The sequence below is a fragment of the Acidovorax sp. GW821-FHT10A04 genome (assembly GCF_059415825.1).
Genome location: NZ_JBWKNZ010000008.1, coordinates 1 through 55,460 on the forward strand (window position 1 = coordinate 1; position 55,460 = coordinate 55,460).

52 protein-coding genes are annotated in these 55,460 nt (G+C 68.4%); 29 read left to right on the forward strand and 23 right to left on the reverse strand.

Annotated features, from left to right (window positions below; all coding sequences use genetic code 11):
* Positions 1-229: 229 nt before the first annotated feature.
* The 4 genes from AC07PF_RS17445 to AC07PF_RS17460 form a co-directional block, all read right to left on the reverse strand.
* On the reverse strand, positions 230-997 hold the full coding sequence (locus AC07PF_RS17445; protein ID WP_145697023.1) for a class II glutamine amidotransferase: 768 nt from the start codon (positions 995-997) through the stop codon (positions 230-232).
* 28 nt (positions 998-1,025) lie between these two features.
* Entirely contained in the window at positions 1,026-2,516 is a 1,491-nt protein-coding gene (locus tag AC07PF_RS17450; RefSeq protein WP_494612701.1) for an MFS transporter, read from the reverse strand.
* 84 nt (positions 2,517-2,600) lie between these two features.
* Positions 2,601-2,789 carry a 4-oxalocrotonate tautomerase gene (locus AC07PF_RS17455; protein ID WP_007850839.1) on the reverse strand — a complete coding sequence of 63 codons (189 nt, stop codon included), beginning with the start codon at positions 2,787-2,789 and terminating at the stop codon, positions 2,601-2,603.
* A 41-nt stretch (positions 2,790-2,830) separates the two neighbouring features.
* A complete protein-coding gene (locus AC07PF_RS17460; protein ID WP_494612702.1) occupies positions 2,831-3,271 on the reverse strand; it encodes a cysteine-rich CWC family protein in 441 nt (146 codons plus the stop codon).
* On the opposite strand from AC07PF_RS17460, the gene AC07PF_RS17465 reads away from it, so the two are divergent.
* From AC07PF_RS17465 to AC07PF_RS17485, 5 genes are all read left to right on the forward strand, one after another.
* Entirely contained in the window at positions 3,261-4,049 is a 789-nt protein-coding gene (locus tag AC07PF_RS17465; protein ID WP_494612703.1) for a GntR family transcriptional regulator, read from the forward strand. The two genes, AC07PF_RS17460 and AC07PF_RS17465, sit on opposite strands and share 11 nt — an antisense overlap.
* 221 nt (positions 4,050-4,270) lie before the next feature.
* Positions 4,271-4,855, forward strand: a complete 585-nt coding sequence (locus AC07PF_RS17470) for a malonic semialdehyde reductase (RefSeq protein WP_494612704.1) — start codon at positions 4,271-4,273, stop codon at positions 4,853-4,855.
* Between the two features lie 114 nt (positions 4,856-4,969).
* Entirely contained in the window at positions 4,970-5,926 is a 957-nt protein-coding gene (locus tag AC07PF_RS17475) for a Bug family tripartite tricarboxylate transporter substrate binding protein (protein ID WP_494612705.1), read from the forward strand.
* Positions 5,927-5,969: 43 nt separating this feature from the next.
* Positions 5,970-6,902 carry a fumarylacetoacetate hydrolase family protein gene (locus tag AC07PF_RS17480; RefSeq protein WP_494612706.1) on the forward strand — a complete coding sequence of 311 codons (933 nt, stop codon included), beginning with the start codon at positions 5,970-5,972 and terminating at the stop codon, positions 6,900-6,902.
* 39 nt (positions 6,903-6,941) lie between these two features.
* On the forward strand, positions 6,942-7,493 hold the full coding sequence (locus tag AC07PF_RS17485; protein ID WP_494612707.1) for a VOC family protein: 552 nt from the start codon (positions 6,942-6,944) through the stop codon (positions 7,491-7,493).
* Between the two features lie 72 nt (positions 7,494-7,565).
* Here AC07PF_RS17485 and AC07PF_RS17490 read toward each other — a convergent pair whose 3' ends face one another.
* Together AC07PF_RS17490 and AC07PF_RS17495 are read right to left on the reverse strand one after the other, a co-directional pair.
* Complete coding sequence (locus AC07PF_RS17490; RefSeq protein ID WP_494612708.1) at positions 7,566-8,492, reverse strand: 2-hydroxyacid dehydrogenase; 927 nt, start codon at positions 8,490-8,492, stop codon at positions 7,566-7,568.
* Between the two features lie 12 nt (positions 8,493-8,504).
* Positions 8,505-8,918, reverse strand: coding sequence for a VOC family protein (locus tag AC07PF_RS17495; RefSeq protein ID WP_007859654.1), 414 nt, complete (start codon positions 8,916-8,918; stop codon positions 8,505-8,507).
* A gap of 94 nt (positions 8,919-9,012) precedes the next feature.
* On the opposite strand from AC07PF_RS17495, the gene AC07PF_RS17500 reads away from it, so the two are divergent.
* The 3 genes from AC07PF_RS17500 to AC07PF_RS17510 are packed head-to-tail and all read left to right on the forward strand — an operon-like array spanning position 9,013 to position 11,302.
* Positions 9,013-9,942: an alpha/beta hydrolase gene (locus AC07PF_RS17500; RefSeq protein ID WP_494612709.1), complete on the forward strand. Its 930-nt coding sequence runs from the start codon at positions 9,013-9,015 to the stop codon at positions 9,940-9,942.
* A 41-nt stretch (positions 9,943-9,983) separates the two neighbouring features.
* Positions 9,984-10,892, forward strand: a complete 909-nt coding sequence (locus AC07PF_RS17505) for a dihydrodipicolinate synthase family protein (RefSeq protein WP_494612710.1) — start codon at positions 9,984-9,986, stop codon at positions 10,890-10,892.
* The gene (locus AC07PF_RS17510) at positions 10,889-11,302 is read left to right on the forward strand and encodes a RidA family protein (RefSeq protein ID WP_007859658.1); all 414 of its coding nucleotides are present in this window, start codon (positions 10,889-10,891) and stop codon (positions 11,300-11,302) included. The genes AC07PF_RS17505 and AC07PF_RS17510 overlap by 4 nt, the downstream gene beginning before the upstream one ends.
* Before the next feature lie 147 nt (positions 11,303-11,449).
* On the opposite strand, the gene AC07PF_RS17515 is transcribed toward AC07PF_RS17510, so the two are convergent.
* Positions 11,450-11,920, reverse strand: a complete 471-nt coding sequence (locus AC07PF_RS17515; protein ID WP_007860817.1) for an Lrp/AsnC family transcriptional regulator — start codon at positions 11,918-11,920, stop codon at positions 11,450-11,452.
* Between the two features lie 106 nt (positions 11,921-12,026).
* Between AC07PF_RS17515 and kynU the strand changes: the two genes are divergently transcribed.
* The 5 genes from kynU (at position 12,027) to AC07PF_RS17540 (ending at position 18,561) form a co-directional block, all read left to right on the forward strand.
* Positions 12,027-13,316: a kynureninase gene (gene kynU, locus AC07PF_RS17520; protein ID WP_494612711.1), complete on the forward strand. Its 1,290-nt coding sequence runs from the start codon at positions 12,027-12,029 to the stop codon at positions 13,314-13,316.
* A gap of 80 nt (positions 13,317-13,396) precedes the next feature.
* The gene (locus tag AC07PF_RS17525) at positions 13,397-14,419 is read left to right on the forward strand and encodes a porin (protein ID WP_494612712.1); all 1,023 of its coding nucleotides are present in this window, start codon (positions 13,397-13,399) and stop codon (positions 14,417-14,419) included.
* 14 nt (positions 14,420-14,433) lie between these two features.
* On the forward strand, positions 14,434-16,098 hold the full coding sequence (locus tag AC07PF_RS17530; protein WP_494612713.1) for an LVIVD repeat-containing protein: 1,665 nt from the start codon (positions 14,434-14,436) through the stop codon (positions 16,096-16,098).
* Positions 16,099-16,121: 23 nt separating this feature from the next.
* A complete protein-coding gene (locus tag AC07PF_RS17535; RefSeq protein WP_494612714.1) occupies positions 16,122-17,261 on the forward strand; it encodes a branched-chain amino acid ABC transporter substrate-binding protein in 1,140 nt (379 codons plus the stop codon).
* Between the two features lie 184 nt (positions 17,262-17,445).
* Positions 17,446-18,561: a porin gene (locus tag AC07PF_RS17540; protein ID WP_494612715.1), complete on the forward strand. Its 1,116-nt coding sequence runs from the start codon at positions 17,446-17,448 to the stop codon at positions 18,559-18,561.
* A gap of 58 nt (positions 18,562-18,619) precedes the next feature.
* Here the strand turns inward: AC07PF_RS17540 and AC07PF_RS17545 are convergent, their stop codons facing one another.
* On the reverse strand, positions 18,620-20,836 hold the full coding sequence (locus tag AC07PF_RS17545; protein ID WP_494612716.1) for a malate synthase G: 2,217 nt from the start codon (positions 20,834-20,836) through the stop codon (positions 18,620-18,622).
* Positions 20,837-21,005: 169 nt separating this feature from the next.
* On the opposite strand from AC07PF_RS17545, the gene AC07PF_RS17550 reads away from it, so the two are divergent.
* Together AC07PF_RS17550 and AC07PF_RS17555 are read left to right on the forward strand one after the other, a co-directional pair.
* Entirely contained in the window at positions 21,006-21,938 is a 933-nt protein-coding gene (locus tag AC07PF_RS17550; protein WP_007860802.1) for a LysR family transcriptional regulator, read from the forward strand.
* 53 nt (positions 21,939-21,991) lie between these two features.
* Positions 21,992-22,630, forward strand: coding sequence for a LuxR C-terminal-related transcriptional regulator (locus tag AC07PF_RS17555; protein WP_007860801.1), 639 nt, complete (start codon positions 21,992-21,994; stop codon positions 22,628-22,630).
* 9 nt (positions 22,631-22,639) lie between these two features.
* On the opposite strand, the gene AC07PF_RS17560 is transcribed toward AC07PF_RS17555, so the two are convergent.
* Positions 22,640-25,306, reverse strand: coding sequence for a hybrid sensor histidine kinase/response regulator (locus AC07PF_RS17560; RefSeq protein WP_494612717.1), 2,667 nt, complete (start codon positions 25,304-25,306; stop codon positions 22,640-22,642).
* 261 nt (positions 25,307-25,567) lie between these two features.
* On the opposite strand from AC07PF_RS17560, the gene AC07PF_RS17565 reads away from it, so the two are divergent.
* Both AC07PF_RS17565 and AC07PF_RS17570 read left to right on the forward strand, forming a co-directional pair.
* Positions 25,568-26,929 carry a dicarboxylate/amino acid:cation symporter gene (locus tag AC07PF_RS17565; protein ID WP_494612718.1) on the forward strand — a complete coding sequence of 454 codons (1,362 nt, stop codon included), beginning with the start codon at positions 25,568-25,570 and terminating at the stop codon, positions 26,927-26,929.
* A 186-nt stretch (positions 26,930-27,115) separates the two neighbouring features.
* Complete coding sequence (locus tag AC07PF_RS17570; protein ID WP_494606746.1) at positions 27,116-27,562, forward strand: DUF2214 family protein; 447 nt, start codon at positions 27,116-27,118, stop codon at positions 27,560-27,562.
* 69 nt (positions 27,563-27,631) lie between these two features.
* Here the strand turns inward: AC07PF_RS17570 and AC07PF_RS17575 are convergent, their stop codons facing one another.
* Positions 27,632-27,982 carry a PsiF family protein gene (locus AC07PF_RS17575; protein WP_494612719.1) on the reverse strand — a complete coding sequence of 117 codons (351 nt, stop codon included), beginning with the start codon at positions 27,980-27,982 and terminating at the stop codon, positions 27,632-27,634.
* Between the two features lie 224 nt (positions 27,983-28,206).
* Here AC07PF_RS17575 and argS point away from each other — a divergent pair, with 224 nt between their 5' ends.
* From argS to AC07PF_RS17605, 6 genes are all read left to right on the forward strand, one after another.
* Positions 28,207-29,916, forward strand: a complete 1,710-nt coding sequence (gene argS, locus AC07PF_RS17580) for an arginine--tRNA ligase (RefSeq protein WP_494612720.1) — start codon at positions 28,207-28,209, stop codon at positions 29,914-29,916.
* A gap of 16 nt (positions 29,917-29,932) precedes the next feature.
* Positions 29,933-30,604: an SPOR domain-containing protein gene (locus tag AC07PF_RS17585; RefSeq protein WP_494612721.1), complete on the forward strand. Its 672-nt coding sequence runs from the start codon at positions 29,933-29,935 to the stop codon at positions 30,602-30,604.
* 73 nt (positions 30,605-30,677) lie between these two features.
* A complete protein-coding gene (locus AC07PF_RS17590) occupies positions 30,678-31,334 on the forward strand; it encodes a thiol:disulfide interchange protein DsbA/DsbL (protein WP_494612722.1) in 657 nt (218 codons plus the stop codon).
* 110 nt (positions 31,335-31,444) lie between these two features.
* Entirely contained in the window at positions 31,445-32,095 is a 651-nt protein-coding gene (lptA, locus tag AC07PF_RS17595) for a lipopolysaccharide transport periplasmic protein LptA (protein ID WP_494612723.1), read from the forward strand.
* Positions 32,092-32,874 (forward strand): LPS export ABC transporter ATP-binding protein, encoded by a 783-nt coding sequence (gene lptB, locus AC07PF_RS17600; protein WP_007850384.1) that lies wholly within the window; start codon positions 32,092-32,094, stop codon positions 32,872-32,874. Before lptA ends, lptB begins: the two co-directional genes overlap by 4 nt.
* 63 nt (positions 32,875-32,937) lie before the next feature.
* Positions 32,938-34,539: an RNA polymerase factor sigma-54 gene (locus AC07PF_RS17605; protein ID WP_145697035.1), complete on the forward strand. Its 1,602-nt coding sequence runs from the start codon at positions 32,938-32,940 to the stop codon at positions 34,537-34,539.
* Here AC07PF_RS17605 and AC07PF_RS17610 read toward each other — a convergent pair whose 3' ends face one another.
* Genes AC07PF_RS17610 through AC07PF_RS17620 form a run of 3 tightly spaced genes read right to left on the reverse strand, consistent with a single transcriptional unit; the run spans position 34,540 to position 35,707 of the window.
* Entirely contained in the window at positions 34,540-34,929 is a 390-nt protein-coding gene (locus tag AC07PF_RS17610; protein ID WP_494612724.1) for a VOC family protein, read from the reverse strand.
* Entirely contained in the window at positions 34,929-35,477 is a 549-nt protein-coding gene (locus AC07PF_RS17615) for a hypothetical protein (RefSeq protein WP_494612725.1), read from the reverse strand. Before AC07PF_RS17615 ends, AC07PF_RS17610 begins: the two co-directional genes overlap by 1 nt.
* A gap of 17 nt (positions 35,478-35,494) precedes the next feature.
* Entirely contained in the window at positions 35,495-35,707 is a 213-nt protein-coding gene (locus AC07PF_RS17620) for a hypothetical protein (RefSeq protein ID WP_494612726.1), read from the reverse strand.
* A 199-nt stretch (positions 35,708-35,906) separates the two neighbouring features.
* Here AC07PF_RS17620 and AC07PF_RS17625 point away from each other — a divergent pair, with 199 nt between their 5' ends.
* The 3 genes from AC07PF_RS17625 to AC07PF_RS17635 are packed head-to-tail and all read left to right on the forward strand — an operon-like array spanning position 35,907 to position 38,157.
* Positions 35,907-36,359, forward strand: coding sequence for an acyl-CoA thioesterase (locus AC07PF_RS17625; protein WP_494612727.1), 453 nt, complete (start codon positions 35,907-35,909; stop codon positions 36,357-36,359).
* A gap of 24 nt (positions 36,360-36,383) precedes the next feature.
* On the forward strand, positions 36,384-37,676 hold the full coding sequence (locus AC07PF_RS17630; RefSeq protein WP_494612728.1) for a THUMP domain-containing class I SAM-dependent RNA methyltransferase: 1,293 nt from the start codon (positions 36,384-36,386) through the stop codon (positions 37,674-37,676).
* Positions 37,666-38,157, forward strand: a complete 492-nt coding sequence (locus AC07PF_RS17635) for a putative toxin-antitoxin system toxin component, PIN family (RefSeq protein ID WP_494612729.1) — start codon at positions 37,666-37,668, stop codon at positions 38,155-38,157. Before AC07PF_RS17630 ends, AC07PF_RS17635 begins: the two co-directional genes overlap by 11 nt.
* A 9-nt stretch (positions 38,158-38,166) precedes the next feature.
* Here AC07PF_RS17635 and AC07PF_RS17640 read toward each other — a convergent pair whose 3' ends face one another.
* The 3 genes from AC07PF_RS17640 to AC07PF_RS17650 all read right to left on the reverse strand — a co-directional run bounded on the left by AC07PF_RS17640 (position 38,167) and on the right by AC07PF_RS17650 (position 42,725).
* A complete protein-coding gene (locus AC07PF_RS17640) occupies positions 38,167-39,891 on the reverse strand; it encodes an ABC transporter ATP-binding protein/permease (protein ID WP_494612730.1) in 1,725 nt (574 codons plus the stop codon).
* Positions 39,892-40,152: 261 nt separating this feature from the next.
* Complete coding sequence (locus AC07PF_RS17645; RefSeq protein WP_494606761.1) at positions 40,153-40,989, reverse strand: BUD32 family EKC/KEOPS complex subunit; 837 nt, start codon at positions 40,987-40,989, stop codon at positions 40,153-40,155.
* Positions 40,986-42,725 (reverse strand): FMN-binding glutamate synthase family protein, encoded by a 1,740-nt coding sequence (locus tag AC07PF_RS17650; protein ID WP_494612731.1) that lies wholly within the window; start codon positions 42,723-42,725, stop codon positions 40,986-40,988. The genes AC07PF_RS17645 and AC07PF_RS17650 overlap by 4 nt, the downstream gene beginning before the upstream one ends.
* A gap of 169 nt (positions 42,726-42,894) precedes the next feature.
* Here AC07PF_RS17650 and AC07PF_RS17655 point away from each other — a divergent pair, with 169 nt between their 5' ends.
* Together AC07PF_RS17655 and AC07PF_RS17660 are read left to right on the forward strand one after the other, a co-directional pair.
* On the forward strand, positions 42,895-43,746 hold the full coding sequence (locus tag AC07PF_RS17655; RefSeq protein ID WP_494612732.1) for a UPF0149 family protein: 852 nt from the start codon (positions 42,895-42,897) through the stop codon (positions 43,744-43,746).
* Positions 43,747-43,884: 138 nt separating this feature from the next.
* Positions 43,885-45,384, forward strand: a complete 1,500-nt coding sequence (locus tag AC07PF_RS17660) for a SulP family inorganic anion transporter (RefSeq protein WP_494612733.1) — start codon at positions 43,885-43,887, stop codon at positions 45,382-45,384.
* A 13-nt stretch (positions 45,385-45,397) separates the two neighbouring features.
* Here the strand turns inward: AC07PF_RS17660 and AC07PF_RS17665 are convergent, their stop codons facing one another.
* From AC07PF_RS17665 to AC07PF_RS17685, 5 genes are all read right to left on the reverse strand, one after another.
* Positions 45,398-47,275, reverse strand: coding sequence for a patatin-like phospholipase family protein (locus AC07PF_RS17665; protein WP_494612734.1), 1,878 nt, complete (start codon positions 47,273-47,275; stop codon positions 45,398-45,400).
* Positions 47,276-47,518: 243 nt separating this feature from the next.
* Positions 47,519-48,010 (reverse strand): nuclear transport factor 2 family protein, encoded by a 492-nt coding sequence (locus AC07PF_RS17670; protein WP_494612735.1) that lies wholly within the window; start codon positions 48,008-48,010, stop codon positions 47,519-47,521.
* A 105-nt stretch (positions 48,011-48,115) separates the two neighbouring features.
* Positions 48,116-48,607 (reverse strand): CinA family protein, encoded by a 492-nt coding sequence (locus tag AC07PF_RS17675; RefSeq protein WP_494612736.1) that lies wholly within the window; start codon positions 48,605-48,607, stop codon positions 48,116-48,118.
* A complete protein-coding gene (locus tag AC07PF_RS17680; protein WP_494612737.1) occupies positions 48,604-49,140 on the reverse strand; it encodes a phosphatidylglycerophosphatase A family protein in 537 nt (178 codons plus the stop codon). Before AC07PF_RS17680 ends, AC07PF_RS17675 begins: the two co-directional genes overlap by 4 nt.
* Positions 49,141-49,148: 8 nt before the next feature.
* Positions 49,149-50,771: a DUF4139 domain-containing protein gene (locus AC07PF_RS17685; RefSeq protein WP_494612738.1), complete on the reverse strand. Its 1,623-nt coding sequence runs from the start codon at positions 50,769-50,771 to the stop codon at positions 49,149-49,151.
* Between the two features lie 204 nt (positions 50,772-50,975).
* Here AC07PF_RS17685 and AC07PF_RS17690 point away from each other — a divergent pair, with 204 nt between their 5' ends.
* A complete protein-coding gene (locus AC07PF_RS17690; RefSeq protein ID WP_494612739.1) occupies positions 50,976-52,382 on the forward strand; it encodes an esterase-like activity of phytase family protein in 1,407 nt (468 codons plus the stop codon).
* Positions 52,383-52,565: 183 nt separating this feature from the next.
* On the opposite strand, the gene AC07PF_RS17695 is transcribed toward AC07PF_RS17690, so the two are convergent.
* On the reverse strand, positions 52,566-54,542 hold the full coding sequence (locus AC07PF_RS17695) for a right-handed parallel beta-helix repeat-containing protein (protein WP_494612740.1): 1,977 nt from the start codon (positions 54,540-54,542) through the stop codon (positions 52,566-52,568).
* A gap of 13 nt (positions 54,543-54,555) precedes the next feature.
* On the reverse strand, positions 54,556-55,440 hold the full coding sequence (locus tag AC07PF_RS17700) for a LysR family transcriptional regulator (RefSeq protein ID WP_494612741.1): 885 nt from the start codon (positions 55,438-55,440) through the stop codon (positions 54,556-54,558).
* Positions 55,441-55,460: the final 20 nt, after the last annotated feature.

Below are 55,460 nucleotides of genomic sequence, written 5' to 3' on the forward strand. Positions count from 1 at the left end.
GCGCCGATGATAGTGCGGGTTCCCGTGTGAAAGTAGGTCATCGTCAGGCTCTTACAGCCCCAAATCCCCTCAGTCCCTAAAGGACTGGGGGGTTTTGCGTTTGGGGAAACGAAAATGCACCTCGTCTTGCGGGGGCACGAATAAAACCGCAGCACGCGCCTGCACACCTGGCCTCTGGCGGGTGTGAACGACGATCGGGTTGGGATCGGGCGCCTGTGCGCCGCAGGGATCAGCAGCCTTGCCGCTGCCCGTCCACGAAGACCAGCAATTCACCTTTGCCGAAGGCCGTCCAGTCTTCATTGACCGTGAGCGGAGCCGTCACGATGATGGCCACGCGGTCGGAGGCGGTGGTCTGGGTCGCGAAGTCGATGCGCACGTCCTCGTCGGACAGCTGCGCTTCGCTGAACGGGTGCTTGCGCTCGATGTAGTACAGGTTCGTGGACGCATGGGCCCACAGCGCCTGCCCATTGGAGAGCAGGAAGTTGAAGGTACCGTGCGGCGCGATGCGCGCGGCCAGTTCCTTGAGGGTGAGGGTCAGCTCGGCAATGCTGGGCACGCTGGCATGCGACTTGGCCAGCTCCTGCATGATCCAGCAGAACGCATGCTCGCTGTCCGTGTCCCCTACGGGGTGGAAATGCGAATGCAGGCGCGGCCGGAAGTCCTTGAGGTCGCCGTTGTGGGCAAACACCCAGTAGCGTCCCCAGAGCTCGCGCACGAAGGGGTGGCAATTCTGCAGACTCACCAGGCCCTGGGTGGCCTTGCGGATGTGCGCGATGACGTTGCGGCTCTTGATCGGATAGCGGCGGATCAGCTCGGCCACCGGCGAATCCACGGCCGGCAGGTGGTCCACGAAATGCCGCAGGCCCCGGTCCTCGAAGAAAGCAATGCCCCAGCCGTCGGCATGGTCCCCCGTATTGCCCCCCCGCTGCGCGAATCCCGTGAAGCTGAAGGTCACGTCCGTGGGGGTGTTGCAGTTCATTCCGAGCAGTTGGCACATGCTTGCAAGGATACCGGGTCTGAAGGCCTCAACGGGGTGGTGCGGGCTCTATCGCTGGTGCAGTGGGCGCCTGGCGCAGCTGCCAGGCCGCCACCAGGGCCAGCAGGCACAGCGCGGTCAGCATCAAAAATGTCTCGCCAAAGGCGGCGATGCGTGCCGGGTTGCTGGCGCCCGCTGCGAGCGAGGCCCCATGCGCGCCCATGCGCCATTCGAGAACGATGCCGCACAGGCTCACCCCGGCAGCCCCGCCGAGCATGCGCAGGAAGCCGATGGCGCTGGAGCCTTGCGATATCAGCGACTTGTCCAGCGGCCGCATGGCGCCCAGGTTGAGCGATGGCAGGATGAAGCCCAGCCCGATGCGCCCGAGGATCGCAAACACCACCAGCATCCACAGCGGGGAACCCAGGCCCACCACGACCATGAGGCCGAAGGACAGGGCCAGCAGGGCCAGGCCGATGCTCACCAGCAGGTGTGTGGGCTGCCGGTCGGCCAGCCGGCCCACCAGCGCGATGGTGATGGCCAGCACGAAGCCTGCGGGCAGCATGATGGTGCCCACATGCGAAGCCGACAGCTGCAGGCCAAGCTGCATGAACACCGGCAGCAGGTAGGTGGAGCCGAACAGCGCCGTGCCATAGATGAAGGCCACGATGCTGCCCATGGCGAACTGCCGGTACTGGAAGAGCCGCAGGTCCATCAGCGGCTTGCGACCCTGCCCCAGCTGCCGGCGCTGCCAGCCGATGAACAGGCCCGTGGCGACCACGGCGCCGGCCAGCAGCAGGATGGCTTCGGAGACGGTACCCCCGTGCAGCGCCACCAGCCCATTGAGCAGGCACAGCGTGCCAGCCGTGCCCAGTGCCAGGCCGCGCCAGTCCAGCGCTTCGCCGTTGCGGTTGGCGGCCACGCCGCCCGGAGCCGTGACCGGCACGAACTTGTAGGCCAGCCAGATCGAGGCCAAGCACAGCGGCACGACCATGAAGAAGATGGAGCGCCAGCCGAACCAGCCGACCAGCAGCCCGCCGATGCTCGGGCCGATCGCCGGCGCCAGCACCACGCCCATGCCGAAGATGCCGCTCGCACGGCCCTGCTCATGGGGTTGGAAGGCATAGAGGATGATGACGGCCGGAATGGGCTGCACCACACCGGCCGCGAGGCCTTCGGCCACGCGCGCCAGCAGCACCAGGCCGAAATCGCGCGCCAAGCCGCCGCCGACGCCGCCGGCCAGCAGCAGCAGCATGGCGCCCACGTAGGTGGCGCGGTAGCCATAGCGCGACAGCAGCCAGGGCGTGGTGAGCATGGACACCGTGGTAGCCACCATGAAGCCCGAGGTCACCCACTGGGCGCGTTCCTGGCCCAAGGTGAAGTAATGGCTCATGTCCGGGATGGCCACGTTCACGATGGTCGAGGACATGATCGACGCCATCGTGCCGACCATGACCGAGAGCAACAACAGCCAGCGGTAACGCTCGCCATGCCGTTCGCGCAGGGCGGCGAGGGAACCGGAAGACGGCTGTGTTGTCATGGAGGGGTTGGGCTGGCTATCAGTGGCGAAGAGGGCCGCCGAGAAAGGGGCGAAGGCGCGCAGCGCCCCAGGGGCATGTACCTGCTACGTCCGCTCCGACCACAGCTTGCCGCCCGTGGCCCAGTTCTCGCGCTTGATGTCGGTGATCAGGATGTCCACCGACTCGGGCGAGCCACCCAGCACCTCGACGGACACACGGGTGATCTCCTCCACCAGCTTGCGCTTTTGTTCGACGGTACGGCCTTCCATCATTTCGACGTGGTACGTGGGCATGGTGTGCTTTCTTCAGGAAAAGAGGTTGTGGGAAGTCCAAATCATATCGGCTGGGGGGCCGGTGGCTGGATCGTTCCCGCGCTCCCGTCCGACCCGCGCGCGCAGCCAGGGCAGATGCAGCGGAGGCCCCGCTGCTCAGCGGGCAGGCGTGCCAGCGCCGCGGGCGACACCGGGGTACTCATGCACCAGCACTCCTGCGCGGGCAGTCCGGCCGCCACTGCGCATTGGTTGGGCTGGCCGCACAGGGGACAACGGGACGGGCTGGAAGGCGCGAGGGTGTCGTGGGACATGGCCTGTGCAGTGTAGGTGCTGGCCGTGCCCTGTGGGGACACCAGCCGGGGTTCCCGAGGTCGGCGAAAGGGCGCACCGAGGCATCGGGTTCCTGGTCTAGGATCGGTATCGGGTTCGGGCTGCATCCTCCTGGTGTGCAGCTGGCTAGAATGGAACGCACTTGCAAGGGTAAAAAATACAATGTCCACCATTGCTGCCAAGGTTCAGTCCCAGATCTCCGAGCTGATCATCAGCGGTCAGTTCAAACCCGGCACCCGCCTCGACGAGCGGGTGCTGGCCGAGCACTTCAACGTGTCGCGCACTCCCGTGCGCGAGGCATTGCGCCAACTCGCCGCACGTGGGCTGACGCAGCTGCTGCCCATGCGCGGTGTGGTTGTCATGGAAATCAGCGTCAAGGAGCTGGCCGAGATCCTGCACGCAGACTGCGAGCTGGAGGCCCTGTGCGCGCGGTTGGCCGCAGAGTCCATGACCACCATGGAAAAAACCGAACTGCGCTACATCCACGAGCGCTCCAACGAATACGTGGCCAATGGCGACCTCGACAAATACCTCGAGGCCAACCGCGAACTGCATCGCCTGATCCTTGAAGGCGCGCACAACGCGGTGATCAGCCAGATGGTGGGCGAGATCCGTGATCGCCTGAGCCCCTACCGCCAGTACCACCCGGCCGAGACGGACCGCCTTGTGACATCGCACGATGCCCACAAGGAGATCGTCGAGGCCATCGCCGAGGGCCACGGCGAGAAGGCCTACCTCGCCATGCGCGCACACAACGCGCACCTGGGCAATGCGGCGCTGCGGGCCCTGCGCCAGGCGAAGGAGGCCGAAAACACCGTGGAGCAGGCGCCCTCCCCGACGCCGCCAGCAGGCAAGCGTGCCCGTTCGACGGCGGCGCCCTCGGCGAAGATGGGCGTGCCCCCCGCTGCACGCAAGGCCAAGATGCCTACCTCAAAGAATACCAAAAAATAATTTGGTATACCAGGTGATGAGGATCGCCTAGAATCGCGGCAGCTTCTTCAGAAGGTGCCGTGCTCGGCTGCGCGCTGTCGGTCCTGCTTGCAGGGCGGCCCGGCCATCGGCAGCAGGCGCGTCTTCCACCGTCTCTGCCGGCGCAAGCGCCGTCGGGTCGTGGTGGGTGCCGGCGACCGGATGGGGGCGCTCGCACTCTTCAACTTCGACAAGGACTGGTGATGCTCGACAAGGCAGGCATGCACGCGCTTTTCCAGGGCGCGCGTTCGCACAACGGATTCCTGGACTCCCCGGTGCCCGAGGCACTGCTGCGCGATCTGTACGACCTGGTGAAGTGGGGCCCGACCAGCGCCAACTGCGCGCCCCAGCGCATCCTCTTTCTGGTCACCCCCGAAGCCAAGGCACGCCTGCTGCCTGCCCTCAGCCCGGGCAATGTGGCCAAGACGGCGTCTGCACCCGTGATCTGCATCCTGGGCTATGACCGGCGCTTCCACGAACACGCCGAGACCCTGTTTCCGCACAACCCCGGGCTGTACGACAGCTTTGCCCGCGACGAGCGCCATGCCGAGACCACGGCCTTTCGCAATGCCACGCTGCAGGCCGGCTACTTCCTGCTGGCGGCCCGGGCCCTCGGGCTCGATTGCGGCCCCATGTCCGGGTTCGACGAAGACCTGGTCAACACCCGCTTCTTCCCGGACGGCCGATGCCGTGTGAACTTCCTGTGCAACCTCGGGCAAGGCGATCCCGCCCGGCTGTTCGGCCGGCTGCCGCGGCTGCCGTTTGACCAGGCCTGCTCGGTGCTGTAGGCCGCGGGCGCGCCCCCACGTGCCGCAGGGCATGCAGGGTGGGGAAGCCTCGCATTGAAGTTTTGTATTTTATTGTGTATTCTTGGTATACCAAATAAAAACGAAAGGAAGACAATGTACCGAGTGCTCGCAGGAATTGCCCTGGCGTTGTGCGCCACTACCGGCCTCGCGCAGGCCTGGCCGGCCAAGCCCATCACCATCGTCGTGCCGTTCGGCGCGGGGGGAAACACGGACACGATCGCGCGCCTCACGGCCAGCCATCTCACCAAGGCGCTGGGCACTGCCGTGGTGGTGGACAACCGCCCCGGCGCCTCGGGCCTCATCGCCGCCAAGCAGGTGCTCGGGGCCCCGGCGGATGGCTACACCCTGTTCATGGCCACGGCCACGCAGATGGTCACGGCGCCCTTCGTGAACCCGAACTTCAACTACGACCCGGCCAAGGACTTTGCGCCGGTGGTCAACATCGGGGCCAATGCATTCGTCATTGCCACCAAGGCCGCACTGCCGGTGAAGAACCTGGGGGAACTGGTGGCCCTGGCCAGACAGCAGCCCGGCAAGCTCAGCTACGGCAGCGGAGGGACGGCTGCGCTCACCCACCTGTCGGCCTACATCTTCACCAAGCGGGCCGAGATCGACATGGTGCATGTCCCCTACCGGGGCGGGGCCCCGGCCATGACAGACCTGCTGGGCGGCGTGATCGACATGTACTCGGCCAGCCCGTCCGAAGTGATTTCCCAGGCGAGCGGGGGAAAGATCCGTCTTTTGGCCATCTCCAGTGCCACGCGCTCGAAGGAGCTGCCGAACGTGCCGACCATCGCCGAGACCTTTCCCGGCCACGAAGTCACCACCTGGAATGGCCTCGTGGCGCGCGCAGGCACGCCGCCCGAGGTGCTGGACCGCATCGCCGCGGAGGTGCTCCGCATGAAGGACGACCCGGTGGCGCTGCAAAAGCTCGAAGAGGCCGGTGTGGTGCCGCTGTTCACGGCGCGCGCCGCATTCGGTGCGCAGATCCAGCGTGAGCTGGTGATGTGGGGCAAGGTGCTCAAGAACTCCGGGATCCGCGCCGAGTGAGGCAGCGGCCCGCAACTGCATGAATTCAAGAAAGGAAATTGCAATGAACTGGTTTGGAATTGCCACCTACATGGCAGGCACGGGCAGCAAGGCGCCGCGCATGGGCCTGGTGGTCGACAATGCTGTCTACGATGCGCAAACCGCCGTGCAGGCGGTCACACCCGCCGCGCCGCCGATGCCCGCCGAACTGGGGGCCTTGCTGGCGGGCTGGGATGCGTCTGCCGCCACGCTCCAATCGCTGGAGTCGGCCGCGCTGGCCATCCGCGAGGGGCGCATCCAGCCACCTCGACAAGAGGGGGCGCTGTCCGTTCCCTATGCGCCCGCCCGCATCTTTGCCACCGCGTCCAACTACTACGAGCATGCCGCGGAGATGGGCACCCAGCTGGCGGCGCGCAGCGAGAGCTCGCCCTACATCTTCATGAAGGCCGAGACCAGCGTGACGCCCACGAAGACCGCCGTCGTCATGCCCGACAGCACGATGAAGCTCGATTGGGAGGTGGAACTGGCGGTGGTCATCGGCCGCGGCGGCCGCAATATCGCACTCCAGGATGCCTACGCGCACATCGCCGGCTACACGGTGATCAACGACGTCAGCGCCCGCGACCTCACGCGTCGCACGGACTACCCCTTCTCGCACGACTGGTTCCGCGGCAAGAGCTTCGACACCTTCGCACCCCTGGGGCCGTGGTTCGTTCCCCGCGATTGCGTGGGGGACCCGATGGACCTGCGCATGCAGCTCACGGTCAACGGCGAGAGCATGCAGGACGCGAGCACGAAGGGCATGATCTTCAACATTGCCGAACAGATCGCCTACCTGTCGAGCATCCTCACGCTCAAGCCGGGCGACCTGATCGCCACGGGAACGCCCACGGGCGTGGGCATGGGGCGCGGCCTGTTCCTCAAGCCGGGCGACGTGATGGTGGCCTCGATCGCGCAGATCGGCTCCATCGAAAACCACGTCATTGCAGCGCCCTGAACAGCGCGCGCCACAGATTCACACGCAACGGAGTTCGCCATGGAAAAGCTCAAACCCCGCCGCCTCGGGCACATCGTGCTCATGGTGCGCGATATCCAGAAGTCGGCCAGGTTCTATACCGAGGTGCTGGGCCTCGAGGTCTCGGACTGGATCGGCGAGAACATGGTCTTCCTGCGCGCGGGAACGGACCACCATGACCTCGCGCTTGCGCAACTGCCCGCCGACTCGCCGGACCTGAACGACCTGCCGCGCTACTCGCGGCCGGGCCTGGAGCATTTCTCCTACCTCATCGACAGCCTGGAGGAGATGGAGCGCTCGGTCCGGGTGCTGCAGGCGCACGGCGTGGAGATCGTGCGCGGCATCGGCCGCCACGGACCCGGCAACAACCTCTTCTTGGTGTTCAAGGACCCCGATGGCAACAACGTCGAGGTCTACTGCGACATGACCCAGATCCCGCAGGATGCCGGGCACCAGGCCGAGGTCTGGGAGCGCAACCTGGAGAGTTTCGACCAGTACCGTCTCGAACGCTTCGTCGTGCCGCCGCCACCGCATCTGCTGGCGTCCAAGACCGGGGGAAACAAGGGCTCCTGAGCGGCCCGGGATCGCCACAGGGGAAAGAGGCGGTGCACCAGCGGGGCACCGCCTTTCGTCCTGCAAGCCGCGTCAGCGCGGGGGGATGGCCGTGGCGGGCTCGCGTCCCGCAAAACAATCCGCCAGGCTGGCGAGCAGCGCCGCCGTCTGTGCCGCCTGGGAGGCTGGCGAGCGCCCTGCCAGGTGCGGTGTGAGCAGCACATTGTCGAGTGCGCGCAGCGCCGCAGGAACCTCGGGCTCGTACTCGAACACATCCAGGCCTGCGCCGGCAATGCCGCCGGTCCGCAAGGCCTGCACCAGGGCTTCGGTATCGACCACCGAGCCCCGCGCCACGTTCACGAAGAAGCCCTCGGAGCCCAGGGCTGCCAGCACCGGGCCATCCACGATGTGGTGGGTGGATGCGCCGCCCGGGCAGGCGGCCACCAGATAGTCGCTCGCGCCTGCGAGCGCGAGCAGACTGGGCTCGTGGCGGTAAGGCAAGCCGTTGCGCGGGCTGCGCGTGCAGTAGCGCACCTGCATGCCGAAGCCGAGCGCGCGCAGGGCGATGGCCTGCCCGATGCGCCCCATGCCGATGATGCCGAGCGTGGCGCCGTGGAGCGTCGGGCGCGCCGCCCGCAGGCCGCACCAGCCGCCCGCGCGCATGGCCGCGGTGAGCGCGCCGTAGCCACGGCTGAGGGCGAGCAGAAAGCCCAGCGCATGGTCGGCCACCGTCTCGTCGTTGGCACCGGGGGCATTGGCCACCACGACGCCGCGCCGTGCGGCCGCGCCCATGTCCACCGCCTCGTAGCCCGCGCCGAAGGCGCAGACGATGCGCAGCGCGGGCAGCCGCTCCAGCTGCTCGGCGGACAGGCCCGTGGTGCCGTTGGTCACCACCGCTGCGATGTCATCCCAGGGCACGGAGTGGGTGTCCATGCCGTCGTGCAAGGTGTAGGTGCTGGCCAGGGCTGCCCGCGTGGCCGCGGGCAGCGGGATGAGCGCCAGTATGTGCAAACGCTGCACTGTGCGCTCCGCTCAGCCCGCGGCGGCGGGCGCCACCTCTTTGACCGCCCCCTTCCAGCCGGACTCGGTGATGTCGAACACGATGCCGTCGGGCGTGCGGTACTTCACTTCGTAGAACACGTTGGGGTCGGTTTCCTTGCGGCCCGTGAGGTAAGTGCCGCCTGCGGCGACCACGCGCCTTTCGGCCTCTTCGAGGTTGTCTACCCACATGCCGAAGTGGATCACGCCCCGCACGTCCTTGAGCTTCTCGTAGCCGGGAACCGCCTCGTCCTTGAAGTTCAGCAAGGCCACGTTCATCACGCCATCGGTCATGTACCAGCCGCGCATGGCGCGGCCGGCGCGGGTCATGCCGAAAGCTTGCTCGAAGAACTGGGCCGCGGCCTCGGGGTCGCTGACCGACAGGGCGATGTGCCTGAGTCTTTCCATGGTGAATTTCTCCTGTTGTGTATATCGACATGGAAAGTATAGTGAATTCAAGTTTGTTTGGTATACCAAAACATCAATGTGTATAATTTTCAGCATGAACAACGCATCGCAGCCCCTGGGCTCGCTCAGCGCGCAGGACCAGGCCTTGCTCGACGGCATCGGGCCCCGCTGGGCCGAGGACATCAACCGGCACCGTGACCTGGTGGTGCGTGCCTATACGCCCCTGGTCCTGCAGGCCGACAACCGCGGCATCGAAGTGGCCCGCGACCTGCCCTACGGCACAGCGCCGCGCCAGGTGCTCGACGTGTACAGCCGCGGCGAATGGGCCGGGGGGGCGCGCGACGTGCTGGTCTTCTTCCATGGCGGGGCCTTCATCCGTGGCAGCAAGAGTGCCAACGGCGCCATCTACGACAACGTGGCCTACTGGTTCGCGCGCCAGGGCTGCGTGGCGGTGAATGTGGAATACCGGCTGGCCCCGCAGACCGCATACCCGGGCGGCGCCGCCGACGTGGTGGCCGCCGCCCGCTGGGTGCGGGCCCACATCGGGCGGTTTGGCGGCGATCCGGCGCGCGTCTTCCTCATGGGCCACTCGGCCGGGGGATCGCATGTGGCCAGCGCACTGTTCGACCCGGCGCTGGCAGAGCGCCTCACCCCGGCCGACACAGCGGGGGCCATGCTCGTCAGCGCACGGCTGCGCGCCGACGTGCTGCCGGACAACCCCAATGCCGATGGGGTGCGCGCCTACTTCGGCGAGGATGCCGCGCTGTACGAGCAGCGCTCGCCCGCCAGCCACGCGGGCCAAAGCAATGTGGCCCTGTTCATCGCCGTGGCGCAGTACGAGAACACCCACCTCGACCGCTACGGCCAGGAGTTCCACGCCCGCGCCTTGGCCAGCGGGCGCACGGCGCCCACGCGCTTCGCCGTCATGCCGCGGCACAACCACACCTCCATCGTCGCCCACTTCAACAGCGGCGAAGAAACCCTGGGCCCGCAGCTGCTCGATTTCATGCGCGCAGCGCGCTGACACGCCCCGACCCCTTCTCCACTCCCTTGCGCACCGACACCATGCAAAGCACCCGCCCCCTCAAGGTCCTCGCTCCGGCACTCACTCCCTTCCATGCCGACCTGTCCGTCAACCGGCCGGCGTTCATCGCGTTCTGCCGCTGGCTGGTGGCGCAGGGCGCCGGGCTGGCCGTGTTCGGCACCAACAGCGAGGCCAATTCGCTGGGCCTTTCCGAAAAGATCGAGTTGCTGGAGGCACTGGTCGATGCCGGCATTCCGGCCGGTGCCATGGTGCCCGGCACCGGCTTGTGTTCGGTGCCCGAGACCGTGGCCCTGACCCGGCGTGCTGTCGAACTCGGCTGCGCCGGTGCGCTGGTGCTGCCGCCCTTCTATTTCAAGCCCGCGACCGATGACGGGTTGTTTGCCCACTATGCGCAGGCGATCGAAGCCGTGGGGTCGGAGCGCCTGAGGCTCTACCTCTACCACATCCCCCAGTTCACGGGTGTCCCCATCTCCTGCGCGCTGATCGAGCGGCTCCTCAAGGCCTACCCCGGTACCGTGGCCGGCATCAAGGACAGTTCGGGTGACTGGGCCAACACCGAGCGCGTGCTGCGTGAATTCCCGGGATTCGAGGTCTTTCCCGCATCGGAGGCGCTGCTCGAAAAGGCCTTGCCGCTGGGGGCTGCGGGCTGCATCTCCGCCACCGCCAACGTGCAGCCGGGTGCCATCGCGCGGGCGCTGCAGGCCTGGGGGACCCCCCGTTTCGGGGCCCTGCAAGCACAACTCAAGGTGGTGCGCAGCCTGTTCCAGGCCCACCCCATGATCCCCGCGCTCAAGGAAGTGGTGGCCCGGGAGTTCGAGGACAGCGCCTGGCGCCATGTGCGCCCGCCGTTCGTGCCGGCCGAGGCGGCCTGGGCCGAAGGCCTGTGCACGCAACTCGCCCAGGCCGGCTTTCGCATGGATCGCCCATGACGGCGCCCACCCTGCCGCGCCCCCTGGGTGCCTATGCGCGCTGGCGGCGGGCCGGTGACCTGGTGTTCGTCGCCGGCGTCAGCGCACGCCTGCCGGGGGGCGAGATCGACGGTGTCCTGCGCGAGGGCGACGCGGTGCGCCACGACGTGGCCGCACAGACCCGCCGCGTGCTGCAGACCATCGACGCGCTGGTGCAGGAAGCGGGTGGGGCAGGTCTGGCCGACTGCGTGGACATGCAGGCCTTCCTGGTGCGCGCCGAGGACTTCGCCACCTTCAACGCCGCCTATGGGGAGTTCTTTCCTGGCGACGCCCCCACCCGCACCACCGTGGTCGTGCGCGCCCTGCCGCACCCCGACATGGTGGTCGAGATCAAGGCCATCGCTTGCGTGCAAGTAACCAGTAGCCAGTAGCCGCCCACAGTGCATGCAACTGGCGCGCCCCAGGCCAGTGCTCCCGCGCAAGGGCCGCCCCGCCGCGCTGGGAGCGTCCCCCTCCCGACTCGCGCAGCGAGTCGAGAGAGGGGTGAAGGCGCGCAGCGCCTCAGGGGGTGACTCATCTCATGCCGGAACCGGCATCCCCTGCAAGGCCTTCACTTCCTGCAGGGAAAAGCTCGTGCGCACATGCTTGACGCCGGGCAGGCGCCGCAGCCTGTGCTGCATCAGTGCCGAGTAGGCATCCAGGTCCTGGGCCACGACCACCAGCACGAAGTCTTCGGGGCCCGAGACCCCGTGGCACATCACCACCTCGGGGATGTCGCGCACGGTGGCCTCGAAGGCCAGCGACAGCGCCTCGTCCTGGCTGTCGATGGTGATGGTCGCAAAGGCCATCACGCCCCAGCCCAGGGCGCGCCGGTCCAGCCTGGCGCTGTAGCCGCTGATCAGCCCCATGTCCTCCAGCCGCTTCACGCGCCGCCAGCACGGCGACTGGGAGAGATGGGCGCGTTCGGCCAGCTCGGAGGAGGTGAGCCGCGCGTCACCCTGCAGGGCATTGAGCAGCAGTCGGTCGGTGGCGTCGAGGGCAATGGGCATGGTGTTTCCTGAAAGGGTGGATGGCGGGAATATCTAGACCTGTACCCCCTGAAACGGGGGCGCGATTGCAAAGAAATTTCGGCGGTCACGGCATAGACTACGTTTCATGAATACAAAAATCAATTCTGGTATTCCAGATGTAGCAGTTGATGTCCAGAACGCCGCTCCCATCTCCTGGGAGGATTGCCTGGCACGTGACGCCGCCGACCCCCTGGCCCCGGTGCGCCAGCGATTCCAGCTGCCCGAGGGCGTCATCTACCTGGACGGAAACTCCCTGGGCGCGATGCCGCGCGCGGTGCCGGCGCGCATGCACCGGGCCATCGAGCAAGAGTGGGCCACCGGGCTGATCCGCTCCTGGAACGACGCCGACTGGTACCCGGCGCCCCAGCGCGTGGGTGCGCGCATCGCCCGGCTCGTGGGGGCCGAGGACAATGAAGTCATCGTGGCCGACTCCACCTCGGTCAACCTGTTCAAGCTGCTCGTGGCGGCGCTGCGCATGCGGCCGGGGCGCAGCCTCATGCTGGGCGAGCGCGGCAACTTCCCCACGGACGCCTACGTGGCCCAGGGCGTGGCCGAAATCACCGGCACGCAGTTCCGCGCCGTGGAACCCGAGGAGGTGCTGGCCGCGCTGAACGAGGACGTGGCCGTGCTCGCGCTCACGCATGTCAACTACAAGAGCGGCCAGGCCTACGACATGGCCGCCGTGACGCGGCGCGCGCACGAGGTGGGCGCGCTCGTGATCTGGGACCTGGCCCACACCGCAGGCGCCATGCCCTGTGCGCTCAACGATTGCCAGGTCGATTTCGCCGTGGGCTGCGGTTACAAGTACCTCAATGGCGGGCCCGGGGCTCCGTCGTTCGCCTTCGTGGCCCGGCGCCACCAGGAGGGGCTGCGCCAGCCGCTCACGGGCTGGCACGGCCACGCGCGGCCCTTCGCATTCACCCACGGCTACGAGCCCGCGCCTGGCATCGACCGCATGCTCGTGGGCACGGCGCCGCAGCTCGGCCTGATTGCGCTGGAGGCCGCGCTCACCGCCTTCGACGGTGTGGACATGCAGGCCCTGCGCGCCAAGAGCGTGGCACTGACCGGGCTGTTCATCGCCCTGGTGGACCAGGAGCTGGGCGCCCACGGCTTCGGCCTGGCCACGCCGCGCGATCCCGCGCTGCGGGGCAGCCAGGTCTCGCTGACGCACCCAGAGGGCTACGCCATCGTGCAGGCGCTGATCGCGCGGGGCGTGATCGGTGATTTCCGCGCACCCGACATCCTGCGCTTCGGCTTTGCCGCGCTGTACCTGGGCCATTGCGACGTGTGGAACGCCGTCGCCGCGCTCAAGAGCGTCATGGCCGAAGGCGACTGGCGCAAGCCAGAGTTCACGGCCCGCAAGGCCGTCACCTGATTCCCGTCCTGCAGACCATCACCACCATAAAAGAGGAGACAAAGAACGTGAATCGAAAGAACAACACCATCCGACACTGCATGCCCGCCGCGGTCGCGGCCTGGGCCCTCGCACCGACGCTGGCGCTCGCGCAGGTGACGCTGTCCGGCTTCGTCGATCTGAATCTCGAGATCGCCAAGTCCGGCGGCGGCACCCAGCGCAGCCTGGTGTCGGGGGGGCTGAACACCTCGCGCCTGCAGTTCAAGTCCGTGGAGGACCTGGGCGGCGGGCTCAAGGCCACCGCCGTGCACGAGCTGACCTTCCGCGCGGACTCCGGCCAGGCCGGGTCGCCGCGCCACACCTATGTCGCCTTGGGCAGCAAGGAGTGGGGCGAGGTCAGCGCGGGCCGGCGCGACCTGCCCTCGGCCGAGATGTACGGCTACATCGACCCGACCTTCTCGGGCGACTACAGCCCCATCAGCAACACGCTGCTGTACTTCGCACCCTGGCGCGAAAGCAACGGGATCTTCTACACCTCGCCGCGCGTGGCCAACCTGCAGGCGCGCATCGGCACCACCTTCGGCCGCGAGGACGGCAGCAAGGACGCCAAGGCCACGAGCATCGCCATCGACTACTGGAACAAGGACCTGTACCTGATGGCCGCCGTCGACCGCCAGTACCGCCGCGACCTGGACAGTCCCGAGCGGATGCGCCACTCCAGCGACCACTACCTGGGCGGGGTCTACTCCATGGGGCCGCTGGACCTGACCTTCCTCTACCACCGCTACAACGGCTACTACGCCTATCCGCCCTATGTCGGCTTCGCCTCCAAAGGCAATGACGTGCAGCTGGGCCTGCGCTACGAGTTCAATGCCCTGCAGCGCGTGTTCGCCAGCGTGGTGCGCAAGAACGACCGGCCGAACGCCGCGCTGTCGGATGCCACGAGCTGGGTGGCCGGCTACCTGCACGGCCTGTCCAAGCGCACCGACCTGTACACGATCGTGGGCGCGGTGCACCACGCCCGCGACTCGGAGCTGCGGTTCCCCGTGAGCTTCAACCACGCCACCCCCCTGTCCAACGAAAACCCGCGCGGCGTGCAGATCGGCATGCGCCACAAGTTCTGAAGGAGCGAATGACCATGAAACCCACTACCACCCTCCTGGCCTGCCTGCTGAGCGCCGGCCTGGTCGCACCCGCGCTGGCCCAGACCATCGTGCCGCCGCCCGAGGGCGCGGCCCGGCTGCCCGTCAAGGAAGAGCGCGAAGAAGCCAAGGGAACGCCCGGCGAACCGGCGCGGCCCGCCGCCGGCAGCTATGGGCTGGATGCCAGCGGCGCCTTCCGGCACCCGGCCGAAGCCCCGGGCATCGGCGGCACGCACCCCTTCAAGGGCAGCCTGGACTACCTGGACCAGAACAGCTACCTGCACAACACCAAGGTCGAGGCACGCTACCCCGACATGCTGGGCAGCCCCTACCACTCGTGGCAGACCACGGTGGACATGGAGGGCCGGCGCTACATGGTGATCCACGAGAAGTCGTTCTACAAGGTGTTCGACATCACCGACCCGCGCGCTGCGAAGAAGGTGGCCGAGAAGAAGTGGGCCTGGGGCAGCAACGAGCACCCCTTCGGCCCGCTCACCATCCAGTTCAATGAAAAGCTGGGCAAGCATGTCGCCGTGCAGTGCTATGAAGTCACGCGTTTTGGCATCCTGGAGAACAAGTACAAGCCCGAGCAGAAGGCCAAGGTCGACCTGATTCGCCAGCAGCCCATCCTGCGCGGCTTCCGCGTGTTCGAGGTGGGCAGCCCCGACCCGGCGCAATGGAAGAAGCTCTCCGAGCTGCCGCTGGACAGCAAGGCCGTGGCCGACCAGTTTCCGCAGCAGGGCTCTGGCTGCGGCGACGTTCCGGTGTACTGGGGTGGCAAGTACCTGTTCGTCTCCGGCGCACCCGACGACAGCTTTGCCAACCAGGAGTACGCCAACTTCCTGTACAACCCGGCGCAGATGGCCTTCGACCTGAGCGATCCGCGCAAGCCGCAGCGCTTGTCGACCTGGTGGGTGCCGGGTGCGCGCACCGGCGAAGAAGAGGAATACCGCAAGAACCCGCGGGTCGGCAAGAAGACCGCGTGGATGGGTGCGCGCATGCCGCTGTTCATCCCGCGCGATCCCGAAAAGGGGGGCAAATACGGCTACGCGGCCATGGGCGGCATGGGCTTCCATGTGATCGACGTGTCCAACTCCGGCGCGATGAAACGTGTGGGCCACCTGGACATGCCCGTCAGCCAGGCGGGCACCGAAGGCGACAACGTCGACGTGAGCCAGGTGGAGAAGACCGGCATCGTCTACTTCAGCGGCTACCCGCTCAACGAGGACTGCTACGAGCCCTACAAGGACATCTATGCGATCGACGTGAAGGACCCGACCAAGCCGCGCATCCTGGCGACCCTGCCGCGCCCCACGCCACCCCAGGGCGCGCCCTTCACCGACTACTGCCAGCGCCGTGGCAGTTTTGGCCCCAAGCGCAGCGGCTACTGGCACCAGCCGGGAACGCCGAGCGGCAAGTACCTGGTCTACGCCTTCTACAACGCGGGCGCGCAGATCTTCGACGTGAGCAACCCGGCGCAGCCGAAGATCGCAGGCTACTTCGTTCCCCCGACCGTCGACCCCAAGGTCAACCAGCACTTCGGTGACCAGACGCACGGCGTGTTCATCGAGTGGGACCGCAACCTGATCTGGGTCTTCACCAACCACGGCGCTTATGCCGTGTCGTCGCCGCTCCTCGGGGCTCCCAAGTCCGGCCTGTGAATCTGCAAGAAGAAGGAAGATTGATGCCATACAGCCAACATTGGATGATCGGTGCCACCCTCGCGCTGCTGGGTGCGGGCGCCTGCGCGCAGGACGTCGTGCGCATCGGCCACGTGGGCCCCACCAGCGGTCCCATCGCCCACCTGGGCAAGGACAACGAACTGGGCGCGCGCATGGCCATCGATGAACTCAACGCCAAGGGCGTGGTCATCGGCGGCAAGAAGGTCAAGCTCGAACTGCAGGGCGAGGACGACGCGGGCGACCCGCGCCAGGGCACGGCGGCCGCACAGAAGCTCGTCGATGCCAAGGTGCACGCCGTGGTCGGCCACCTCAATTCGGGCACGACCATCCCTGCGTCCAAGATCTACAGCGATGCGGGCATCGCGCAGATCTCGCCCTCGGCCACCAACCCCAAGTACACGCGCCAGGGCTACAAGACCACCTTCCGGGTGGTGGCCGACGACGTGCACCTGGGCGGAACGCTGGGCAAGTACGCGGTGAACGTGCTCAAGGGAAAGAGCATTGCCGTCATCGACGACCGCACGGCCTACGGCCAGGGCGTGGCCGCCGAGTTCGAGAAGGGCGCCAAGAGCGCGGGCGGCGCCATCGTGGGCCATGAGTTCACCACCGACAAGGCGGCGGATTTCATGGCCATCCTCACCAGCCTCAAGGCGAAGAAGCCCGATGTGATCTTCTTCGGCGGCATGGATTCGGTGGCCGGCCCCATGCTGCGGCAGATGAAGCAGCTGGGCATCCAGGCCCGGTTCGTCGGGGGCGATGGCGTCTGCACGGCCGAGCTGCCCAAGCTCGCCGCGGGCGACATGGCCGACGGCCAGGTGGTCTGCGCCGAAGCCGGTGGCGTGGAGGGCGCGCAGAAGAAGGGCATGGACGACTTCCGCGCGCGCTTCAAGGCGACCACCCGGAGCGAGGTGCAGGTCTACGCCCCGTACTCGTACGACGCGGTCGGCGTGATCGTGGCCGCCATGGTCAAGGCAGGCTCCTCCGAGCCTGCCAAGTACCTGCCGGTGCTGGCGCAGACCAAGGGCTACCAGGGCGTGACGGGCAGCATCAGCTTCGACGCCAAGGGCGACCTGCAGGGCGGCGCGCTGACCCTGTACACCTACAAGGCCGGCCAGCGCGAGGCCATCGGCGTGGTGCGCTGAACGCGGCGGCCAGCGAGCGACCAAGGCTTGCCTCCATGCCCTGCGGCATGGAGGCTTTTTTTTGGGCGTGTGGCGGGCGCAGGGGGAAGGGGTGGATTCTCCATTGCTCGCGATTGGTGTTTTTGGTATACCTAAACATGTTTATGTATTCATTGTGAAGAAATCACCAACCACGAGGATCTCTATGAACTCTTCCATGCACCGGGCTTTGGCCCTGGCGGGCTGCGCCGCCCTGCCGCTTGCCGCGTTGGCCCAGCCGGCGGATGCCGCCCGGGTCAGCCTCTATGGCTTTCTCAAGGTCGATGTGGAGCAGGTGCGCGCATCGGGCACCGCGGGGGCTGCGGCCCTGCGCGCCAACCGCCTGTCCAACAACCTGTCGGTGCTGGGTTTCCGGGCCCGGGAGGACCTGGGGGGCGGGATGGCCGCCTGGGCCCAGTTCGAGGGCAATGTCCGCGTGGACACCGGGGACGGGCCGTTCAGCGGGCGCAACACGGCGGTGGGGCTCTCGACCCCGGCCGGCGAGCTGGTGCTGGGGCAATGGGAGGCGCCGCTGCGGTTCACCTCGGTGTATGCCATCGACCCCTTCACGGCCGGCATCTTCGCCTCCAACTCCATCATGGGCAACGGCTTCGCGACCGCGGCCAACGGCCAGTCACCGGCCTCGTTCGACCGGCGCCAGCCCAATCTGCTGCAGTACTGGTCGCCAGCCATGGGGGCCTGGTCGCTGCGGCTGGCCTATGCCATGCCGGAGGAAAAGACCGACCAGTCCTCCCCGGACATGGTCAGCGGCCTGCTCAGCTACCGGGACGGCCCGCTCTATGCGGCCTGGGGCTACGAGCTGCACCGCGCCTACTTCGGCGCGCACAGCCGCGACGATGCCCACCGCCTGGCACTGGCTTACACCTTGGGACGGACCCGGCTGCGTGGCAGCTGGGAGCAGTTGCGCTACGAGCCCGCACCCGGCCAGTCCCTGCGGCGCAGCGCATGGCAGGTCGCCGTGACGCACCAGCTCGACGACTGGCAGGAACTGGCGCTGTCCTACGTGCAGGCCCAGGCAGCGCGGGGCAATGCCGCCAGCGCCGTGGGCGGCATCGGTCTCCCGGGTCGCGACTCGGGCGCCCGCCAGATCTCGCTGGGCTACACCTATCGCCTGTCCAAGCGCACGGACCTGTGGGCGGCCTACACGCGCATCGCCAACGGCGCCACGGCGGCCTACAACCTGTCGGCCAACGGCATCGGCGGCCTCAAGCCGGGGCAGGACCCTTCGGGCGTGGGTATTGGCATCACCCACCGCTTCTGAGTAGCGGCCAGAAAAAACGGCACCCGAAGGTGCCGTCGTAGTGGGCTGGTGACTCGGCTCAGGCAGCTGCAGTGGCCTTGAGCTTCAGGCGCCAGGCGTGCAGCAGCGGCTCGGTGTAGCCGCTGGGCTGGGCCATGCCCTTGAAGACCAGGTCGCAAGCGGCCTGGTAAGCCATGCTGGTGCCGAAGTTGCCGGCCATGGGCTGGTACAGCGGGTCACCGGCGTTCTGGCCGTCCACCACGGCGGCCATGCGCTCAAAGGTCTCCTTGACCTGGGCTTCGGTCACCACGCCGTGGCGCAGCCAGTTGGCCATGTGCTGGCTGCTGATGCGCAAGGTGGCGCGGTCTTCCATCAGGCCCACGTTGTGGATGTCGGGCACCTTGGAGCAGCCCACGCCCTGGTCCACCCAGCGCACGACGTAACCCAGGATGCCCTGGGCGTTGTTGTCCAGTTCCTGCTGCTTCTCGGCATCGGTCCAGTTGGGCGTGGCGGTCACGGGCACGGTGAGCAGGCCGGTCAGCAGGTTGTCGCGCTCGGCGTTCACGTCGGTTTTTTCCAGGCCGATCTGGATCTCGCTCACATTGACCTGGTGGTAGTGCAGGGCGTGCAGCGTGGCGCCCGTGGGGCTGGGCACCCAGGCGGTGTTGGCGCCGGCCTTGGGATGGGCAATCTTTTGCTTGAGCATCTCGGCCATCAGGTCGGGCATGGCCCACATGCCCTTGCCGATCTGTGCCTTGCCGCGCAGGCCGCAGGACAGGCCCACGAGCACGTTGTTCTTCTCGTACGACTGGATCCAGGCGCTGGTCTTCATGTCGCCCTTGCGGATCATGGGGCCGGCCAGCATGGCGGTGTGCATTTCGTCGCCCGTGCGGTCCAGGAAGCCGGTGTTGATGAAGGCCACGCGACTCGCCGCGGCGGCGATGCAGGCCTTGAGGTTCACGCTGGTGCGGCGCTCCTCGTCCATGATGCCCAACTTCACGGTGTCGGTGGGCAGGCCCAGCAACTGCTCCACGCGGCCGAACAGGTCGCTGGCAAAGCCCACTTCGGCGGGGCCGTGCATCTTGGGCTTGACGATATAGACGCTGCCCTTGCGGGAGTTGCGGATGCCATTGGCACCGTGGCCTTGCAGGTCGTGCAGGGCGATGGTGGTGGTCACCACGGCGTCCATGATGCCCTCGGGGATCTCGCGCTCCTTGCCCTGGGCGTCGGTGTACAGGATGGCCGGGTTGGTCATCAGGTGGCCCACATTGCGCAGGAACATCAGCGAGCGGCCATGCAGGCGCACGCCACCGGCCTTGCCATCGGGGGCCGTGTACACGCGGTCGGCGTTCAGGCCGCGCGTGATGGTCTTGCCGCTCTTGGCGACCTGCTCGGTCAGCGTGGCCTGGATGATGCCCAGCCAGTTGCTGTAACCGAGCACCTTGTCCTCGGCGTCCACGGCGGCCACCGAGTCTTCGAGGTCGAGGATGGTGGACAGGGCGGCTTCCAGCACCAGGTCGCTCACGCCGGCGGCGTCGCTCTGGCCGATGGGGGTGCTGCGGTTGATCTGGATGTCCAGGTGCAGGCCGTTGTGCTGCAGCAGCACCGACGACGGGGCTGCGGCATCACCCTGGTAGCCCTTGAACTGCGATGGGTCCTTGAGGCCCGTGCTGCTGCCGTTGGCCAGCGCCACCACCAGCTGGCCGCCTTCGATGCGGTAGCCGGTCGAATCCTTGTGCGAGCCGCTGGCCAGGGGCGCCGTGTCGTCCAGCACCTGGCGCGCGAACGCGATCACCTTGGCGCCGCGCACCGGGTTGTAGCCCTTGCCCTTGTCGGCGCCATCGGTCTCGGGGATGGCATCGGTGCCGTACAGGGCGTCGTACAGGCTGCCCCAGCGCGCATTGGCGGCGTTGAGCGCATAGCGGGCGTTCAGGATGGGCACCACCAGTTGCGGGCCGGCTTGGGTGGCGAGCTCGTCGTCCACGTTGGTGGTGGTGGCCTGCACGTCGGTGGGCTGGGGCACCAGGTAGCCGATCTTTTCCAGGAAGCCGCGGTAGGCCACCATGTCCGTGATGGGGCCGGGGTTGGCCTGGTGCCAGGTGTCCAGCTCGGTCTGCAGGCGGTCGCGCTCGGCCAGCAGGGCGATGTTGCGCGGTGCCAGGTCGGCGACGATGGCGTCGAAGCCTTTCCAGAACGCGGCGCTGTCCACGCCGGTGCCGGGCAGCACCTTGTCTTCGACGAAGCGGAACAGGGAGGTGGCCACTTGCAGGCCGTGGATGGAAGTGCGGTCGGTCATGGAGTGCCTTGGGCGTTGGATGTGAAAAAAGCGGCGCCTGCCATTGCAGGCCATGGGCACACTGTATTGCAAATGTTTGTCGATATAAATATGCTCAAAAGCTGGAAACCAATGACTTTTTCGCACAAATCGAGCGGCGCCTCGCCTGCTCATCTTCCGGATCCACGCCATGGACAAGCTCAAGGCCTTTGAATCCTTCGTCTCGGTTGCCACGCGCGGCAGCCTCACCGCCGCCGCCAAGGCCGAGGGCGTGGCACCGGCCATCATGGGCCGGCGGCTCGATGCGCTCGAGGAGCACCTGGGCGTCAAGCTCCTGGTGCGCACCACCCGGCGCATCAGCCTCACGCACGAGGGCAGCGCCTTCCTGGAGGACTGCCAGCGCCTGCTGTCCGACGTGGCCAACGCCGAGGCCAGCGTGTCCGAGGGCGGCGTGAAAGCCACGGGGCACCTGCGCATCACGGCGCCGGCCGGTTTTGGCCGGCGCCATGTGGCGCCGCTGGTGCCACGCTTTCGTGCCGAGCATCCGGACGTGACGATTTCGCTGAACCTCAGCGACCGCGTGGTGGACCTGGCCGGCGAGGGCTTCGACTGTGCCGTGCGCGTGGGCGACCTGCCCGATTCGTCCCTGGTCAGCGTGCGCATTGCCGACAACCGGCGCCTGTGCGTGGCCACGCCCGGCTACCTCAAGCACCACCCGGCGCCGCGCCACCCGGGCGAGCTGCCCTCGCACGACTGCCTGACCCTGTCGAGCGAAGCCTCGCAGACGCGCGGCTGGGCCTTCCGCATGCCGGTCGAGGGCGGCGGTACCGAGGTCGTGCACCTCAAGCCCGGCGGCCCCCTCGACTGCTCCGACGGGCAGGTGCTGCACGACTGGTGCCTGGCCGGCTATGGCATTGCCTGGCGCAGCACCTGGGAGGTGGAGGCCGAGATCGCCGCCGGCCGCCTGGTCGAGGTGCTGGAGGAGTTCGCCGCCCCGCCCAATGGCATCTACGTGGTCTTTCCGCAGCGCAAGCACATGCCGTTGCGCGTGCGGCTGTGGATCGACTTCCTCAAGCACCACTATGCACAGCCCGCCTTCTGGCGCGGCATGCCGGCCCCCTGACCAGGGTCTTGCGCCTGGATGCCCGGCCCCGGCCATGGCAGACTGCACATCCCATGTCCGAGCCCACGCTGCTGGTCGCCGACGACCACCCCCTGTTCCGCACTGCCGTGCTGCATGTGCTGCGCGAGCGCCTGCCCCAGTTCCGCACGCTGGAAGCTGCCAGCGCCGCCACGCTGGGCAGTGCGCTGCAGGAGCATCCCGAGGTCGAGCTGGTGCTGCTGGACCTGAGCATGCCCGGCGCACATGGCTTCTCGGCCCTGCTGCATGTGCGGGGCGAGTACCCGCAGTTGCCGGTGGTGATCATCTCGTCCAACGACCACCCGCGTGTGATCCGCCGGGCCCAGCAGTTCGGTGCCGTGGGCTTCATCCCCAAGTCCGCTCCGGCCGAGGCCATGGGCGGGGCCATTGAGGCCGTGCTGGCCGGTGACAGCTGGTTTCCGCCGATGGCGGCCGAGCGCTCCGAGGCCGATGCCGAGCTGGCTGCCCGCCTGGCACAGCTCACCCCCCAGCAGTTCCGCGTGCTGCTGTGCCTGGCCGACGGCCTGCTCAACAAGCAGATCGCGGGCGAACTGGGCCTGGCCGAGAACACCGTCAAGGTGCATGTCACGGCCATCCTGAAAAAGCTCGCCTGCCACAGCCGCACCCAGGCGGCCGTGCTGGTCAAGAGCCTGGAGACCGAGGACGCTGCCTGAAGCGGGGCCTCATCGCTCCCGGAGGCGCAGCAAGGTCTGGCTCACCAGCGCCCGCAGCGCAGGCGCGCGCACCGGCTTGGCGAGGAAGCCCCAGCCGCGTTCGGCCGCCTGGCGGCGCAGCGTGGCATCGCGCTCGGCGGTGACCAGGATCACCGCGGGGGCCTGGCCCCAGCGCTGGCACAGCGTGGCATAGACCTCGGGGCCCAGGTGGCCGCCTTCCAGGTGCACGTCCAGCAGCACCAACTGCGGCGCCTGGCCGGGTTGGGCCCGTGCCAGCGCCTCGCCCGCACCGCCGGCCAGCGCTACCTGGCACCCCCAGCGCTCCAGCAGGGCCCGGGTGGCGGCGCAAATCGGGCCGTCGTCCTCGATCACCCAGGCGCTGCTGCCATGCAGCGGGGCGTCCTCGGGCGCTTGCTGCGCGGCGCTGGCGGGTGGGGCCATCTGCTGTTGCAGAGAGGCCGGGTCGCCCAGCGGCACCAGCACCCAGAACACGCTGCCGCGACCGAGCTGCGAGCGCAGCCCGATGGGGTGGCCCAGCAGGCGGCCCAGGCGCTCCACGATGGCCAGGCCCAGGCCCGCGCCCCGGTCGTCGGCTCGGCCCTCGTCCAGGCGGCGGAACTCCTCGAAGATCTCGCGCTGCAGCGCCTCGGGGATACCCGGCCCCTGGTCGTGCACCTCGATGCGCAGATGGCCGCTGCCTACGCGCCGGCAGCCCACCACGATGCGCCCGTGTCGGCTGTAGCGGATGGCGTTGGAGACGAAGTTCTGCAGAATGCGGCGCAGCAGGTTCTCGTCGGTGCGCACCACCTGGCGCGTGGCCACGCAATGGAGCGTGAGGCCCTGGCTCTCGGCCAGCACGCCGAAATTGTGGGCCAGCACCTGCAGCAGTGGGCCCAGGGCCACGTCGTGGATGCGCACCTCGAGCTGGCCGGATTCCATGCGCGAGATGTCGAGCAGGCTGTTGAGGATCGCGTCCTGCGCGGCCAGGGCCCCATCGATGCTGTCGGCCGCATGCCGGCCGGCATCGTCGTGCAGGTGGCCGCGCAGCAGCGAGGTGAACATGCGCGCCGCGTTCAGCGGCTGCAGCAGGTCGTGCACGGCCGCCGCCACGAAGCGGGTCTTGTAGCGGTTGGCCTGCTCGGCCTCGTGCCGGGCGGCGTCCAGGTCGCGCGTGCGGTCGGCCACGCGCTGCTCCAGCGCATCGGCCAGCGAACGCAGCTCGCGCGCAGCGTTCTTGTAGCTGGTGATGTCGGCATAGCTGGTCACGAACCCTCCCTCGGGCAGGGGGGTGCCACGGATCTCCAGCACGGTGCCGTCGTCCTTGGCGCTTTCGTGCAGGTGGGGCAGGCCGCCGCGCAGGTGCGACAGGCGCCGCTCCACGGATTCATCGACCGGGCCGGGACCCAGCAGGCCGCGCCGTGCGTTGTGGCGCAGCAGGTCCTCGATGGGTCGGCCCACCTGCATCAGGTCGGCGGGGTAGCGAAACAGCTGCACATAGCGCGAGTTCCAGGCCACGAGCCTCAGGTCAGCGTCGATGATGACCACGCCCTGGGGCAGGTGCTCCAGGCTGCGGGACAGTCCCATGTCGGCCTGCTGCGCGGCCTGCACGATGCCGTCCTGCGCGGTGCGTAACTCCTGGGCGTGCTGCTGCAGCACGGTCTCCAGCTCCTGGCGGCTGCGCTGGCGCAGCGAGGCCAGGCGCTGGCGCTGGCGCACGAACAGCACCAGCAGGGCCAGCGCCAGCCAGCCGCCGCCGCCGGCCGCCGCCGCCCAGCGGCTGTCGGCCACGCTGCTGTGGGTCTCGTGCACCAGGTGCAGCTGCCACGGCGTGCCGGGCAGGGGCTGGGTCTGCCACAGCAGGTGGCCGGGCACGCCGGGCAGGTCGGCGGTCTGCATGCGCACCAGGCGGCCGCCGTTGTCCATGTGGTCATCCACCCGGTAGTCCAGCGGGCGCAGCGGCTGGTCGGAGTACTGGCGCGTGGCGGCCAGCTCACGGCGCTCGGCATCGTCCAGGGGCTCCAGCAGCCGGTAGCGCCAGGCATCCTGGCTGGCCAGGAAGACCACGCCGTGCGCGTCGGACGCGAGCACGATGTCCTCGGTCTGCAGCCATTCGCGCTCCAGCTCCTGCAGCGCGATCTTGATCACCACCAGGCCGAGCGGCTCGCCCTGGTCGTTGCGGATGGCCTGCGACAGGAAATAGCCCGGCTCCCCCGTCGTCACCCCGATGCCGTAGAAGCTGCCGCTGCCCTGGGCCAGGGCCTGCTGCACATAGGGCCGAAAGCTGTAGTCCACGCCCACGTTGCTGGTGGCGCTGCGCCAGTTGCTGGCCGCCACGGCCAGGCCCTCGCGGTTGATCAGCGTCAGGGTGGAGGACTGGCTCGCGCCGTTGGCGCGCTCCAGCTTGAGGTTGAGCTGCTCCACCTGGGCCGGGCTGCGCGCTCGGCTCAGCGCGTCATACAGCTGCGCATCCAGCGCCAGCACCTCGGGCAGGGTGCGGTAGCGGTCGATGCGCTGGCCCAGCGTCTGCCCGTACAGGGCCAGTTGGCGCTGCACGCTGTCGCTCTCTTCGTGGAGCGAATGCCGCCAGGCCCATTGCCCGGCCACGAACATGCTGGCCGCCATGCCGGCGAGCAGGATCAGCACAGTCCAGAACTTGCGGCGGTGGGGCAGGGGCATGGCAGGGGCGGGTGTCCGCAGGCAGGTTTCGGTGCGCAATCGGCAGGGAGCGAAGGGCCGCACGCACCGGTGCGGTGCGCCTGGGAGTGTGCCGCAGCTTCTCCGGGGCTAAGTATTTCCACTAGGTGCTGCGGGTGCTCTCCCTATGGCGGCGCCAGCGACTACTACCAATTAGCTATCTGCTGAAACGGCTTGCAGCGGTACAAACGGCAGCCTCGACGCACCCCGCTGGTGCGGTTCCCGTGACTTCTGGAGTCCCCCATGCATGCCATCCCTGCCCAGGCCGCCCAACCGGTGCGTTTGCCTTTCTACCGCCAACTGTACTTCCAGGTGGTGATCGCCATTGTCCTGGGGGTGCTGCTGGGCCATTTCGAGCCGGCCTACGGCGAAGCGCTCAAGCCGCTGGGCGATGCCTTCATCAAGCTGGTGAAGATGATCATCGCCCCGGTGATCTTCCTGACCATCGTCACCGGCATCGCGGGCATGTCGCAGCTCTCCACGGTGGGCCGCGTCTTCGGCAAGGCCATGGCGTACTTCCTGTTCTTCTCCACGCTGGCGCTCATCGTCGGCCTGGTGGTGGCTAACGTGGTGCAGCCCGGCGCGGGCATGAACATCAACCCGGCCGACCTGGACCAGACGGCCGTGAAGACCTACGTGGCCAAGTCGCATGAGATGACGCTCACCGGCTTTGCCATGGACATCATCCCCAAGACCCTGGTCAGCCCCTTCGTGGGCGACAACATCCTGCAGGTGCTGCTGGTGGCCGTGCTGTTCGGCATCGGCCTGGCCATGGTCGGCGAGGCCGGCCGCCCGGTGCAGAACTTCCTCGAAGCCCTGACCAGCCCCGTGTTCAAGGTCGTGGCCCTGGTGATGAAGGCCGCGCCCCTGGGGGCCTTCGGCGCCATGGCCTTCACCATCGGCAAGTTCGGCCTGGGCTCGCTCGTGAACCTGGCCTGGCTGGTGGGCTCGTTCTACATCACCTCGCTGCTCTTCGTGCTGGTGGTGCTCGGCTTCGTGTCGCGCCTGTGCGGCTTCTCGGTGCTCAAGCTGTGCCGCTACCTCAAGGCCGAGCTGATGCTGGTGCTGGGCACCTCGTCGTCCGAGTCGGCCCTGCCCTCGCTGATGGAAAAGATGGAAAAGGCCGGTTGCAGCAAGTCGGTGGTCGGCCTCGTGGTGCCCACGGGCTACTCCTTCAACCTGGACGGCACCAACATCTACATGACCCTGGCCGCGTTGTTCATCGCCCAGGCCACCAACACCGAACTCACGCTGGGCCACCAGGTCGCCCTGCTGCTGGTGGCCATGCTCAGCTCCAAGGGCGCAGCCGGCGTGACGGGCGCGGGCTTCATCACCCTGGCCGCCACCCTGGCCGTGGTGCCCGAAGTGCCCGTGGCCGGCATGGCGCTGATCCTGGGCGTGGACCGGTTCATGAGCGAATGCCGCTCGCTGACCAACTTCATCGGCAATGCCGTCGCCACCGTGGTGGTGTCGCGCTGGGAAAACGCGCTCGACTACACGCGCCTGAATGCCGCCCTCGACGGCCACCCCTTGCCGGACGCCGTCGCTGTCCCGGCACCCGTGGTGCCTGCCGACGTGGCCGTCGTGGCACGCCCCGCCGCCTGACCGGCGAAGGACCCGCGCCACAGCGGCGCCACGCTACACACCAAGGTGCATGCCTGCAAGGGCATGCACCTTTTTTTCTGCATGAACCGCCTGCCCCCGGGCAGTGTCAGGAAAGGCGCCTACTTCGATCGGGTCGTTCCTCGCGCACAATCGCCGCGAAACCGACCAACCCAAAAAGGATCCGCGATGACCCTCGAAGCCGTACTGGCCGCCCTGCACCTGGTGGCCATACTGACCCTGGTGGTGTTCCTGTCGAGCCAGGCCGCGCTGTGCCGGGTGGAATGGCTCAACGCCGCGGTGGTGGAGCGCCTGGCGCGCCTGGATGCCATCTACGCCGCATCGGCCATGGTGCTGGTGGCCACGGGGCTCGCGCGCGTGTTCTTCGGCGTCAAGGGCATGTCCTGGTACATCTCGCAGCCCATGTTCCACCTCAAGATCACCCTGGTGGTGGCCATCGCCATCGTCTCCATCTTCCCGACCATCGCCTTTCGCCGCTGGCTGCGCCAACTGCGCGCCGACGGCAAGCTGCCGGACGCCGCCGAGGTGTCCCGCGTGCGCCGCCTGGTGATGGTCCAGGCGCATGTGATCCCCATCGTCGCGGTGATTGCAGTATTCTGGGCCCGGGGCTGGTAAAAAAGAAAACCCGCCGGGCAGCAGGCCAGGCGGGTTGGTCTCGGCCGGCGGGTCGTCCCGCTCAGGGCATCATTTCTTGAGGCATTCGCTCATGAAGGCCTTGCGCTCGTCGCCCTTCTTGCCGGTGGCGTCGGCGTTGCAAGTCTTCATCTTGTCCTGCTGGGTGGCGGGCTTGTTGGACAGGCAGGTCTTCATGAAGGCCTTGCGCTCGTCGCCCTTCTTGTCGGCCGCCTCGGCGTTGCAGGTGGCCATCTTGGTCTGCTGCTTGGTGGGCGCTGCGGCAGACGCTGCCGGTGCCGCGGGCGCGGCGGCTGTCGCTGCCGCTGGCGCCGCAGCCTTGGTGGCCGGGGCATCGGCAGCATGGGCTGCGCCCAGGGAGAGAAGCAGGCCCAGGGCCGTCAGGGAGAGAAGCTTTTTCATGGTGTAGTGCTCCGGTGGTAAGGGCATCCAATGCAACCCGCATCGGATTGCCCGATTACAACGTACGGGCATCGACCGGCGCTGACATGTCGGGCAGGCTGCCAGAATTCTTTACGATCTGTTGCGCGGGCGCAGCGCCTTTGGGGGCCTGCCAGGGCCGGATTTGGTGGCGTGGGCAACACACCCCGCCAGGGCGTTCGCGGCCGGCCCCGTAAAATCCCCCGATGCTCTCTGTCAAACACGATCTGCTGGCCGCGCTCGCGGCCGAGCTGGACATCCTTTCCCCTGGCGCTGGCGCCAAGGCGGCGTTCGAATCCCCCAAGGTGGCTGCGCACGGCGACTTCGCCTGCACGGCGGCCATGCAACTGGCCAAGCCGCTCAAGCTCAACCCGCGCGCGCTGGGCGAGCAGCTCAAGGCCGCGCTGGAGGCCACGCCCGCCTTCACGCGCTGGGTGGATGCCATCGAGATCGCCGGCCCCGGCTTCCTGAACATCCGCCTCAAATCCGCTGCCAAGCAGGAGGTGGTGCGCGAGGTGCTGTCCGCTGGCGAGCGTTTCGGCTACCAGCCCGACCGCGGTGCCAAGGTGCTGGTCGAGTTCGTCTCGGCCAACCCCACCGGGCCGCTGCACGTCGGCCATGGCCGCCAGGCCGCGCTCGGCGATGCCATCTGCAACCTGTTCGCCACGCAAGGCTGGGGCGTACACCGCGAGTTCTACTACAACGACGCGGGCGTGCAGATCCAGACCCTCACGCACAGCACCCAGTTGCGCGCCAAGGGCTTCAAGCCCGGCGACGAATGCTGGCCCACGGATTCCGAGAACCCGGCCAGCAAGGCCTTCTACAACGGCGACTACATTCAGGACATCGCCAACGACTTTCTGGCAAAGAAGACCGTCAAGGCCGACGACCGCGCGTACACCGCCAGCGGCGACGTGGACGATCTGGAGTCGATCGGCCAGTTCGCCGTGGCCTACCTGCGCAACGAGCAGGACAAGGACCTGCAGGCCTTCAACCTGAAGTTCGACGAGTACTACCTGGAGTCGAGCCTGTACACCAGCGGCCGCGTGGATGCCACGGTGGGCAAGCTCGTGGCCAATGGCAAGACCTACGAGCAGGACGGCGCCCTGTGGCTCAAGAGCACAGACTACGGCGACGACAAGGACCGGGTCATGCGCAAGCAGGACGGCAGCTACACCTACTTCGTGCCCGACGTGGCCTACCACATCGCCAAGTGGGAGCGCGGCTACACCAAGGTCGTGAACATCCAGGGCACCGACCACCACGGCACCATCGCCCGCGTGCGCGCCGGCCTGCAGGCGGCGGAAGTGGGCATTCCCCAGGGCTACCCCGACTACGTGTTGCACACCATGGTGCGTGTGGTCAAGGGCGGCGAAGAGGTCAAGATCAGCAAGCGCGCGGGCAGCTACGTGACCCTGCGCGACCTGATCGAATGGACCAGCAAGGACGCGGTGCGTTTCTTCCTGCTCAGCCGCAAGCCCGACACGGAGTACACCTTCGATGTGGACCTGGCCGTGGCGCAGAACAACGACAACCCGGTGTACTACGTGCAGTACGCGCATGCGCGCATCTGCTCGGTGCTGCGCGGCTGGGCCGAGCAGGGCGGCGGCGATGTGGCCTCGCTGCAGGGCGTGGACCTGTCGGCGCTCGAAGGCCCGCAGGCCCAGGCGCTGATGCTGCAACTGGCCAAGTACCCCGAGATGCTCACCGCCGCCGCCGAGGGCGAGGCTCCGCACGACGTCACGTTCTACCTGCGCGACCTGGCCGCCAGCTACCACAGCTATTACGATGCCGAGCGCATCCTGGTGGACGACGAAGCCGTCAAGCGCGCGCGCCTGGCCCTCGTCGCCGCCACCGCGCAGGTACTGCACAATGGCCTGGCTGTGCTGGGCGTATCGGCCCCGGCCCGAATGTAAGCAAGCAACCACTACCATGAAGAACAAGCAACTGGGCGGAACCATCATCGGCTTTATCGTGGGCGTGATCTTCGGCCTGGGGGCCGCGCTGGCGGTCGCCGTCTACGTGACCAAGGTGCCCGTGCCCTTCCTGAACAAGGGGGGGGCACGCGGCACCGACCAGGACGCGGCCGAAGCGCAGAAGAACAAGAACTGGGACCCGAACTCGCCGCTGTACGGCAAGAACCCGGCCCGGCCACCCGCCGCCGCGGCGTCGGCCCCCGCCACAGCAGGCGTGGCCCCTGCGCCTGCGCCCACCGCCTCGGCACCTGCCGTGGCCGCGGCGGACCCGCGTGCCGCCGCATCGTCGGCCAAGCCCGCCGCAGCGGCCACGACCAAGCCCGGCAGTGCCGACCCGCTGGGCGACCTGGCTGCCGCCAAGGCCGCTGCCGCGCCCGGCAACAGCGCGGACCCCTTCGACTACTTCGTGCAGGCCGGTGCCTTCCGCACCCAGGCCGATGCCGATGCCCAGCGCGCCAAGCTGGCCATGCTGGGCTGGGAGGCCCGCGTGAGCGAGCGCGAGCAGAACGGCCGCACCGTGTTCCGCGTGCGCGTCGGCCCCTTCACCAAGCGCGACGATGCCGCCCAGCTCAAGGACAAGCTCGACACCACCGGCGTCGAGTCGGCCCTGGTGCGGGTGCAGCGCTGAGCGCGGGCCGGCCTGAACTTTTTTCGGGGGCGTGGCTCACACCCCCACACCCGACCCTAGGAGAGTCATTTTGATGAAACGCCGCGAGTTTTCCCTGTCTGCCGCCTCTGCCGTGGCCGCTTCCGCCCTGGCCCTGCCCGTGGCAACCCCTGCACTCGCGCAAGCGCGCCAGTTCAAGGAGGGCAAGGACTACCGCAAGCTCGACAAGCCCGTGGCGCCCGAGGCGCCGGCCGGCAAGGTCGACGTGATCGAATTCTTCTGGTACGCCTGCCCCCATTGCAACGCCTTCGAGCCCACGCTCGAGGCCTGGATCAAGTCCGCGCCCAAGGACCTGGCGATCCGCCGCGTGCCGGTGGCCTTCAATGCCAGCTTCGTGCCGCTGCAAAAGCTGTACTTCACCCTGGAAGGCATGGGCAAGGTCGCCGACCTGCACGCCAAGGTCTTCCGCGCCATCCATGTCGAGAAGGCCAAGCTCGCCAAGGACGATGAAATCATGGCCTGGATCGCCACGCAGGGCGTGGACGTGGCCAAGTTCAAGGAAATCTACAACTCGTTCACCGTCTCCAACCAGGTGCGCCGTGCGTCGCAGCTGCAGGATGCGTATGGCGTGGAAGGCGTGCCCTCGATGGGCGTGGCTGGCCGTTTCTACACCGATGGCACCATGGCGGGCAGCATGCCGGTCGTGCTGCAGGTGGTGGAGCAACTGGTGGGCGTGGCCCGCAAAGCCTGACCATTTCTGGACGGGACGCGGTCCTGCAGATGCCAAAAGCCCGCGGATGCGGGCTTTTTTCATGGCGTGTCGCCGCGGGTGGCTACAATGATCTGCAAGATTCGTGCCCTATGAACTACCGCATCCTCCCGATCCTCCTCCTCTCGGCCCTGGCCGTTGTCCAGACTGCGGCCCATGCCGAAAAGGCCGACCGCAACAAGCCCATGAACATCGAGGCCGATGCACTGCGCCACGATGAGCTCAAGCAGACCAGCGTGTTCACCGGCCGGGTGGTCATGACCAAGGGCACCATCGTGCTGCGTGGCGCGCGTCTGGACGTGCGCCAGGACGCGGACGGCTACCAGTTCGGCGTGGTCACGGCCGAGCCGGGCAAGCGCGCCTTCTTCCGCCAGAAGCGCGACACCCTCGCCGGGGCACCCGATGAGTTCATCGAAGGCGAGAGCGAGGTCATCGAGTACGACGGACGCGCCGACAACGTGAAGTTCATCACCCGCGCCGAGCTGCGGCGCTTCCGTGAATCCACACTGACCGACGAGATCACCGGGCAGGTCATCGTCTACAACAACCTGACCGACGTGTTCACCGTGGATGCCAAGCCGCGCGGCAGCACCAATGCCGCAGGCGATGCCCCGGCACCCGGCGGCCGCGTGCGCGCCATCCTGTCGCCCAAGGAAACTCCGGCCAGCGCCGCTGCCCCTGCCACCCCGGCACCGGGCACGACCCTGCGCCCCAGCAACAGCCTGAGCGGCGGCGCCAAGTGAGCGGGCCTGACGTGAGCACCGTCGCCGGCTCACCGGCGGAAAGCCGGCTGGAGGTGCACCACCTCGAAAAGTCCTACGGCAGCCGCAAGGTCGTCAAGGATGTGTCGCTGGTCGTGCAAAAGGGCGAGGTCGTGGGGCTCCTGGGCCCCAATGGCGCGGGCAAGACCACCTCGTTCTACATGATCGTGGGCCTGGTGCGCAGCGATGCCGGCGACATCCGCATCGATGGCCACTCGGTGGCCCACATGCCCATCCACCGGCGCTCGCGCCTGGGCCTGTCCTACCTGCCGCAGGAAGCCTCGATCTTCCGCAAGCTCACGGTCGAAGAAAACGTGCGTGCCGTGCTCGAACTGCAGCGTGGCGAGGATGGCCAGCCGCTGCCGCGCGCGGCCATCGAGGAGCGCCTCACGGCCCTGCTCACGGAGTTGCGCGTGGAGCATCTGCGCGCCTCGCCTGCGCTGGCCCTGTCCGGCGGTGAGCGCCGCCGCGTGGAGATCGCCCGCGCGCTGGCCACGCAGCCACGCTTCATCCTGCTGGACGAACCGTTTGCCGGCATCGACCCCATCGCGGTGATCGAGATCCAGCGCATCATCGGTTTTCTCAAGGCACGTGGCATCGGCGTGCTCATCACCGACCACAACGTGCGCGAGACGCTGGGCATCTGCGACCACGCCTTCATCATCAGCGACGGCCACGTGCTGGCCCAGGGAACCCCGTCCGAAATCGTCGACAACGCCGAAGTGCGCCGGGTGTACCTGGGTGAACACTTCCGCATGTAGCAGACCGATGGACCGCACGTTCGCCATGCACCTGCCTTCGCGGCAGCCCACCGGGGCTGTGCGATGAAGCCCGGCCTGTCCCTGCGCGTATCGCAGCACCTGGCGCTCACGCCCCAGCTGCAGCAGTCCATCCGCTTGCTGCAGCTGTCCACGCTGGAGCTGGGCCAGGAGGTCGAGCAGATGCTCGACGAAAACCCCTTTCTCGAGCGCAATGCCGACGAGGCGCCGCGCGAAGAATTCGGCGTGGACACGGCCGATGCGCCCGTGCAGCCGGACGACTACAGCGCTGACGACGCGGTCTATTCCAACGCACCGGGTTCCAGCACGCCGAGCGAGTCGGTCCCCGATGCACCCCAGAGTGACGCGGAACTGGGCAGCAGCGCCAGCGACGAGCCTGACTGGAGCGGCGATGGCACCGTGGACGTGTCCCCCAACGATGCCGAGTGGGGTGGCGATGCGCCGGCCCGCAACCGCAACGATGCCGAGGGCGACGAGGCCGACGCCACCGAGCTGGCCCGCACCCACGAATCGCTAACCGCCTTCCTGCACCGCCAGGCCCTGTCGCTGCGTCTTTCCGAGGTGGACCGCGCGGCGCTGCGCTTCCTGATCGAATCGCTCAACGACGATGGCTACCTCGAGGAGCCGCTGGAAGAGCTGGCCATCGCCCTGGCCGGCCCGGACGACCTGGAGCAGATCGAGGAGCTGGTGCACCGCTTCACCGTGGCGCTGCGCCTGCTGCAGAGCCTGGAGCCCGTGGGCGTGGGTGCACGTGGCCTCGGTGAATGCCTCACGCTGCAGCTCACGGCCCTGGCGGCCGACGAAGACAGCGATGCCGACCCCGACACCGTGCAGACCGCGCTGCGCGTGTGCCAGCAGCCGCTGGAGATGCTGGCGCGCCGCGACATCCGCCGCCTCACGCAACTGTGCGGCGACGGCGAGGAGCGCACGCGCGCCGCCATGGCCCTGATCGCGCGGCTGGAGCCGCGCCCGGGACGCAAGTTCGTCGATGTGGAGCGCAACATCATCGTGCCCGACGTCATCGTGCGCAAGGCTGGGCGCGCCAATGGCCGCGACGGTCAGCACAACTTCATCGTGGCGCTGAACCCCGACGTGATGCCGCGCCTGCGCGTGCACGACATCTATGCCGGCGCCCTGCGTGGCCACAAGGGCGGCGAGGGCCACCAGGCCATGCAGCAGCGGCTGCAGGAGGCGCGCTGGTTCATCAAGAACATCCAGCAGCGCTTCGACACCATCCTGCGCGTCTCGCGCGCCATCGTCGAGCGGCAAAAGAGCTTCTTCACCCATGGCGAACTGGCCATGCGCCCGCTGGTGCTGCGCGACATCGCCGACGAGCTGGGCCTGCACGAGTCCACCATCAGCCGCGTGACCACGGCCAAGTACATGGCCACGCCCATCGGCACCTACGAGCTCAAGTACTTCTTCGGTTCGGGCCTGGGCACCGAGACCGGCGGCAATGCATCGAGCACGGCCGTGCGTGCCCTCATCAAGCAGTTCGTCGCGGCCGAAAGCCCGGCCAAGCCGCTGTCGGACAGCCAGATCGCCGAGATGCTCAAGGAGCAGGGCATCGAGTGCGCGCGCCGCACCGTGGCCAAGTACCGCGAGGCGCTCAAGATCGCGCCGGCCAACCTGCGCAAGGCGCTCTGATCAGGTCCCATGGCGGAAAGCCCGGCTGGAGATGCTGACGGCATTGCCGTCCGGGTCCTTGGCGTTGGCGAACGCATAGCCGTTGGCCTGGTGCGTGGGGCCGAAGGCCAGGTCCTGCGCCAGCGCATGGGCCTTGAAGGCTTCCACGTCAGGCACATGAAAGCACAGCTTCACCCCCGCCTGGCCCAGCTTCACGCTCTTGGCCGCCTGGTGGATGAGGATGCTGGCGCCACCCTGGGGGGCATTCAGTTCGATCAATCCTTCCACCACCTCGCCCGTGGTTTCCAGGCCGAAATGCGTGCGGTAGAAGGCCGCAGTGCGCTGCATGTCGCGTGCGTAGAGCATCACGGTGCCGAGGATGGGCGGCACGGAAGAAGAGGCCGCCACCATCAGGGCGCTTTCGTGGCCGGTGCGCGACGCAGCGAGCGCAGCAGCTCCAGCGCCTGGGCCGTAGGCTCCTGCGGAGCGCCGTTGACAAGCACCGTGAAGGTCACGCGCAGCTCGTTCATGCCCAGCACGCCCTGGGTCAGGTGCTTGTAGCCGTCCGGCTCGGGGGCGCGGTCGGTGGCCGAGAAGTAGTAGCCCACCTTGCCCGCGGCACCCAGGTCTTTGAGGGGCAGGTCGCTCTCGACGGCCTTGGGCTGGGCCCGGGTGGCACCGGCCTGGACCAGCCCCCGCAACTCGTCGGCGGTGGGGGGCCTGGGCGCGCTGCCCACAGGCCAGATGGGCGTGATGAGCATCTGCAAGGCCTTGGCATCAGGGCCGCTGATGGCCACCGAGGGCGGCAACTCCCCGTGCGGGCGGCGGACCTGGGCGCGCCATTGCGCGGGCAGGTCGATCACCAGATCGTCGCGGCCGGGCAGGGCAACGCGCAGTTCTTCGGAGAGAACCGGCAGGCACAGGAAAAAGGCAATCGAAGCGAGGGCAGTGCGGAGCATGAAGTGGAAGAGGGGGGTTATGGGCGTTTGGCAAAGACGGCGTCGTAGGACAGGGCGCTGAAGCCGTTCACCCGCTGGCCATTGTGAGCAGCACCGGCACGCCGCGCGCACCCAGTTGCGCAAAGGCGGCCTTGCCGGTCCACGGATTCGTAGAGCGTCTGGGCATGCGCCGTGCCCATGAGCGCAGCCGCAATCAGGGCGAGGGTCAGGCTGCAGCGCAGGGTGTGCATGGGGCTCCGGGTAAAATCGGCTATTCCAGGAGCATAAGAGACTTCTGCCGCTCCGAGGCCCGCCGGGGCAAGGCCTCACCCGTATGGGCCATTCCTGCCGTCCGGCCTGCAGCATCCTGGATGCCCTTTGCGGGGCTTCCTTTGGGGGGCGCCTTGCCCCCGGTTCGCTGTCTTTTCTCGACCCTCTGTTTCCCTGCCCATGGCCCGCATTGTTTTCGACCTCCCCGAGCATTTCGGTTTTGCCACCGAGCTGCAGATCTACATCAGCCATGTCAACCAGGGCGGGCACCTGGACAATGCGCAGCTGTTGAGCCTGGTGTCGGAGGCGCGCGTGCGCTTTTTCCAGTCGCTCGGCTACCCCGAGGCGGATGTGGGTGGCCTGTCCACCGTGGTGGGCGACATCGTGGCGCAGTACAAGTCCGAAGGCTTCCATGGCGAGACCATGCGCGTGGAGATGGCGCCCGAGGACCTCAACCGCTACGGCTTCGACCTCGTGTTCCGCATGACCGAGAAGACCTCGGGCCGCGAAGTGGCACGCGGCAAGGTCGGCATCGTCTTCATCGGCCGCAGCGACCGCAAGGTGGCGCCCATTCCCGAATCCATCCGCCAGCTGCTGCTGGCGCGCGCATCCTCCAGCACCGCTGCTGCGTAAGCGCGTATCCTGTCGCCCAGTGCCATGAACCAACTCCAACTTTTTCTCCCCTGCGCCGCCGGTGTCGAGGGCTACCTCGCTGACGAGGTGCACGCCATCACCGGCCTCACGGGCCAGGACCTCCTCATGGGCCGCGGCGGCGTGCTGCTGCGCGCCTCGTGGCGCCAGGCGCTGCTGCTCAACCTGCACAGCCGCCTGGCGCAGCGCGTGCTGGTGCAGCTGGCGCACCGGCCCTACCGCTCCGAGAACGACCTCTATGGCATTGCCAGCGAGGTGGCCTGGGAGATCTGGTTCACCACGCGCCAGACCTTCAAGGTGGAGGTCACGGCCCAGCACAGCCCGCTGCAGAGCCTGAACTTTGCCGGCCTGCGCGTGAAGGACGCGGTGGCCGACCGCTTCCGTGCCAAGACCGGCGTTCGCCCCGACGTGAACACCCAGTGGCCCGACGTGCGCATCCACCTGCACCTGACCACCGAAGAGGCCACGGTCTACATCGACACCTCGGGCGAGCCGCTGTTCAAGCGCGGCTGGCGTGAGGACAAGGGCGACGCCCCGCTCAAGGAAACCCTGGCCGCCGCGATGATCGCGGCCAGCGGCTGGGACCCGCTGGGCGATGACCCCGTGCCGCTGTACGACCCCTGCTGCGGCAGCGGCACCATCGCCATCGAGGCGGCGCAGATCGCCTGCCGCATCCCGGCCGGCATGCTGCGCCGCTTTGCCTTCGAAAAGCTGCTGCCTTTCCAGGGGCACGTGTGGTCGGCCATCCAGGCCGAGGCCGAGAGCGCGATCCGCCCAAGCCCCGTGCCCATCTTCGGCAGCGACGTGGCCCACCGCATGGTCGATTTTGCGCAGCGCAATGCCGAGCGTGCCGGCGTGGCCGATGCCGTGCAGCTGCGCGGCGGCGACGCCCTGCAGCGCATGCCGCCCAGCGAGCAGCCCGGCGTCATGCTGCTCAACCCGCCCTATGGCGAGCGCATTGCCGCCGCCGGCTCGGCCGGCCAGAACGCCAACGAGCGCGCCGCCGAACGGGCCCTGGGCGCCAGCGTGGGCCGCGAGGCCGCGCACACCGATGACGGCGGCGAGTTCTTCAGCCAGCTGGCCACCCACTGGAAGAAGAACTATGCGGGCTGGACGGCCTGGATGCTGACCCCCGACCTCAAGCTGCCCGGCAAGATGCGCCTGAAGGAGTCGCGCCGCGTGCCCATGTGGAACGGCCCCATCGAGTGCCGCATGTTCCGCTTCGACATGATCAAGGGATCGGTGCGCGCCAAGCCACCGTCCGAGGCACCACAGAACGGTCCGCGCGATGCGGGTTGAGCTGCCGCTGCCGGCCCAGGCGCCGGCAGGAGAACCTGCGCGCCCCGTGGTGGTGGACACCAACGTCGCGCTCGACCTGCTGATCTTCTCCGACCCCGCGACCGTGCCGCTGCGCCAGTTGCTGGCCGAAGGGCGCCTGGCCTGGATCGCCACGCAGGTCATGCGCGACGAACTCAAGCGTGTGCTGGCCTACCCGCACATCGTGGGCCGCATGGACTACTACCGCGTGGACGCAGCGCAGGTGCTTGCCGCCTTCGACGCCCAGGCGCGCCTGGTGGATATCGCCCCCCGTGTGGCCTATGTCTGCAAGGACACCGACGACCAGAAGTTCATCGACCTGGCGGCGGCGCACCGCGCCATCCTGCTCAGCAAGGACAAGGCCGTGATCTGCATGCGCAAGCGCCTGCTCTTGCTGGATGCGCATGTGGCAACGGCACTGGTGCTGGAGATGGCGGGCGAACCCACCTCCGCCGACGTCTGAATCCCCTCGTCAGCGGTCGAAGCTGAAATCGCCCGCCGCGTGCACCTGCCACGCACCCTCGCCCTTGAGTTCGAGCACATGCGTGTGGTGCCTGAGCACGGCCGGGCGGTGGGCAATGCTGATCAGCGTGGTGCCGCTGGCGCGCAGCCGTTCGTAGAGCGCCGCCTCGTTGGCGCTGTCCAGCGCGCTGGTGGCCTCGTCCAGGATCACGATGCGCGGCGCGCGCGCCAGCACCCGGGCAAAGGCCAGGCGCTGCTGCTCGCCGATGGACAGCTGCTTTTCCCAATCGTGCGAGGCGTCGAGCCCGCCCACGCGCTCGGCCAGCGATTCGAGCTGCACCTCGCGCAGCAGTTCCAAAAGGCGTTCGTCGCTCAGGTCGGTCTGCTTGCTCGGGTAGATGATCTGGCTGCGCAGGGTGTCCATCTGCATGTAGGGGCGCTGGGGCAGGAAGAACACGTCCTCCATCGGCGGGTGCTGTACTGCACCGCTGCCGGTGCGCCACAGGCCTGCGATCGCGCGCAGCAAGGAACTCTTGCCGCAGCCGCTGGGCCCGGTGATCAGCAGAGCATCACCGGCCTGCAGCGTGAGCGACAGGTCCTGCACCAGCAGTCGGCCGAATTGGGGCGTGTAGAGCGTGAGCCCCTCGATGGCCATGGCTTCGCCGATGCGCGTGGCGATCTGCGGCGCGGGCTCTGTGGGGGGCTCTTGCAGACTGTTGGTGCGCGGTGCGGCGGCAGGTTCGGCCCAGGGGGTGGGCGCGGCAGGCGTCTTGAGGACCATCTGCGACAGCGCGTGCAGGCGGTCGATGCCGGCCACGAAGCGGCTCAGGCTCTCGAAGTTGTCCACGATCAGCGACACGGCGCCGAGCACTGCCGCAAAGGCACCCGCCGCCTGGATAGCGCGCCCCACCTCGAGCTCGCCCGAAAGCACGCCATTGGCCAGGATGATGCTCGGCAGCACCAGCGTGAGCTGGCTGAACGAGCGCTGGAACAGGTTGAGTGAACGCTGCTTCTTGATGAGCCGAGCGTAGTTGGTGAACGCGGCTTCGAAGCGGTGGTCGATCTGTGCGCGCTCCTGGGGCTCGCCGCGGTAGAAGGCGATGGACTCGGCGTTCTCGCGCAGCCGCATCAGCCCGAAGCGAAAGTCCGCCTCGCGCCGGATCTGCCAGAAATTGAGCCGAATCAGCGGCGCGCCGAACAGGTACAGCGCGCCGAAGGTGCCCAGCAGCGCATACACCGCGAGGAAGGCCACCAGCACCTTGGAAATGGACCACAGCACCGCGCTGAACGCCACCAGCTGCATGAGCGAGCCCAGGAAGATCAGCAGGAAGTGCGTGGACCGCCCGGTGAAGGTGTTGATGTCCTCGCTGATGCGCTGGTCGGGGTTGTCGATGTCGCTGCCGGCACCGAGCTCGTAGTACTTGCGCTCGCCCAGGTAGCCATCCAGGAAGCGGTGCGTGAGCCAGCGCCGCCAGTGGTTGGAGAACGCATCGCGCATGTAGTAGTAGAAGGCGTACACCGGTACCGCGAAGGCCAGCACGATGAGGCTGGCGCGCACCGCGCCCCAGAAGCGGTCGGCCTGCTTGGCGGCCAGGGCCGAAGTCATCTCGCCGGTCTTGTCGATCAGCATCACGGCCAGCTGCGTCTCGCAGACCATCAGACCGATGAGCAGCGCGAGCAGGCCCCAGGCGGTTTTCTTCTTGTCACCCATCCAGTAGGGACGGGCCACGCTCATGAACTGTTTCCATGCCGAGAGGGACAGGGTGGGAGGGCGACGGCGACGGGGCTTCTTCGCGGCCGGTGGAGGGGAGGCGGGCGCGGTGGGTGCTGGCAGGGTGGCGGCAGGGGTAGGCATGGACAAAGGCTGAAAAGGGAAGCGGAAACGGGAGCACCGCTTTCACGATAGGCGGCCCATCCCCGCCCGCTTGTCAGCCAATGCCTACGGACCGCTAAGGACGGGCCCGCGTTGCGCGCTGCCCCTGCCTGCGACCCCTGTTCAGGGACGCAGCAGGTCGTACGCCGCGCGCACGCGCTGCATGTCGCGGCCGAGCCGGCGGCTTTGCGGCAGGTGGCGCATCCAGGCCATGCGCCGGATGCTGGTCGCCATCACGGCCTGCAGCTCGGGGCTGCTGGCGGACACCCAGGCGGTCCACATCGCGCGGGCATCGTCGAGCGCACCCACCAGGCGCAGGTAGATGGCGGTGGAATGCGCGTAGCACAGCGCATCGCGGGCATGGCACACGGGCAGCGCCAGCACGGCCGCCGGGTCGTCCTCGAAGTCGATGTAGCCCACCACGCCATCGGGGCAGCGCACCAGGTTGCGCGCAAAGGCCTGGCTCAGGCAGGTACCGCTGGCGTGCACCTGCGCAATGGCCGCCAGGCCTTGCTGCCACAGCGCCAGCACGGCGGCAGGGCCGGCGGACACGGCATGGTCGATCTCGTTGCCCAGCGAGGGGGTGTGCTGCGCGGGACGGCCCAGGTGGCGCATCAGGAAGCCATCGTCCTGCGCGGCCAGCACGGTCGGCACGCGCAGGCCCCGCGCCTGCAGGTCGCGCAGGCGCCGCACCTCGGTGGCAATGGCGGCGCGCCCGCCGGTGTTGGGCACGGGGCGCAGCACCTCCAGCCGCAGCAGGGCGGCCAGCACCGCCATGGCACGGTAGCGGCCGGTGCCCAGGGGCGCGCCCTCCTTCTTGAGCCACACCTGCTCATCACCGAGCCGGTAGCTGGCCACGTTGAACTGCTGCTGCGCAAGCTGCTGGCGCAGGTAGCCTGCGTAGTCGATGGTGTTGCCGCCCGGGATCGTGTCAGGAGCCTTGCCTGTGTCCATCGTCATACGGCGGCATTGGCGGGCAGGTCGCCGACGGCAGCCACGGCGGCGTGGGCCACCTCCACATGGTGGGGCACCGAAGGCTCCATTGCCGGTTCGCTGGCCGCGAAGCTGTGCGCGCTGGCCAGGGGCCAGTACAGGCGAAAGACATTGTGCTGCGCATCGAGCGGGCCCAGCAAGGCGCCGGGCTGCATGCGCGTGATCAGGTTGGACAGGAGGCGCACCTCCGTATCGCTGATGCGGCGCACGATGTGGTGGGCCGTGATGTCCTTGGGGTGCTGCAGGCCGGCGGCCTGTACGAGTTCCTGCAGCGCATGCAGGGTGCTGCGGTGGAACTGCGCCACGCGCGAGGCCTTGTCGGGCACCACCAGGGCCTGCTGGCGCTGCGCGTCCTGCGTGGTCACCCCCGTGGGGCAGTGGCCGGTGTGGCAGCTCTGCGCCTGGATGCAGCCCAGCGCCATCATGAAGCCGCGCCCGGCATTGCACCAGTCGGCGCCCAGCGCCATCATGCGTGCGATGTCGAAGGCGGTGATCACCTTGCCCGCGCAGCCGATGCGCACGCGCTCGCGCAGGTTCACGCCGACCAGGGTGTTGTGTACCAGCAGCAGGCCCTCCTGCAGCGGCGCGCCCACATGGTCGCTGAACTCCACGGGGGCGGCGCCCGTGCCCCCCTCGGCCCCGTCGACCACGATGAAGTCGGGCGTGATGCCGGTGATCAGCATGGCCTTGACGATGGCGAACCACTCCCAGGGGTGGCCCAGGCAGAACTTGAAGCCCGTGGGCTTGCCGCCCGAGAGCTCACGCAGGCGGGCGATGAACTGCATCATCTCCACCGGGGTGGAAAACGCGCTGTGGCGCGAGGGCGAAATGCAGTCCTTGCCCACCGGTACGCCGCGCGCGGCGGCAATCTCGATGGTGACCTTGGCCCCCGGCAGCACGCCGCCATGGCCCGGCTTGGCGCCCTGGCTGAGCTTGAGCTCGATCATCTTCACCTGCGGGTCCTGCGCATTGGTGGCAAAGCGCTCGGGGCTGAAGCTGCCATCCTCGTTGCGGCAGCCGAAGTAGCCCGAACCGATCTCCCAGATCAGGTCGCCGCCGTGCACGCGGTGGTGCTGCGAGATCGAGCCCTCACCCGTGTCGTGGGCGAAGCCGCCGAGCTGCGCCCCCTTGTTGAGCGCCAGCACCGCGTTGGCCGACAGCGCGCCAAAGCTCATGGCCGAGATGTTGAACACGCTGGCATGGTAGGGCTGGGTGCAGGGCGACACGGAGGGGGACGGCGCGCCGGGGCTGCCGCCGATCCAGGCCCGAAAATCATGCGACGCGAGGTGCGTGGGCGCCATCGAATGGTTGACCCACTCGTAGCCCTGGGCCCCTACGTCCAGGTGCGTGCCGAAGGGCCGGTTGTCGGGCTCGCCCTTGGCGCGCTGGTAGACCAGCGAGCGCTGGGCGCGCGAGAAGGGAGCGGCCTCGCTGTCGCTCTCGATGAAGTACTGGCGCACCTCGGGGCGCACGTACTCGAGCATGAAGCGGATATGCCCGATGACCGGGTAGTTGCGCAGGATGGCGTGGCGCGTCTGGCGCACGTCGTAGACGCCCACGGCCACCAGGCCCCCGAAAACCAGCACCAGCGGCAGGCCCACACCGAACACCACCAGGGCGAACAGCGCCAGCAGCAGGCCCAGCACGCACAGTGCAAAGGCCGTGTAGCGCACCGGGTACAGGGAATTGAGTTGGTGGAGCATCGCTTGTCCTGGTTCTTTGGGGGGCGCGGCGGGAGGGCTACACTGACCGCCTTTGCGCGGGTGGCGTTGCCGCCCCCCGCACTGTGCCCCGGTGCTGCGCTCGGGCGCAGTCCTTGCGCATCATAAAAGTAAAACTTTGCTTCCAGCAGCCCGACCACGGAGCCCCGCCATGACCGACCCCATCGAAACGCCCGAAACCGATCCCGAAACCCCCGCCCTGGCTGCTGCCCTGGGGCCCGACGAGCTCGAAGAGATCGACAACCTCCTCGACGACCTGCGCTCGCGCGGCGACGAGATTCCCCAGTGGGAGTTCTGCGACGGCTTCCTGACCGCTGTCATCTGCAACCGCCGCCCCATCGCGCCGGCCGAGTACCTGCCCATGCTGCTGGGCGATGGCGCCGAGCTCGAAGTGGCCGAGGGCGAGCCCCTGCCCCTGCTGTCGGCCTTTGCCGATGCTGCCCAGCAGGCGCGCTTCCTGGAGTTGTGGACACGCCGCTGGGACGAGGTGGTGCGCCAGCTCGATGCCAAGGTCGACCGCCTGGACGACGACCAGACCTTCCAGCCCGAGGCCATGGACATGCGTGGCGCGGTGGCCAGCCTGACCGAGGAGCAGCGTGCCGAGATGGATTCCGAGGAGCAGGACATCCCCTCGTTCGGCCAGGTCTGGGCCCTGGGTTTCATGTTCGCGGTGGAGAACTGGCCCGAGGACTGGGCGGCCCCGCGCGACAAGGAGGCCGCCCAGTGGATCAACGACGCGCTGGACAGCATCGTCGCCCTGACCGAAGACGACACCGGCAAGCCCGAAGTCTGCATGTTCGACGAGAACGGCCCGCCCAGCACCAGCCAGGCCCGGGTGGAGGCTTTCGGCGAGGCCATCTGGGCCGTGTACGACCTGCGCCAGGTCTGGAAGAGCCTGGGCCCGCGCGTGGAAACCCTGCGCAAGGCGCCCGAGCCCGGCCGCAACGACCCCTGCCACTGCGGCAGCGGCAAGAAGTACAAGAAGTGCCACGGCGCCAGCTGATCGGCAGTTGAGCCCTTTCCCGGTGGCGCACACGGTTGCGGTGCGCCACTTCCACGGGTGCAGCGCCCGTGGGTGTGTTGCCTGTTTTCTCTCCCCCATCCCCGTTGACCCGGCGCGCCTGCGGCGTGCGGCTGTCCCATGAACGCCTCCACCCTGTCCCGCCTGCGCGCCGAATGGGCACCGGTCAGCATTCCGCGCGAACTGCTGGCCGGTGCCGTCGCCACCTTTGCGCTGATCCCCGAGGTCATCGCCTTTTCCTTCGTCGCCGGGGTGGACCCTTCGGTGGGGCTCTTCGCCTCCTTCGTCATCAGCCTGGTGATCGCCTTCGTGGGCGGGCGGCCGGCCATGGTCTCGGCGGCGGCGGGCTCCGTGGCCCTGGTGGCGGCGCCGCTGGTCCAGTCGCATGGGCTGCAGTACCTGCTGGCTGCCGGCGTCCTGGCAGGCCTGGTGCAACTGGCTTTCGGGCTGTTGCGCATGGGGGTGCTGGTGCGTTTCGTCTCCAGCTCGGTGCGTACCGGGTTCGTCAACGCGCTGGCCATCCTGATCTTCTCGGCGCAGTTGCCGCACCTTGCCGGCGCGGGCGCGGCCACCTGGGCCATGCTGGCCCTGGGGCTGGCCGTCATCTACGGGCTGCCCGCCCTGGGCCAGCGCCTGGGCTGGCGCGCGCTCACGGCGATTCCCTCGCCGCTGATCTGCGTGGTGCTGCTCACGCTGCTGGCCTCGGGCATGGGACTTTCGTTGCCCACGGTGGCAGACCTGGGACGCCTGCCCGATGCACTGCCCCTGCTCGGCCTGCCCGAGGTGCCCGTAACCCTGGAGACGCTGCGCATCATCGCGCTGCCTGCGCTGGCGATCGCCATGGTGGGGTTGCTCGAATCGGTGCTGACCGCCGCCGTGGTGGATGAGATGACCGACACCCCGAGCTCGAAGAACCGCGAGTGCGCGGGCCTGGGGGTGGCCAACATCGCAGCCAGCCTGTTCGGCGGCATTGCCGGCTGCGGCATGATTGGCCAGGCCGTGGGCAACGTGAGGTACGGCGGTCGCGGTCGCCTGTCCACCCTGTTCGCGGGCGTGTTCCTGCTGATCCTGATGGTGGTGCTCAAGCCCTGGGTGTCGCAGGTTCCGGTGATCGCCCTGGTGGCCATCATGGTCATGGTGTCGGCCTCCACCTTCGACTGGAAGTCGCTCGGCACCCTGGTGCGCCACCCGCGCCTGTCCAGCGCCGTGGTCCTGGCGACCGTGGTGGTGACCCTCTCCACGCACAACCTGGCGGCCGGCGTGGCCGCGGGGGTGCTGCTCAGCGGCGTGTTCTTTGCCTTCAAGGTCGCGCGCATGCTCACGGTGCGCTGCGTGGACGATGAGGCCAGCTGCCTGCGCACCTGGCAAGTCACGGGCCAGGTGTTCTTCGCCTCGGCCGATGCCTTCATCGATGCCTTCGACATCCTGGGCGCCGAAGGCCGGCGCGTGCGCATCGACGTCTCGGGTGCGCATTTCTGGGACGTCACCGCCGTGGCAGCGCTCGGCAAGGTGGTGCAGCGCCTGCGGCACCACGGCTGCACGGTGGAGGTGCTGGGGCTCAACCAGGCCAGTGCGTTGCTGATCGACCGGCTGGGCAACCCTCCCGCCGCCGGAGACTGAGCCGCTCAGCCTTTCAGGCCACCGCGGGCTCGTGCATGCGCATGGGGGGCCGGTCGGCGGCCTCCCGCTGGCCCAGCACGTCCAGGCCATGTGCGTAGCCCTGCTGCACGATCTGCTCGAAGCGGTTCCACTGCAGCATGCCCACGCGGTCCATGGGCGGGTTGAAGTACAGGTCCGTGAGCTGCTGCGACTGGCGCTGGCGCGACATGCTGTACAGAATGGTCACGTTCATCAGGTAGCTGGCCAGGGAGGGCAGCTTGTAGCGCCGCTGCGCGCGCGGGCGCAGCTTGTCGCGCAGCAGCGCCCAGCTGCTGGGCACGTCGTCCAGGTCGATGCGCCGGGGCTTGCGGAAGTTCAGGTCCACGCCGATCACGGTGCCCACGCCGCGCATGCCACGCATCACGTCCACGGGGAAGTTGTTGAACGTGCCGCCATCGCACAGCAGGTCGCCCTCGTGCACCACGGGCGGCAGCGCACCCGGGATGGAGATGCTGGCCAGCAGCGACTTGACCAGGCTGCCGTGGCGCACCACCTGCTCGCAGGCGCGTGAGTAGTTGGTGGCCACGCAGTAGTAGTTCTTCCACAGGTCCTCGACCTGGGCCGGAAACCCCACCAGCCGGCCCACGGCCTCTTCGAGGATCTGGCGCAGGCGCCGGCCCTTGATCAGCGAGAGCATGGGCAGCAGGTTGAAGTCGCCCGTGGGGTTGGTGCGGAAGGCCTCGCGCGCGTTGGCCATCACCGCGTCCAGCGGCTGGTCCGAAGCCACATAGGCGGCCATCACCGAGCCGATGCTGGTGCCGCCCACGCAGTCGATCTCCACGCCCTGCTCCAGCAGCGCGCGGTACACGCCCAGGTGCGCAAAGCCGCGCGCACCGCCGCCGGCCAGCACCAGGCCCACGGCCGTGCGGCTCTGGATGCGGGCCAGGCGGGCCATGTCGCGCTCCAGCGCCGGGCGCACGTGCACATGGTCGGACACCGCGCGGCGCGCCAACCACTGCTCGGTGCGGCGCGGGCAGCGGGTGTCGGCCGGGTGCAGCAGCACCAGGATCTCGGCCGCCTCGGTCAGTGGCGCGCGCTGGGCCAGGCACTGCGCCTCGATGGGGTGGATGGCGGGCTCGGCCGAGGCGTCGGCCAGCAGCAGCAATTCGTCGCAGTGGCGGCTCACGCGGCGCGTCCAGGGCGTGGGCTCGGCATCGGCCAGCAGCAGCACGAACTCGTTGCGCGCCTCGATCTCGTCGAGCAGCATGGCAATGCGCCGGTTGGCCGACGCATCGGCCCCTTCGCGCTGGGCGATGCCAGGGTCCTGGAGCTCGCGGTCCACCGTGGCGGAATCCACCACGCGCACCTTGCCCGGCGCGCCGAGCTGGCGCGCGAGCTTCACCGCAAAGCCCTGCAGGTCCACGCCCGCGCTGATGGGCAACAGGCCCATGGCCACGGGGCGCTCCATCACCGGATTGGCCGAGCGCGACTGCAGCCGTTCGATGATCTGGCGCGTGAGCGCGATCGACACCTGGGCACTGCCCGCCAGCAGGTTCTTGAACACCGGTTTGGTCAGCCGCACCAGCACCGAGTCGCGCACGGCGACCACGGTGGCGGCACGCGGCGCATCGGTGAACAGGCTGATCTCGCCGATGGCCTGGCCACGGCCCATGTCGGCTACGCGGCGCTGGCAGCCATCGTCGCCGCGCACATAGGCGCGAAGGCGGCCGCTCACGGTGAGGTACATGGACTCGCCGGGGTCGCCCTGGTTCATCAGCGTGCCGCCGCCAGGGATCTCCACCCACTCCATGTGGGAGCGCAGCAGTTCCAGCGCCTCGGGCGCCATGCCCTGCAGGAAGCTGCGCAGGTGCTCCATCAGGAGCTGGTTCTGGGTGGCGGTGAAAGGCGACATGGCGGCAGCAACGGGCAGATCGGGCGGCTCCATGCAGTAGCGGGCGCGGGACCGAAGGGGTTCCAGGTGGCCGCAGGCGCCCGGCCGGGAGGGCCTGCCCGCAGCATGCGAAGCCGCGAATTCTAGGGACGCACCAGCGCAGCGCCCCACCCCGCCCGGGTAGCGGGCGCGGGTGGCGTGAACAAATGCACGCTCTGCGTTCCGAATCTCTTGGCGATCTCCTGCGCGATCGCCAAGAGGCTCTTACTTCTTTTCCTGCGCCAGGAATTTCGCCAGGTTGCCAGCCGCCGTGCTGCGCACCTTGCGCTTGAGCGAGGGCGACCAGCCCAGCAGCAGGCCGGGCGTGCCCAGGGCCTGGCGCGACCAGCGCCAGAAATTGAAGCGGTCGCGGTGCGTGGCGATCAGGCCTTCGGGCGTGAAGGTGAATGTGCCGTCGATGATGTTGTGCACCTTGCGCCCCGTGGCGCTGAAGAGGTAGTGCGCCTCCCAGTGGGCGCGTCCGCTCTTGTCATCGGCCTCGATGCCGCTCGACTCGAGTTTCCAGTGCTCCCGGCCATTTTTGCTGGTGGCCGTGGCGAGCATGCGCCACATGCCGCCGATCTGCTCGCGCCCCTTGAGCGAGAACGCCTCATCGTCGAAGCTCGCGTCGGGCGCGTAACAGGCCTGCATGGTGGCATGGTCGAGCTGGTCGAAGGCGGTGTAGAAGCGCTGCAGGGTCTGGGCGTTAGGGTGCATGGATGGAGGCTCCGGTAGGTGCGGGGCGGGCATGTGGGCCCGGGCGGAAGATGCTACACCGGGGCCGTGCCGGCCTGCTGGCGCCTGGGCGACCCGGTGTGCGCCTCAACCCAGGTAGCCGTGCAGCCGCTGCAGCGCGTGCGCCACGGTGGCCTGGCGCACGGCGGCACGGTCGCCCGGGAAGCGCTGCAGCTCGGTGTGCACGGCGCCGTCCACGGACCAGCCGAACCACACCGTGCCCACCGGTTTGGCCGGGCTGCCGCCCGTGGGGCCCGCCACGCCCGTGACCGCCACGGCCACCTGCGCGCGCGAACGTGCCACCGCGCCCGCGGCCATGGCGCGTGCCACCGGCTCGCTCACTGCACCGTGGGCTTCGATCAGTGCCTGCGGCACGCCCAGCAGTTCGGCCTTGGCCTCGTTGGAGTAGCTCACGAAGCCGCGTTCGAACCACTGGCTCGACCCCGACAGGTCGGTGCAGACCGCTGCGATCATGCCGCCCGTGCAGCTCTCGGCCGTGGCCAGCATCTGCCCGCGCGCGAGCAGTCTGGCCGCGATGTCGGCCAGCAGCCGGGTCTGGTTTGCCGGATCATCGCTCATGCCCAGAACCTCCACAGCGCAATCACCAGCAGCGTGCAGAAGGCCGCCACGAAGTCGTCCCACAGGATGCCCCAGCCACCGCGCCAGCCAAAGCCCTTGAACAGGCCATCGGCCCAGGCCACGGGGCCCGGCTTGGCGGCGTCGAAGAAGCGGAACAGCGCAAACGCCACCAGTTGCCCCCACCAGCCCATGGGCATGGCCAGCCACAGCACCAGCCAGAAGGCCACCACCTCGTCCCAGACGATGCTGCCGGGATCGGCCACGCCCAGGTTGCGCGCGGCCACCGTGCAAGCCCACCAGCCTACCACCGTGCTGGCGGCGATCAGGAGGCCCATGTGCAGGGGGCTGAGCCATTGCTGCAGCGCCAGAAAAGCCAGCCAGGCCCAGAGCGTGCCCACGGTGCCGGGGGCAATGCGCGACAGCCCCGCGCCAAAGCCCAGCGCAATGCAGTGCGCCGGGTGCGAGAGCATGAATCCGGCAGTGGCGCGGCGCGGCGCAGCGGGCGGCGGTGAAGCAGGGGATAGGGGGTCCATGGCGGGGCTCATTGCCGCTCCTGCAATTGGATGTCCTTGGCGTAGCGGATCGTGTGCTCGGCACTGAACTGCGCCGTGGCGCCCGCTGCCAGGGGCTGCTGCCAGGCCACCGTGCCCGGCGTGCGGTTGAAGGCCATCTCGGCGGGCTGCGGCTGGTAGCGCGACTCGACTTCGATCTTCTCGTTGCGCGAGACCGGCGCGGCGTGCAGCACCTGCAGCGTGATGCCGGTCCGGTGGCGGTTTTCCACGCTGTAGGCGCGGCGCGTGCGGCGCTCGGTGCGCGCACCGGTGAAGCCCGTGGCGCTGGTCAGGTCCTGCGGTGCCTCGGCGCGCACGGTGACCAGGTCGTCCTTGCCGAACGACAGGCTGGTGCTGCCCGCGGGCGCGGTGCCGGGTGCGCCGAAGTCCAGCCGCCCGGTGCCCACGAAGGCGCCGTCGCGGTACAGCCCTACGGCGCCTGCAGGCCAGACGCCGGGCGGGGTGGCGACCTCGGCCACCAGGTAGGCGACATCCTCCACCGCCGGCGCCGTGCGCGTGAGCAGCGTGGCCGCCGCGCTGTGGCTGCCCAGCGCCAGCGTCACGCGCTGGCCGCTCGAGGGCACGGTGATGCGCTGGGGCACGGCGAACTCGGTGGCAAAGCCCTTGTCGGTGGTGCTCACCTCGAAGCTGGGCATGGCCTCTTCGGCCATGCCCAGGGCCCGGGCCACGGGGGCCGGTGGCGCGGCCGCCATCATCGCGGGAGCGGGCGTTGGCATGGGCTGCGGTGGCGGCGCCACATCCAGCGTCCACGGGCGCGGCAGGCGGCCCTGGGTGGCGCGCCCGGGCTGGCCGGTGGAGAGGACGAGTTGCACGTTGCTCCAGTCCTCGCCGCTGTTCTGTGCCACCAGGGCCTGGCGATCAAGCAGCACGGTGGCCTTGGCCGGATCCAGTGCGGCGCGGTAGGTCGGTTGCCAGCCCGGGCCACGCACCTGGTAGGACAGGCGCAGCTCGCCCTCGCGCTCGGCCGCGAGGTTGATGCTGACCGACACCACGCGCGCACGCTGGCTGGCCACGCGGTTGCGCTCGGCTACCAGGGGTTTGAGGGCGAGCTCCAGCGCCTCCTGCTTGCGCTTGAGCTGGTGCGTGCGCGCCAGCGCGTCTTGGCCCGACTTGCGCAGCACCTCGGCCATGGCGGTGATCTGTGCCGGCGTGGGGCCCTGCCCCCGGCCGCCGGGCGCATCGTCGCCCACGGTGCGGCCACCGGCCACGCCCTTGAGATAGCTGTCCACCAGGTCCAGCGCACCGGTTTCGGCCTTCACGCCGGCGATCTGGTCTTCCAGCTCGCGGATGCGGCCGTCCAGCGGGCTGGCACAGGCGGGGGCCACGTCTCGGTCTTCGGTGAGCACGTTGAATTCGCCCACGCGCACGCTGGCATCGGCATGGATCTGCAGGCTCTGCGCGTCCAGCGAGGCGGGCAGGCAGGTGAAGCTGAAGCTGCGCGCACCCGCGGCCACCTTGGCCACGCGCTCCACGGTGGCGGTGCCGGAGTAGACGGTCACGCGCGCGATGCGCGAGCTGGTGTCCTGCGCGAGCGCACTACCGGCTGTGCCCAGCAGCAGGCTGGCGCAGAGGATGGTGGTAAGGCGGGTCATTCTGGTGCAAGGGTTCAACAGATCCTCCTGTATGGGGGCGCCGATGGCCAGGGCGCGGATTCCCGTGTTTGTATCCCAAATGCTGCCAGCCATCGGCAGGCGTGGGGCAAGCGGGGCCGCTGCCGCACCGACCTTGGTGGATTCATGGGATTGTCACGCAGCCTTCATATGCTGAAAAAGTCTTCCATTCTCACTCCAACAACCATGAAGCATTTTGTTCCCCGTGCCCTGTCCATCGCCGCCCTGGGTCTGGGCATGGTCGCCTGTGGCGGCTCCGATGACGGGTTCCAGTTTCCGGGTGCCAGCGGTACCAGCCTGCCTTACGAGGTGATCGGCAAAGTGGCCAACGCCGAAAAGACCGAGCTGCGCAACGGCAGCTACGGCTCCTCCCTGGCCCCGCATCCCACGCTGGAAGGCCACTTCTACGGCCTGAGCGACCGCGGCCCGAACGCTGCCACCGAGCCGACGCGCACACCCTCGGGCATCATCTTCATCACTCCGGAATACACGCCGCGCATCGGCCTGTTCAAGCTCACCCCCGAGGGCAAGGCCGAGCTGGTGAGCACCATCCTGCTCAAGGACCCCAAGGGCCGCCCCATCACCGGCCTGCCCAACAGCCAATTCGGCGGCACGGGCGAGACGCCCTACAACCTGGACGGCAGCGTTGTCTCGCTGGACCCCGATGGTGACGGCGTCAAGGGTTTCGATGAAAGCGGCCTGGATTCCGAGGGCCTCGTGGCCCTGAAGGACGGCACGTTCTGGATCAGCGACGAGTACGGCCCGCACATCGTTCATTTCGACGCCACGGGCAAGGAGATCGAGCGCATCAACCCCTTTGCGGCCGACCCGCGCAACAAGGCCGGCCGCACCTTGCCGGCCGAGCTGTCCACGCGCTGGCCCAACCGCGGCATGGAAGGCCTGACCATCACCCCCGACGGCAAGACGCTGGTGGGCATGATGCAGTCCAACCTGTACAACCCGAGCAGTGCGGTCGGCAGCATCAACCTGGTGCGCATCGTCACGGTGAACATCGAGACCGGCGCCACGGCCCAGTACCTGTACCGCCAGGACGCAGCGGGCCTGGCCAACTCCGAGATCGTGGCCCTCTCCGCCACCAGCTTCCTCGTGGTCGAGCGCGACACCAAGTTCTACGGCATCGACACGGGCGTGGTGCGCAAGAACATCTACAAGATCGACCTCGGCCAGGCGACCAACGTGGACCGCTCCAACGCCGCCCTGCGCAGCGCCAACGCCTCGCTCACGGTGAATGCCGCCAACGGCCTGCTGGTGGACGGCAAGACGCTGGAGCTGGTGGTCAAGGACGGCGGCACCGCCGACAACTACGCGCCGGGCTGGGCGCAACTGGCCGCGCTGGGCATCCGACCCGTCGCCAAGACCCTGGCCTACGATGCCATCGCCTCGCAGAAGTACCCGCACGACAAGCTCGAAGGCATGTGGGTCATCGACGCGAACCGCCTGGCCATCCTCAACGATGCCGACTTTGTGATCGCGCCGGACAACCTGGGCGGCATCAAGCAGAAGTACCTGTACGACGGCAAGGCCGACAGCAACATGCTGTACGTGGTCAAGCCCATCGCACCGCTGTATTGAAGCACCCCCTGAGTCGCTTCGCGCCTTCACCCCTCTCTCGACTCGCTGCGCGAGTCGGGAGGGGGACGCCCCCAGCGCGGCGGGGCGGCCCTTGCGCGGGGGCACTGGCTTCTGCCGCGCTAGTTTCGCGGGCAGCTAGCGGTGCACGCGCAGGAAAACTGAAGTGTCCGGCCTTAGGGCACATCACCTGGGACCATACACGGGCAGGGCCTGGCCCTGCTCGTAGGCACCCGCGTCGGGCGCGCGGCCCTGGAAGCCCTGGCTGATGTTGGGAATGGCCTGGCCTGCATCGACCGCAGCCGAGCCGGCCTGCAGGCGCAGGTCGGGCACGGTGTAGAGCGTCATCGGGCTGCCGGGGAATACGGGCACCGAGGCGAAGGAATCCATGCCCACCTGCACGGCCGACCGCTCCGTGGTGCGCGCGCGCAACTCGGCCAGGCCGGCAAAGCTGGTCGCGCCCCAGCGCCCGGTGAAACTGCCCGCGGTGGAGCCGTAGGCGTCGTGGTCCAGGTCGGCGCTGGCAAGGTCCAGATCGGCAATCGACAGCACCCGCCCGGTGCCGCTGGAGTAGCCGCCATAGGTGCCGCCCGGCCCGCCGATGAACAGGTTGTTGCGCGCATACAGCCGCCCCACCGTGGCACCGGCATAGATGCCCAGCGCATCGCCGTTCTTCACCACCGTGTTGTGCAGCAGCACGTCGCCATAACTGCTGCGGTACAGCTTGAAGGCCACGTGCACGGCGTTGTAGACCACATTGCGCACGAAGTAGGTGGGCCCGCCCAGGCCCGGCTGCGATGACAGCGCAATGAACACGTTGGTCAGCCGGTTGCGCAGGATGCGGCAGTTGTGCATGCAGAAATCGGCCTCCACGCCGTCGTCCGCCGCTTCGGAAAGGTCGTTGTTCAGGATGTCGATGCTGTACTGGTCCACCGCCTCGTCGTCTTCGAGCAGCGAGATGTTGTCCCGAAAGCGTGCCACGCGGTTGTTCATGACCACGTGGCCGGGCCCGGTGATGAGGATGCCCTCGCCCGCGTTGCCGCCCGACACGCCGAGCGCCGCCTCGGACCAGACCACCGTGCCGGTGACCGTGTTGTCGGCGATGTAGGCGTTCTCGGCCCGCGTGAAGGTGATGATGCCGTGCCCGCCCAGCGCGGCCGTGGCGTTGACGGTGCTGCGCGTCATGCTGAAGTCGTTCGTGCCATTGAAGCGCACGCGGCCGTTCAGGGTCAGCTCGGTGAGCATCACATGGCGCTGGTTGAAGACGCTGATCTCGCCCTCGACCACCGCGCCCGGCGTGCCCCGGATGACCAGCGGCCGGCCCGGCGCGCCGCTGCGCGCCACGCTGAAGCCGCTGTAGCGCCCGGCCCCCAGTTCCACGATGTCGCCGGCATTCGCGGCCGCCAGTACGCCGGCCAGGGTGGCCGGCGTGGCGGGCTTGACCACCGCGCCAGGTGCCGGGGTAGGCACGCTGCGCGTGGTGGCCGTGGTGGTGCGCACGGTGCTGCCGCCATCGGGGTCGGTGAGGGTGAGTTCGATCTCGTAGGTGGTGCCTGGCGCCACGTCGAAGATGCTGCCCGAATGGCGCAGCGGCCAGGTACGGCCCTGGCCCGAGGTCTCGTTGTGGATGCGGCGCAGCGGCATGCCCGTGAGCCAGGCGCTGCTGCCCTGCGCGCGGTAGCGCACGCCGACCACGGCATTGCGGTTGGCATCGCCCGTGAAGGCCCATTCCACCGAGATGTTTTCGAGCGTGGGAAAGGGCGTGGTGACGGCGCCCGGCACGCTGGCGTCCGCCGCGCTTGGGGGTGGCAGCAGCCCGCCCACACCCAGCAGTTCCAGCCCCGGCCGGGTCAGGCTGACCCGGGGGTAGGTGGCGTTGCCGATCACCACCTGGGGCAGGCGCAGCACACTGCCCGTGGTCAGGTACTGCAGCTCCGTGCCGACTGCGGGGTCGTCCACCCGAAGCTGCCCGGGGTCGATCAGCCGCACCACGACATCGCGGTAGCGGTCACCGGCATCGAGCTGCAGGGTGGGCAGGCGCAGCGTACCGGTGGCGGGCTGGAAGCTCGCGGTGTCGGCGGCCATGGCGGGTGCTGCGGCGCCCAGCAGGCAGGCGAGAAGGCTTGCCGCGAATCGGCGCAGGTGGTGGAAGTGCGTGGTCATGGGCGAAGGGGGGTTACAGGGCGTCGGGCACGGCGTCGGCCAGAAAATCGTACACCGCCCGGATGCGCTGATTGGTGCGTATCTCCCGGTGCACCGTGAGCCAGATGGGCAGTTCGGGCAGCTTGAGCATGGGCAGCAGGGCCACCAGGTCCGGCTCGGTGCGTGCCATGTAGTCGGCCACGAAGCCGATGCCCAGACCGCTGCGCACCACCTGCCAGTAGGCGATCAGGTCGTCGGTGCGCAGCGCGAACTGCTGGCGCTCCACGGGGAAGCCCATGGCCGCGAAGCCGCGCGCGATGTCCCCCTGGCGGTCGTTGCCGACCACGTCGTGCTGCATCAGGTCGGGCGGCTGGCGCGGCGTACCCCGGCGGCGCAGGTAGTCGCGGTGGGCATAGGTGCCCAGCGTCACCTTGCCGATGCGCTTAGCCACCAGGCTGGCCTGCGTGGGCTGCACCATGCGCAGGGCGATGTCGGCCTCGCGGCGCAGCAGGTTGGTGACTTCGTTGCTGGCCACCAGCTCTACCTGCACCTCGGGCAGTTCGATCCGCATGCGGGCCAGCAGGGGCGGCAGCAGCATGCAGGCCACGGGCTGGCTGGCCGTGATGCGCACCGTGCCGCTGACGCCTGCCTCGGCCCCGGAGACGCTGCGCGCCAGCTGGTCGGCGCCGGCCTGCATCGCGCGGGCCGACTCCGCCAGGCGCAAGGCCGTCTCCGTGGGCAGCAGGCCGCGCCCCGTGCGCTCGAACAGCACCACGCCGAGCTGCGACTCCAGCTCGGCGATATGGCGGCCGATGGTCGGCTGGCTCGCGTTCAATGCGCGCGCGGCGCCCAGCAGGCTGCCCTGGTCCAGGGCGGCCAGGAAGGATTGGATGAGGCTCCAGTCAAAGCGTTGCGTCATGGGAGAGGTGAGGTATGCAA

Coding starts and splice junctions, on each gene's coding strand:
- AC07PF_RS17445 (WP_145697023.1), bottom strand. CDS start 997: ATGTGCCAACTGCTCGGAATGAACTGCAACACCCCCACGGACGTGACC.
- AC07PF_RS17450 (WP_494612701.1), bottom strand. CDS start 2,516: ATGACAACACAGCCGTCTTCCGGTTCCCTCGCCGCCCTGCGCGAACGG.
- AC07PF_RS17455 (WP_007850839.1), bottom strand. CDS start 2,789: ATGCCCACGTACCACGTCGAAATGATGGAAGGCCGTACCGTCGAACAA.
- AC07PF_RS17465 (WP_494612703.1), top strand. CDS start 3,261: ATGTCCACCATTGCTGCCAAGGTTCAGTCCCAGATCTCCGAGCTGATC.
- AC07PF_RS17460 (WP_494612702.1), bottom strand. CDS start 3,271: ATGGTGGACATTGTATTTTTTACCCTTGCAAGTGCGTTCCATTCTAGC.
- AC07PF_RS17470 (WP_494612704.1), top strand. CDS start 4,271: ATGCTCGACAAGGCAGGCATGCACGCGCTTTTCCAGGGCGCGCGTTCG.
- AC07PF_RS17475 (WP_494612705.1), top strand. CDS start 4,970: ATGTACCGAGTGCTCGCAGGAATTGCCCTGGCGTTGTGCGCCACTACC.
- AC07PF_RS17480 (WP_494612706.1), top strand. CDS start 5,970: ATGAACTGGTTTGGAATTGCCACCTACATGGCAGGCACGGGCAGCAAG.
- AC07PF_RS17485 (WP_494612707.1), top strand. CDS start 6,942: ATGGAAAAGCTCAAACCCCGCCGCCTCGGGCACATCGTGCTCATGGTG.
- AC07PF_RS17495 (WP_007859654.1), bottom strand. CDS start 8,918: ATGGAAAGACTCAGGCACATCGCCCTGTCGGTCAGCGACCCCGAGGCC.
- AC07PF_RS17500 (WP_494612709.1), top strand. CDS start 9,013: ATGAACAACGCATCGCAGCCCCTGGGCTCGCTCAGCGCGCAGGACCAG.
- AC07PF_RS17505 (WP_494612710.1), top strand. CDS start 9,984: ATGCAAAGCACCCGCCCCCTCAAGGTCCTCGCTCCGGCACTCACTCCC.
- AC07PF_RS17510 (WP_007859658.1), top strand. CDS start 10,889: ATGACGGCGCCCACCCTGCCGCGCCCCCTGGGTGCCTATGCGCGCTGG.
- AC07PF_RS17515 (WP_007860817.1), bottom strand. CDS start 11,920: ATGCCCATTGCCCTCGACGCCACCGACCGACTGCTGCTCAATGCCCTG.
- kynU (WP_494612711.1), top strand. CDS start 12,027: ATGAATACAAAAATCAATTCTGGTATTCCAGATGTAGCAGTTGATGTC.
- AC07PF_RS17525 (WP_494612712.1), top strand. CDS start 13,397: ATGCCCGCCGCGGTCGCGGCCTGGGCCCTCGCACCGACGCTGGCGCTC.
- AC07PF_RS17530 (WP_494612713.1), top strand. CDS start 14,434: ATGAAACCCACTACCACCCTCCTGGCCTGCCTGCTGAGCGCCGGCCTG.
- AC07PF_RS17535 (WP_494612714.1), top strand. CDS start 16,122: ATGCCATACAGCCAACATTGGATGATCGGTGCCACCCTCGCGCTGCTG.
- AC07PF_RS17540 (WP_494612715.1), top strand. CDS start 17,446: ATGAACTCTTCCATGCACCGGGCTTTGGCCCTGGCGGGCTGCGCCGCC.
- AC07PF_RS17545 (WP_494612716.1), bottom strand. CDS start 20,836: ATGACCGACCGCACTTCCATCCACGGCCTGCAAGTGGCCACCTCCCTG.
- AC07PF_RS17550 (WP_007860802.1), top strand. CDS start 21,006: ATGGACAAGCTCAAGGCCTTTGAATCCTTCGTCTCGGTTGCCACGCGC.
- AC07PF_RS17555 (WP_007860801.1), top strand. CDS start 21,992: ATGTCCGAGCCCACGCTGCTGGTCGCCGACGACCACCCCCTGTTCCGC.
- AC07PF_RS17560 (WP_494612717.1), bottom strand. CDS start 25,306: ATGCCCCTGCCCCACCGCCGCAAGTTCTGGACTGTGCTGATCCTGCTC.
- AC07PF_RS17565 (WP_494612718.1), top strand. CDS start 25,568: ATGCATGCCATCCCTGCCCAGGCCGCCCAACCGGTGCGTTTGCCTTTC.
- AC07PF_RS17570 (WP_494606746.1), top strand. CDS start 27,116: ATGACCCTCGAAGCCGTACTGGCCGCCCTGCACCTGGTGGCCATACTG.
- AC07PF_RS17575 (WP_494612719.1), bottom strand. CDS start 27,982: ATGAAAAAGCTTCTCTCCCTGACGGCCCTGGGCCTGCTTCTCTCCCTG.
- argS (WP_494612720.1), top strand. CDS start 28,207: ATGCTCTCTGTCAAACACGATCTGCTGGCCGCGCTCGCGGCCGAGCTG.
- AC07PF_RS17585 (WP_494612721.1), top strand. CDS start 29,933: ATGAAGAACAAGCAACTGGGCGGAACCATCATCGGCTTTATCGTGGGC.
- AC07PF_RS17590 (WP_494612722.1), top strand. CDS start 30,678: ATGAAACGCCGCGAGTTTTCCCTGTCTGCCGCCTCTGCCGTGGCCGCT.
- lptA (WP_494612723.1), top strand. CDS start 31,445: ATGAACTACCGCATCCTCCCGATCCTCCTCCTCTCGGCCCTGGCCGTT.
- AC07PF_RS17605 (WP_145697035.1), top strand. CDS start 32,938: ATGAAGCCCGGCCTGTCCCTGCGCGTATCGCAGCACCTGGCGCTCACG.
- AC07PF_RS17610 (WP_494612724.1), bottom strand. CDS start 34,929: ATGGTGGCGGCCTCTTCTTCCGTGCCGCCCATCCTCGGCACCGTGATG.
- AC07PF_RS17615 (WP_494612725.1), bottom strand. CDS start 35,477: ATGCTCCGCACTGCCCTCGCTTCGATTGCCTTTTTCCTGTGCCTGCCG.
- AC07PF_RS17620 (WP_494612726.1), bottom strand. CDS start 35,707: ATGCACACCCTGCGCTGCAGCCTGACCCTCGCCCTGATTGCGGCTGCG.
- AC07PF_RS17625 (WP_494612727.1), top strand. CDS start 35,907: ATGGCCCGCATTGTTTTCGACCTCCCCGAGCATTTCGGTTTTGCCACC.
- AC07PF_RS17630 (WP_494612728.1), top strand. CDS start 36,384: ATGAACCAACTCCAACTTTTTCTCCCCTGCGCCGCCGGTGTCGAGGGC.
- AC07PF_RS17635 (WP_494612729.1), top strand. CDS start 37,666: ATGCGGGTTGAGCTGCCGCTGCCGGCCCAGGCGCCGGCAGGAGAACCT.
- AC07PF_RS17640 (WP_494612730.1), bottom strand. CDS start 39,891: ATGAGCGTGGCCCGTCCCTACTGGATGGGTGACAAGAAGAAAACCGCC.
- AC07PF_RS17645 (WP_494606761.1), bottom strand. CDS start 40,989: ATGACGATGGACACAGGCAAGGCTCCTGACACGATCCCGGGCGGCAAC.
- AC07PF_RS17650 (WP_494612731.1), bottom strand. CDS start 42,725: ATGCTCCACCAACTCAATTCCCTGTACCCGGTGCGCTACACGGCCTTT.
- AC07PF_RS17655 (WP_494612732.1), top strand. CDS start 42,895: ATGACCGACCCCATCGAAACGCCCGAAACCGATCCCGAAACCCCCGCC.
- AC07PF_RS17660 (WP_494612733.1), top strand. CDS start 43,885: ATGAACGCCTCCACCCTGTCCCGCCTGCGCGCCGAATGGGCACCGGTC.
- AC07PF_RS17665 (WP_494612734.1), bottom strand. CDS start 47,275: ATGTCGCCTTTCACCGCCACCCAGAACCAGCTCCTGATGGAGCACCTG.
- AC07PF_RS17670 (WP_494612735.1), bottom strand. CDS start 48,010: ATGCACCCTAACGCCCAGACCCTGCAGCGCTTCTACACCGCCTTCGAC.
- AC07PF_RS17675 (WP_494612736.1), bottom strand. CDS start 48,607: ATGAGCGATGATCCGGCAAACCAGACCCGGCTGCTGGCCGACATCGCG.
- AC07PF_RS17680 (WP_494612737.1), bottom strand. CDS start 49,140: ATGGACCCCCTATCCCCTGCTTCACCGCCGCCCGCTGCGCCGCGCCGC.
- AC07PF_RS17685 (WP_494612738.1), bottom strand. CDS start 50,771: ATGACCCGCCTTACCACCATCCTCTGCGCCAGCCTGCTGCTGGGCACA.
- AC07PF_RS17690 (WP_494612739.1), top strand. CDS start 50,976: ATGAAGCATTTTGTTCCCCGTGCCCTGTCCATCGCCGCCCTGGGTCTG.
- AC07PF_RS17695 (WP_494612740.1), bottom strand. CDS start 54,542: ATGACCACGCACTTCCACCACCTGCGCCGATTCGCGGCAAGCCTTCTC.
- AC07PF_RS17700 (WP_494612741.1), bottom strand. CDS start 55,440: ATGACGCAACGCTTTGACTGGAGCCTCATCCAATCCTTCCTGGCCGCC.